The 42,204-nt window shown below is 68.8% G+C and carries 48 protein-coding genes and 3 pseudogenes; 37 read left to right on the top strand and 14 right to left on the bottom strand.

Features of this window, described 5'->3' with window-relative positions; translation table 11 throughout:
* Nucleotides 1–2 precede the first annotated feature (2 nt).
* The 20 genes from CSC76_RS13250 (at nt 3) to CSC76_RS13160 (ending at nt 16,216) form a co-directional block, all read left to right on the top strand.
* Nucleotides 3–989, top strand: coding sequence for a KpsF/GutQ family sugar-phosphate isomerase (locus CSC76_RS13250; RefSeq protein WP_162110465.1), 987 nt, complete (start codon nt 3–5; stop codon nt 987–989).
* Nucleotides 990–1,049: 60 nt separating this feature from the next.
* Nucleotides 1,050–1,595, top strand: a complete 546-nt coding sequence (locus CSC76_RS13245) for a KdsC family phosphatase (protein ID WP_162110464.1) — start codon at nt 1,050–1,052, stop codon at nt 1,593–1,595.
* Nucleotides 1,592–2,155, top strand: coding sequence for an LPS export ABC transporter periplasmic protein LptC (gene lptC / locus CSC76_RS13240; RefSeq protein WP_162110463.1), 564 nt, complete (start codon nt 1,592–1,594; stop codon nt 2,153–2,155). Before CSC76_RS13245 ends, lptC begins: the two co-directional genes overlap by 4 nt.
* Complete coding sequence (lptA, locus tag CSC76_RS13235) at nt 2,133–2,642, top strand: lipopolysaccharide transport periplasmic protein LptA (RefSeq protein WP_162110462.1); 510 nt, start codon at nt 2,133–2,135, stop codon at nt 2,640–2,642. Before lptC ends, lptA begins: the two co-directional genes overlap by 23 nt.
* The gene (gene lptB / locus CSC76_RS13230; protein ID WP_162110461.1) at nt 2,642–3,361 is read left to right on the top strand and encodes an LPS export ABC transporter ATP-binding protein; all 720 of its coding nucleotides are present in this window, start codon (nt 2,642–2,644) and stop codon (nt 3,359–3,361) included. Before lptA ends, lptB begins: the two co-directional genes overlap by 1 nt.
* Before the next feature lie 45 nt (nt 3,362–3,406).
* Complete coding sequence (locus CSC76_RS13225) at nt 3,407–4,873, top strand: RNA polymerase factor sigma-54 (protein WP_162110460.1); 1,467 nt, start codon at nt 3,407–3,409, stop codon at nt 4,871–4,873.
* Between the two features lie 263 nt (nt 4,874–5,136).
* On the top strand, nt 5,137–5,457 hold the full coding sequence (gene hpf, locus CSC76_RS13220; RefSeq protein WP_162110459.1) for a ribosome hibernation-promoting factor, HPF/YfiA family: 321 nt from the start codon (nt 5,137–5,139) through the stop codon (nt 5,455–5,457).
* Between the two features lie 178 nt (nt 5,458–5,635).
* The gene (gene hprK / locus CSC76_RS13215; protein WP_162110471.1) at nt 5,636–6,586 is read left to right on the top strand and encodes an HPr(Ser) kinase/phosphatase; all 951 of its coding nucleotides are present in this window, start codon (nt 5,636–5,638) and stop codon (nt 6,584–6,586) included.
* Complete coding sequence (gene rapZ, locus CSC76_RS13210; RefSeq protein WP_162110458.1) at nt 6,583–7,503, top strand: RNase adapter RapZ; 921 nt, start codon at nt 6,583–6,585, stop codon at nt 7,501–7,503. The genes hprK and rapZ overlap by 4 nt, the downstream gene beginning before the upstream one ends.
* A 166-nt stretch (nt 7,504–7,669) precedes the next feature.
* Nucleotides 7,670–8,062 carry a PTS sugar transporter subunit IIA gene (locus tag CSC76_RS13205; protein WP_162110457.1) on the top strand — a complete coding sequence of 131 codons (393 nt, stop codon included), beginning with the start codon at nt 7,670–7,672 and terminating at the stop codon, nt 8,060–8,062.
* Complete coding sequence (locus CSC76_RS13200; protein WP_162110456.1) at nt 8,055–8,324, top strand: HPr family phosphocarrier protein; 270 nt, start codon at nt 8,055–8,057, stop codon at nt 8,322–8,324. Before CSC76_RS13205 ends, CSC76_RS13200 begins: the two co-directional genes overlap by 8 nt.
* A gap of 1 nt (nt 8,325) precedes the next feature.
* Nucleotides 8,326–10,047, top strand: coding sequence for a phosphoenolpyruvate--protein phosphotransferase (gene ptsP, locus CSC76_RS13195; RefSeq protein ID WP_162110455.1), 1,722 nt, complete (start codon nt 8,326–8,328; stop codon nt 10,045–10,047).
* Nucleotides 10,048–10,262: 215 nt separating this feature from the next.
* The gene (gene mgtE / locus CSC76_RS13190; protein ID WP_162110454.1) at nt 10,263–11,624 is read left to right on the top strand and encodes a magnesium transporter; all 1,362 of its coding nucleotides are present in this window, start codon (nt 10,263–10,265) and stop codon (nt 11,622–11,624) included.
* Between the two features lie 48 nt (nt 11,625–11,672).
* Nucleotides 11,673–11,951 carry a hypothetical protein gene (locus tag CSC76_RS13185; protein WP_162110453.1) on the top strand — a complete coding sequence of 93 codons (279 nt, stop codon included), beginning with the start codon at nt 11,673–11,675 and terminating at the stop codon, nt 11,949–11,951.
* A 50-nt stretch (nt 11,952–12,001) separates the two neighbouring features.
* Nucleotides 12,002–12,322, top strand: a complete 321-nt coding sequence (locus CSC76_RS13180; RefSeq protein WP_162110452.1) for a DUF1294 domain-containing protein — start codon at nt 12,002–12,004, stop codon at nt 12,320–12,322.
* A gap of 167 nt (nt 12,323–12,489) precedes the next feature.
* Nucleotides 12,490–12,918 (top strand): hypothetical protein, encoded by a 429-nt coding sequence (locus CSC76_RS19125; protein WP_238394973.1) that lies wholly within the window; start codon nt 12,490–12,492, stop codon nt 12,916–12,918.
* Between the two features lie 6 nt (nt 12,919–12,924).
* Complete coding sequence (locus CSC76_RS19120) at nt 12,925–13,341, top strand: hypothetical protein (protein ID WP_238394974.1); 417 nt, start codon at nt 12,925–12,927, stop codon at nt 13,339–13,341.
* 86 nt (nt 13,342–13,427) lie between these two features.
* Nucleotides 13,428–14,231 carry a carboxylesterase family protein gene (locus tag CSC76_RS13170; protein ID WP_238394972.1) on the top strand — a complete coding sequence of 268 codons (804 nt, stop codon included), beginning with the start codon at nt 13,428–13,430 and terminating at the stop codon, nt 14,229–14,231.
* Between the two features lies 1 nt (nt 14,232).
* Nucleotides 14,233–14,511 carry a hypothetical protein gene (locus CSC76_RS13165; protein WP_162110451.1) on the top strand — a complete coding sequence of 93 codons (279 nt, stop codon included), beginning with the start codon at nt 14,233–14,235 and terminating at the stop codon, nt 14,509–14,511.
* A 145-nt stretch (nt 14,512–14,656) separates the two neighbouring features.
* A complete protein-coding gene (locus CSC76_RS13160) occupies nt 14,657–16,216 on the top strand; it encodes a GGDEF domain-containing protein (protein ID WP_162110450.1) in 1,560 nt (519 codons plus the stop codon).
* 233 nt (nt 16,217–16,449) lie between these two features.
* Here the strand turns inward: CSC76_RS13160 and CSC76_RS13155 are convergent, their stop codons facing one another.
* The 3 genes and pseudogenes from CSC76_RS13155 to CSC76_RS13145 all read right to left on the bottom strand — a co-directional run.
* A complete protein-coding gene (locus CSC76_RS13155; protein ID WP_162110449.1) occupies nt 16,450–17,394 on the bottom strand; it encodes an aspartate carbamoyltransferase catalytic subunit in 945 nt (314 codons plus the stop codon).
* A gap of 20 nt (nt 17,395–17,414) precedes the next feature.
* Nucleotides 17,415–17,864, bottom strand: coding sequence for a Holliday junction resolvase RuvX (ruvX, locus tag CSC76_RS13150; RefSeq protein ID WP_162110448.1), 450 nt, complete (start codon nt 17,862–17,864; stop codon nt 17,415–17,417).
* Between the two features lie 85 nt (nt 17,865–17,949).
* Nucleotides 17,950–18,513: pseudogene (locus tag CSC76_RS13145) on the bottom strand (YqgE/AlgH family protein); the annotation flags it as partial.
* Between the two features lie 99 nt (nt 18,514–18,612).
* On the opposite strand from CSC76_RS13145, the gene CSC76_RS13140 reads away from it, so the two are divergent.
* The 6 genes and pseudogenes from CSC76_RS13140 to CSC76_RS19340 all read left to right on the top strand — a co-directional run.
* Complete coding sequence (locus CSC76_RS13140; RefSeq protein ID WP_162110447.1) at nt 18,613–19,158, top strand: DNA-3-methyladenine glycosylase I; 546 nt, start codon at nt 18,613–18,615, stop codon at nt 19,156–19,158.
* 95 nt (nt 19,159–19,253) lie between these two features.
* Nucleotides 19,254–20,768 (top strand): succinyl-CoA:acetate CoA-transferase ScpC, encoded by a 1,515-nt coding sequence (gene scpC, locus CSC76_RS13135; RefSeq protein ID WP_162110446.1) that lies wholly within the window; start codon nt 19,254–19,256, stop codon nt 20,766–20,768.
* Between the two features lie 183 nt (nt 20,769–20,951).
* Nucleotides 20,952–21,464, top strand: coding sequence for a DUF2975 domain-containing protein (locus CSC76_RS13130; RefSeq protein ID WP_162110445.1), 513 nt, complete (start codon nt 20,952–20,954; stop codon nt 21,462–21,464).
* Between the two features lies 1 nt (nt 21,465).
* Nucleotides 21,466–21,687, top strand: a complete 222-nt coding sequence (locus CSC76_RS13125; protein WP_162110444.1) for a helix-turn-helix domain-containing protein — start codon at nt 21,466–21,468, stop codon at nt 21,685–21,687.
* Between the two features lie 55 nt (nt 21,688–21,742).
* Nucleotides 21,743–22,690 (top strand): annotated as a pseudogene (locus tag CSC76_RS19285) (alpha/beta hydrolase family protein); the annotation flags it as partial.
* A gap of 86 nt (nt 22,691–22,776) precedes the next feature.
* Nucleotides 22,777–23,113: pseudogene (locus CSC76_RS19340) on the top strand (acetyl-CoA hydrolase/transferase C-terminal domain-containing protein); the annotation flags it as partial.
* Between the two features lie 120 nt (nt 23,114–23,233).
* On the opposite strand, the gene CSC76_RS13115 reads toward CSC76_RS19340, so the two are convergent.
* The 5 genes from CSC76_RS13115 to CSC76_RS13095 all read right to left on the bottom strand — a co-directional run bounded on the left by CSC76_RS13115 (nt 23,234) and on the right by CSC76_RS13095 (nt 27,201).
* Nucleotides 23,234–23,599, bottom strand: a complete 366-nt coding sequence (locus tag CSC76_RS13115) for a hypothetical protein (protein ID WP_162110443.1) — start codon at nt 23,597–23,599, stop codon at nt 23,234–23,236.
* 131 nt (nt 23,600–23,730) lie between these two features.
* Complete coding sequence (locus CSC76_RS13110) at nt 23,731–24,240, bottom strand: DUF6622 family protein (RefSeq protein WP_162110442.1); 510 nt, start codon at nt 24,238–24,240, stop codon at nt 23,731–23,733.
* 37 nt (nt 24,241–24,277) lie between these two features.
* A complete protein-coding gene (locus tag CSC76_RS13105; protein WP_162110441.1) occupies nt 24,278–24,799 on the bottom strand; it encodes a hypothetical protein in 522 nt (173 codons plus the stop codon).
* Nucleotides 24,800–24,901: 102 nt separating this feature from the next.
* Nucleotides 24,902–26,032: a PilT/PilU family type 4a pilus ATPase gene (locus CSC76_RS13100; RefSeq protein ID WP_162110440.1), complete on the bottom strand. Its 1,131-nt coding sequence runs from the start codon at nt 26,030–26,032 to the stop codon at nt 24,902–24,904.
* Nucleotides 26,033–26,163: 131 nt separating this feature from the next.
* Nucleotides 26,164–27,201 carry a type IV pilus twitching motility protein PilT gene (locus tag CSC76_RS13095; RefSeq protein ID WP_093490243.1) on the bottom strand — a complete coding sequence of 346 codons (1,038 nt, stop codon included), beginning with the start codon at nt 27,199–27,201 and terminating at the stop codon, nt 26,164–26,166.
* 93 nt (nt 27,202–27,294) lie between these two features.
* On the opposite strand from CSC76_RS13095, the gene CSC76_RS13090 reads away from it, so the two are divergent.
* The 3 genes from CSC76_RS13090 to CSC76_RS13080 are packed head-to-tail and all read left to right on the top strand — an operon-like array spanning nt 27,295 to nt 29,371.
* On the top strand, nt 27,295–27,978 hold the full coding sequence (locus tag CSC76_RS13090; protein WP_162110468.1) for a YggS family pyridoxal phosphate-dependent enzyme: 684 nt from the start codon (nt 27,295–27,297) through the stop codon (nt 27,976–27,978).
* 30 nt (nt 27,979–28,008) lie between these two features.
* Entirely contained in the window at nt 28,009–28,851 is an 843-nt protein-coding gene (gene proC / locus CSC76_RS13085) for a pyrroline-5-carboxylate reductase (RefSeq protein ID WP_162110439.1), read from the top strand.
* 58 nt (nt 28,852–28,909) lie between these two features.
* Nucleotides 28,910–29,371: a DUF4426 domain-containing protein gene (locus CSC76_RS13080; RefSeq protein ID WP_162110438.1), complete on the top strand. Its 462-nt coding sequence runs from the start codon at nt 28,910–28,912 to the stop codon at nt 29,369–29,371.
* A gap of 165 nt (nt 29,372–29,536) precedes the next feature.
* Here the strand turns inward: CSC76_RS13080 and CSC76_RS13075 are convergent, their stop codons facing one another.
* Genes CSC76_RS13075 through pdxH form a run of 3 tightly spaced genes read right to left on the bottom strand, consistent with a single transcriptional unit; the run spans nt 29,537 to nt 31,383 of the window.
* Nucleotides 29,537–30,331 carry an ABC transporter substrate-binding protein gene (locus CSC76_RS13075; protein ID WP_162110437.1) on the bottom strand — a complete coding sequence of 265 codons (795 nt, stop codon included), beginning with the start codon at nt 30,329–30,331 and terminating at the stop codon, nt 29,537–29,539.
* Between the two features lie 3 nt (nt 30,332–30,334).
* On the bottom strand, nt 30,335–30,784 hold the full coding sequence (aac(6'), locus tag CSC76_RS13070) for an aminoglycoside 6'-N-acetyltransferase (protein WP_338014956.1): 450 nt from the start codon (nt 30,782–30,784) through the stop codon (nt 30,335–30,337).
* Nucleotides 30,781–31,383, bottom strand: a complete 603-nt coding sequence (pdxH, locus tag CSC76_RS13065; RefSeq protein WP_162110436.1) for a pyridoxamine 5'-phosphate oxidase — start codon at nt 31,381–31,383, stop codon at nt 30,781–30,783. Before pdxH ends, aac(6') begins: the two co-directional genes overlap by 4 nt.
* 32 nt (nt 31,384–31,415) lie before the next feature.
* On the opposite strand from pdxH, the gene CSC76_RS13060 reads away from it, so the two are divergent.
* A complete protein-coding gene (locus CSC76_RS13060) occupies nt 31,416–32,252 on the top strand; it encodes a kinase (protein ID WP_238394971.1) in 837 nt (278 codons plus the stop codon).
* A 147-nt stretch (nt 32,253–32,399) separates the two neighbouring features.
* Here CSC76_RS13060 and CSC76_RS13055 read toward each other — a convergent pair whose 3' ends face one another.
* Nucleotides 32,400–32,603: a dodecin family protein gene (locus tag CSC76_RS13055; RefSeq protein ID WP_162110435.1), complete on the bottom strand. Its 204-nt coding sequence runs from the start codon at nt 32,601–32,603 to the stop codon at nt 32,400–32,402.
* Between the two features lie 108 nt (nt 32,604–32,711).
* Between CSC76_RS13055 and CSC76_RS13050 the strand changes: the two genes are divergently transcribed.
* From CSC76_RS13050 to CSC76_RS13025, 6 genes are read left to right on the top strand one after another with little or no spacing between them, the layout of a single operon-like run.
* A complete protein-coding gene (locus CSC76_RS13050; RefSeq protein WP_162110434.1) occupies nt 32,712–33,254 on the top strand; it encodes a shikimate kinase in 543 nt (180 codons plus the stop codon).
* Nucleotides 33,251–34,354 carry a 3-dehydroquinate synthase gene (gene aroB / locus CSC76_RS13045; RefSeq protein WP_162110433.1) on the top strand — a complete coding sequence of 368 codons (1,104 nt, stop codon included), beginning with the start codon at nt 33,251–33,253 and terminating at the stop codon, nt 34,352–34,354. The genes CSC76_RS13050 and aroB overlap by 4 nt, the downstream gene beginning before the upstream one ends.
* Nucleotides 34,355–34,363: 9 nt before the next feature.
* The gene (locus CSC76_RS13040) at nt 34,364–34,618 is read left to right on the top strand and encodes a WGR domain-containing protein (protein WP_093300856.1); all 255 of its coding nucleotides are present in this window, start codon (nt 34,364–34,366) and stop codon (nt 34,616–34,618) included.
* A 19-nt stretch (nt 34,619–34,637) separates the two neighbouring features.
* Nucleotides 34,638–35,708 (top strand): uroporphyrinogen decarboxylase, encoded by a 1,071-nt coding sequence (hemE, locus tag CSC76_RS13035; RefSeq protein WP_162110432.1) that lies wholly within the window; start codon nt 34,638–34,640, stop codon nt 35,706–35,708.
* Between the two features lie 27 nt (nt 35,709–35,735).
* On the top strand, nt 35,736–36,368 hold the full coding sequence (locus CSC76_RS13030) for a hypothetical protein (RefSeq protein WP_162110431.1): 633 nt from the start codon (nt 35,736–35,738) through the stop codon (nt 36,366–36,368).
* Between the two features lie 4 nt (nt 36,369–36,372).
* On the top strand, nt 36,373–36,855 hold the full coding sequence (locus CSC76_RS13025; RefSeq protein WP_162110430.1) for a hypothetical protein: 483 nt from the start codon (nt 36,373–36,375) through the stop codon (nt 36,853–36,855).
* 8 nt (nt 36,856–36,863) lie between these two features.
* On the opposite strand, the gene CSC76_RS13020 is transcribed toward CSC76_RS13025, so the two are convergent.
* The gene (locus CSC76_RS13020) at nt 36,864–37,841 is read right to left on the bottom strand and encodes a hypothetical protein (protein ID WP_162110429.1); all 978 of its coding nucleotides are present in this window, start codon (nt 37,839–37,841) and stop codon (nt 36,864–36,866) included.
* Nucleotides 37,842–37,844: 3 nt separating this feature from the next.
* Entirely contained in the window at nt 37,845–41,408 is a 3,564-nt protein-coding gene (locus tag CSC76_RS13015) for a hybrid sensor histidine kinase/response regulator (RefSeq protein ID WP_162110428.1), read from the bottom strand.
* Nucleotides 41,409–41,516: 108 nt separating this feature from the next.
* Between CSC76_RS13015 and CSC76_RS13010 the strand changes: the two genes are divergently transcribed.
* The coding region (locus tag CSC76_RS13010; protein ID WP_162110427.1) for a YceI family protein at nt 41,517–42,204 on the top strand (688 nt) is incomplete at its 3' end.

The raw sequence follows: 42,204 nt of genomic DNA, 5'->3' as shown, positions 1-42,204 counted from the left end.
CCCTGACCCCGTCCGTCTCGCCCGCCAGCCTGGCGGCCAGCGGCCGTCGGGTCATCGAGATCGAGGCGCGTGCGCTGGACGCGCTGGCGGCCCGCATCGACGGTTCGTTCTCGGCCGCCTGCCAGGCCATCCTCGCCGGCCGGGGCCGCGTGGTCTGCACCGGCATGGGCAAGTCCGGCCATGTCGCGCGCAAGATCGCGGCGACGCTGGCCTCGACGGGCACGCCCGCCTTCTACGTCCATCCGGGGGAAGCCGGCCACGGCGACCTGGGCATGATCACCGATGCGGACGTCGTGCTGGCGCTGTCGTACTCGGGCGAGTCGGACGAAGTGCTGATGCTGCTGCCGGTGCTCAAGCGCCAGGGCAATACCGTCATCGCCATGACCGGCCGACCGCAGTCCACGCTGGCGCGCGAAAGCGACCTCCACCTGGATGTCAGCGTCCCGGCCGAAGCGTGCCCGCTCGACCTGGCGCCCACCAGCAGCACCACCGCCTCGCTGGCGATGGGGGACGCGCTGGCCGTGGCGCTGCTGGACGCCCGCGGCTTCACCGCCGACGATTTCGCCCGCTCGCACCCCGCCGGCAGCCTTGGGCGCCGCCTGCTGCTGCACATCACCGACGTGATGCACGCCGGCGACGATGTGCCGCGCGTGGACGTGGGCGCGACCCTCAGCCAGGCCCTGGTCGAGATGAGCCGCAAGCGCCTTGGCATGACCGCCGTCGTCGATGCCGACGGTCGCCTGACCGGTCTTTTTACCGACGGCGACCTGCGCCGCACGCTGGACAATCCGGCGCTGGACGTGCGCACGGCGCGCATCGCCGACGTGATGACGCGTCAGCCGAAGACCATCGGCGCCGACCAACTGGCCGTCGAGGCCGCGCGCCTGATGGAAACACACAAGATCAGCGGCCTGATCGTGGTCGACGATGAACAGCGCCCCGTCGGCGCCCTCAACATTCACGACCTGTTGCGTGCCCGCGTGGTGTAACCGCGGGGCTTGCCGCCTCATGCCCTTGCCGTTCCTCCTTCCGCCACCCATCCTGTCCCCATGCCCCTGAGCCACCTCCACGACCTGACCGACGACGTGCTGGCCCGTGCCGCGCGCATCCGGCTGGCGTGCTTCGACGTGGACGGCACGCTCACCGACGGGCGCCTCTACCTGGACAGCGAAGGGCGCGAACAGAAGACCTTCCACGTGCAGGACGGCCAGGGTCTGGTGCTGCTGAAGCGCGCAGGCATCGAGGTGGCCTTCATCACCGCGCGTGGCGGCACCGTGGCGGTGGCGCGCGGCCGCGAGCTGGGGGTACAGGTGTTCACCGGCGTCAAGGACAAGCTGGCCAGGGTGCGCGAACTGGGCGCCGGCCTGGGCTTGGGCATGGAGCAGGTGGCCTTCATGGGCGACGACCTGCCGGATGTCCCCGCGTTCCGTGAAGTGGGGCTTGCGATCGCCCCTGCCGACGCCCATCCCTGGACGGCGCAATACGCGCACTGGCGCACGCGTCGGCATGGCGGCCAGGGCGCCGCTCGCGAGGCCTGCGATCTGCTGCTGGGGACGCAGGGCCACGCCCCCCTCTTCGAAGGCGGTACCGCATGAGCTGGCGCACCACGCTGGGCTTGGTACTGCTGCTGGCGGCCATCCTGAGCGGCTGGTCGGCCTGGAAGAACCGCGACGTGCCTGCGCCCGGCCGGGTCGTCGTCGACCGCTCCGACTACGTGATGCGCGATTTCGAGATGATCGCCCTCAACGATGACGGCCGGGAGGCGGTGGCCGTACGCGCGCCCCTGATGGAACGCAATCCCCAGGACCAGACCTACACCATCACCCCCCCGCTGTTCCTGCTGCCGGAAGAGGAGGGCCGCTCGTGGGAACTGCGCTCCAGGTCCGGCTGGCTCAGCGCCAAGGGCGAAGAACTGAGGCTGCAGGGCGATGTGCATGGCACGTCCCCCGCCGGCGGCGCGCGCAAGGCGGATTTCCGTACGCAGACGCTGAACGTCTTCCCCGACCGCGATCTGGCCATGACCGCCGACGTGGTGACGGTCACCCAGCCCGGCTCTAGACTCAGCGGGCGCGGTTTTGAGGCCAACCTCAAGACCAAGGACTACCAATTCAAATCCCAGGTGAGATCCATCTATGAACCGCGCTCTGCTCGCTAGTGCCGCGCTGCTGCTCCTGCTGCCCGTTGCGGACGTTGTGGCCAAGTCCTCCGACCGCCACCAGGCCATGACCATCGACTCCGGCAGCCAGTCCGGCAACATGGAAGGCAATGGCAAGACCGTGTTGGGCGGAGGCGTGGTGGTCACCCAGGGCACGCTGGAGATCCGCTCGGCGGCCGCCGAGATCTACATGGCCGACGGCGAGGTCTCGCGCTCGGTCTTCACCGGCAAACAGGTGAAGATGAAGCAGCAGATGGACGACGGCACCTGGATGGATGCGCAGGCCGACCGCGTCGAATACGACATGAAGACCGAGACCATCACCTTCATCGGCAACTACACGGTCAAGTCCGATCGCGGCTCGAACAGCGGCCAGCGCATGGTCTACAACACCAAGAGCGGCAACATGCAGAGCGGCGGCGACGGCACCCGCGTGCGCACCGTCATCCAGCCCAAGTCGGCGCAACCCGCGCAGGGCAAGAACTGATGTTGACCGCCAAGGGCCTGCGCAAGCGCTACAAGCAGCGCGAAGTCGTCGCCGACTTCGGCCTGACCCTGCAGCCGGGCGAAGTGGTCGGCCTGCTGGGCCCGAACGGCGCCGGCAAGACCACCTGCTTCTACATGATCGTCGGCCTGGTGGCCGCGGACGCCGGCACGATCGAGCTGGACGGCCAGGACATCACCGCCCAGCCCATGTACCAGCGCGCCAAGCTCGGTGTGGGTTACCTGCCGCAGGAACCCTCCGTGTTCCGCAAGCTCAGCGTGGCCGACAACATCCGCCTGGTGCTGGAACTGCGCGAGGACCTGGATGCGGCCGGCATCGACCGCGAACTGGCCTCGCTGCTGGACGAACTGCAGGTCACCCATGTCGCCGACCAGCTGGGTGCCAGCCTGTCCGGCGGCGAGCGCCGGCGCGTGGAGATCGCCCGTGCCCTGGCCGCCCGTCCACGCCTGATGCTGCTGGACGAGCCCTTCGCCGGCGTCGACCCGATCTCGGTGGGCGAAATCCAGCGCATCGTGAAACACCTCAAGGACCGCGGCATCGGTGTGCTGATCACCGACCACAACGTGCGCGAAACCTTGGGAATCTGCGACCGGGCGTATATCCTCAATGCCGGTAGCGTTCTGGCGCAGGGGGCCCCGGACGCGTTGCTGGCCAATCCGGACGTACGACGGGTCTATCTGGGCGAAACCTTCCGCCTGTGATCCCCGCCGGCGGCATTGGCCGCCTACGGGTTTCCAAGGTCGGGAATGAAGCCACGCCTGCAGACATCGCTGGGACAGCATCTGGTCATGACGCCGCAGCTGCGTCAGGCCATCCGGCTGCTGCAGATGTCCACCGCCGAACTCGAGATCGAGCTGACCGAGGCGGTGGAAACCAACCCCCTGCTGGATTGGAGCGAACCCGGCGAGGACGCGGGCCCGCCGCGCGGTGCCGACGACGCGCCCCCTCCGGGAGAAGATCCGCGTGACGAGCGCGCGCAGGCCCAGGACGAACAGGACCACGAACGGGTAGCCGCCGGAGAGCCCGACGACTGGTCGCCGGACGAAGGGCCTTGGACATCGTCCGGCGGCGGAGGCTCGTTCGACGACGACGACGGCGGCAGCCCCGCCGAGCGCGTGGCCGAAGCCGATACGCTGCACGGCCACCTGCTGTGGCAGCTGCACCTGTCGCACCTTTCCGCGCGCGACCGCCGCATCGGCGCCGCACTGATCGACGCGCTGGAAGACGACGGCTACCTGCGCGAACCCCTGTCCGGGATCGCCCAGACCCTGCGTCCGGAGATCGAAGCCGCGGAAGAAGACATCCTTGTCGTGCTGCACCAGGTGCAGCGCTTCGACCCCGTCGGCGTGGCCGCCCGCTCGCTGGGCGAGTGCCTGCAGCTGCAGTTGTCGGTGCTCGGCGACGACACGCCGGGCAAGGCGCTGGCGTTGACGATCGCCGAGACCGCACTGGAGCGCCTGCCGCGCAGTGGCGTGGCCGGCATCGCCCAGGAACTGAAGCGCCCCCTCGCCGAGGTGGAGGAGGCGGTGCACCTGTTGCGCACCCTGGACCCCAGGCCCGGCGCACAGATCGGCGACCTGTCGCACGATACCTACGTGGTGCCGGACTGCGTGGTGTGGCGCCAGCGCGGCGTGTGGCGCGCAGCACTGGCCGGCAACACCCTGCCGCGCATCACCATACACCGCGGCTACGAGCAGATGATCCGGCAGTGCGGCGACAGCGATGCCGGCTACCTGAGGGCGCAGCTGCAGGAAGCGCGCTGGCTGCTCAAGAGCGTCGAGGCGCGGGGCGAGACGCTGCTCAAGGTGATGCGCTGCCTGCTGCACCAGCAGGCCGGGTTCCTCGAGTTCGGCGAACAGGCGCTGCGTCCGCTCACGCTGCGCGATGTCGCCGAACAGGTCGGCCTGCACGAATCGACGGTCTCGCGCGCCATCGCGCGCAAGTACGTCAGGACGCCGCGAGGCACCCTGCCCATGCGCGCCTTCTTCGCGTCCGGCATCGACACCGACGGGGGCGGCGAAGCCTCCAGCACCGCCATCCAGGCGATGATCCGGCGCCTGGTCGAGAACGAGAACCCGCGCAAGCCGCTGTCCGATGCGAAGCTGGCCGACCTGCTGAAGGCGTCCGGCATCCCGGTGGCGCGGCGCACCGTGGCCAAGTACCGCGAGGCGCTGAACATCCTGTCTTCGCACGAACGCGTACGCATCGCCTGAGCCTCGCGCCGTTTCGCGAGACCAAGCGTGACCGCGTTCCACGCGCGCAGAACGTTTTCCTAACACCTAGACGCGACCGCCAAAAAGCGCATGCGTACGGGTTGATAGTTGCCGCGGACGGGTCCATCTTTGTCCTGCAGGCACCCGCCTGCCATCGCCACCGGCAATAAGGAGCACTACGGAACCCAGACCCCTGCCGCGTTGTCATTGCTGACACGCTTTCCGCGCCCCGTGCGCGGTTCTACCGACCGAAGGAGGCACACATGCGTATCGAGACTTACGGCCACGAAATCGAAGTCACTCCCGCCTTGCGTGAATACGTCGAGACCAAACTGAAGCGGCTGGAGCGCCACTTCGAACAACCCTTCGAAGTCCGTACGCAACTGGGTACCCGCAAGCCCGACTACCTGGCCGAAGCCACGGTCAACATCGCCGGCCGCACCCTGCATGCCGATGCCGGCGCGCAGACCATGTATGCCGCCATCGACATCCTCGCCGACAAGCTGGACCGCCTGCTGGTCAAGCACAAGGAAAAGCGTACCGACGTGCAGCGCGCAGGCGCGCGCAGCGAACTGATCGGCTGACCACCGCGCCGGGCGAGCCCCGGCAGGCCGCTCCGCACTGCGGGGCGGCCCCCACGTCCTGTCCCGACGCCGCGCGCGATCAGGCTCCGCGCGGTCGCGCGGTCGCGAACGGGCCATTACACTGGCATACGCCGCCTTCCGGGCCGGCATCTCCCTTTCCGCCGGCTGCTTCCGCATGATGAATACCAGCATCACCGCCCGTGAACTGTTCGACCAGCAGAAGGACAAGCTGGCCCTGCGCTGGCTGGCGGGACAGAAGGGCGACAAGCGCGTGCTGGAATCCGGTGACACCGTGTCGCGGCGCCCGTCGCTGGCCGGTTACCTCAATGCCGTCTACCCCAACAAGGTGCAGATCCTCGGCACCGAGGAACTGACCTGGCTCGACTCGCTGGATTCCCGCCAGCGCTGGGAAACCATCGAGAAGATCGTGCAGGCCAGGCCGCTGGCGCTGGTGATCAGCAAGAACCAGTCGTGCCCCGAGGACCTGCGCGAGGCCGCCAACGAGAACGACACGCCGCTGTGGGTGTCGCCCAAGCGCGGCCATGAACTGCTCAACCACCTCTCCTACCACCTCGCGCGCACGCTGGCGCCACGGGTGACGTTGCACGGCGTCTTCATGGAGATCTACTCCATCGGCGTGCTGATCACCGGCGAGGCCGGGTCCGGCAAGAGCGAACTGGCGCTGGAACTGCTGAGCCGCGGCCATCGGCTGGTCGCCGACGATGCGCCCGAGTTCACCCAGATCGCGCCGGACGTGCTGGACGGCACCTGCCCCGAACTGCTGCAGGACCTGCTGGAGGTGCGCGGCCTGGGCGTGCTTAACGTGCGCGAGATGTTCGGCGATACCGCGGTGAAGAAGAACAAGTACCTGCGCCTGATCGTTCACCTGACCCGGCCGATGACCGAACCCAACCCGCACGGTTACGAACGGCTGACCGGCGATTCGGGCACCCGCCACGTGCTGGACCTGGACGTGCCGCTGATCACCCTGCCGGTGATGCCCGGCCGCAACCTGGCCGTGCTGACCGAAGCCGCCACGCGGCTGCACATCCTGCGCACCAAGGGCATCGATCCGGCCGCGATGTTCATCGCACGCCACAGCAACCTGCTCGAGCGCAGCACGCCATGACCGATCCGGCCACCCCGCAGGTCGCAGACGAGGACAACGGCACGCCGCCTCCGCCCGCGCCCACGGTCGTCATCGTCAGCGGCCTGTCCGGATCGGGCAAGTCGGTGGCGCTGAAGACCTTCGAGGACCTGGACTACTACTGCGTCGACAACCTGCCGGTGGACCTGCTGCCCTCGTTCGTGCGCAGCCTGGTGCGCGAGGACGAACTGCCGCCCAAGATCGCCGTGGGCATCGACGTGCGCAGCCGCCACAACGACCTGTCCAAACTGGCGCAGTGGCGCGCGGCGCTGAGCCAGCTGGGGCTCGAAGGCCGGCTGGTCTTCTTCGACGCCAGCGACGAGGTATTGCTGCGGCGCTATTCCGACACCCGCCGGCGCCACCCGCTGGGGCATGGCGGGCTGTCGCTGCAGGAAGCCATCCGCCAGGAGCGCGCCATCATCGCGCCGCTGCGCGCGGAAGCCGACATCGTCATCGACACCTCCCAGCTCAACGTGCACCAGCTGCGGCGCCGGATCATCGCCGAGTTCGCCTTCAACAAGGGCACCCAGCTGTCGCTGCTGTTCGAATCCTTCGCCTACAAGCGCGGTGTCCCGGCCGACGCCGACTTCGTGTTCGACGCGCGGGTGCTGCCCAACCCGCACTGGAACCCGGAGCTGCGCCCCTACGCCGGCCGCGACCCGAAAGTGCGCGCGTTCCTCGACGCCCAACCGGAGGTCGCCGAGTACGTCGGCCAGGTCAGCGGCTTCCTGGACACCTGGCTGCCGCGCCTGCGCGGCGAGACCCGCAGTTACGTGACCATCGCCTTCGGCTGCACCGGTGGCAAGCACCGCTCGGTGTACCTGGCGGAAACACTGGCCCGGCACGCGCGCGACCAGGGCTGGGAAGAAGTCGCCACCTTCCACCCCGAACTGGATTGACCCCCGGTGTCGTGCAGCCGGGCTTGACCGGCTCACGATTCCCGACTCGGGCAGCAGAGCTGCCGAGCAAGCTCCGCTCCACGGGGCCTGGCAGGACGGCAGACCGTCCTTACCGTTCCACACACGCCGCTTCCAGCGCGTCATGCCGGTCTGTTAACGTTCCGGCATGGCCTGTGGCATTCTTCTTGTGACTCATCCCGGCGTGGGCGCGGCGATCCTGGCGGTCGCCAGCGCGATGCTGCGGCACCTGCCCCTCAAGGCGGAGGCCTTCGAGGTGCCGTTCGACGCCGACCTGGAGGCGCTGCTCCCGCAGGCGTCCGCCGCGCTGCGGCGCGTGGATGGCGGCGACGGCGTGCTGGTGCTGACCGACCTGTACGGCGCCAGCCCCAGCAACCTGGCGGGCCGGCTGGCCCGCCTGGGCACGCCGGTGCGGCGCGTCTCGGCACTGAGCCTGCCCATGCTGCTGCGGGTGATGAACTATTCGGAACAGGGACTGGACGAACTGCCGGCCATCGCCGCCGCCGGCGCACGCAATGGAGTCATTCACGACGATGCTTGAACGCGAACTCACCATCTCCAACCGCCTCGGACTGCACGCGCGCGCCACCGCCAAGCTGGTGCAGACGCTGTCCGGCTTCCGCTGCAATGCCACGCTGGCAGCCAAGGGCCGCGAGGTGAACGCGAAAAGCATCATGGGCGTCATGCTGTTGGCGGCCGGCCAGGGCACGCCGGTGACGGTCCGCATCGACGGCGAGGACGAAGCCGCCGCGATGCAGGAAGTCGTCTCGCTGTTCGAGCGACGATTCGACGAGGACGCGTGACTTGAGGGCCCTGCTGCCGGGGCACGGGGCGTCGCGCGGCAGCGCGCTGGGGCGCGCACGGGTCCGGTTGCCGCACGTCCTGGATGTAGCCGAGCAGCACATCCGCCAGGACCAGATCGATGACGAACTGGCCCGGTTGCACGAGGCGGTCGACGCCACCCGCCGCGAGATGCACAGCCTGCGCGCCCGCCTGCATGGGGCGCTGGCCCAGGAAGTCGGCGAGTTCCTCGACCTGCATGCGCTGCTGCTGGACGACCCGGAACTGCTGCACGGCCTGGACCAGCTGATCCGCGCCGGCCGCTACACCGCCGATTACGCCCTGAGGCTGCAACGCGACCGCCTGGCCGCCGTGTTCGACGGCATGGACGACGCCTACCTCAAGAGCCGCATGGACGACCTGGACCATGTGATCGGACGGATCCATGCGCACCTGCACCAACGTGCGACCGATACGCCCGGAGTCGCCGGCGAGGTCCTGGTCAGCGACAACGTGGCGCCCTCCGAACTGGCCGAGCTCCAGCAACAGGGCGTCGTCGCCGTGGTCACGGCCGCCGGCAGCGCGCTCTCGCACAGCGCCATCCTCGCGCGCAGCCTGCACCTGCCGCTGGTGGTGGGCAACGCGCAGGCCCTGCAGCGTATCAACGATGGCGACGTGCTGCTGGTGGACGGCAGTACCGGCGAAGTGGTGGTCAATCCCGACCCCGACGACCTGCGCCGCTACCGCGAGCGCCTGCGCGATGCGGCCCGCGAGCAGCGCGAACTCGGTCGCCTGCGCTCAAAACCCAGCCGCACCCGCGACGGCGTCGACGTGGCCCTGTGGGCCAATGCCGAGTCGCTGGAGGATGTGGCCAGGGCCCATGCCCTGGGCGCGACCGGCGTGGGGCTGTACCGCACCGAGTTCCTGTTCCTGCAGCGCCGCGAACTGCCGGGCGAGGACGAGCAGTTCCAGGTCTACCGCGACCTGGTGCTCGGCATGAGTGGGCGGCCGGTGACGATCCGCACCCTGGACCTGGGCGCGGACAAGGCCGACCGCACCGGACTGGCCATCGGCGACGAGGACAATCCCGCGCTGGGCGTGCGCGGCGTGCGCCTGGCGCTGGCGCACGTGGAGGTGTTCGACACCCAACTGCGCGCCATCCTGCGGGCCTCGGCCTACGGACCGGTGCGCATCCTGGTGCCGATGGTCAGCGGGCGCGAGGAACTGCTGGAAGTGCGTCGCCGCCTGCGTCGTGCGGGGCTGCAGCTGCGCAAGCAGGGCCACGAGATCGCCGGACATGTCGAACTGGGCGCGATGATCGAAGTGCCCGCCGCCGCGATCGCCTTCCACGGCTTCGTGGACGTGGTGGACTTCGTGTCGATCGGCACCAACGACCTGGTCCAGTACCTGCTGGCGGCGGACCGCAACAACGAGGCCCTGGGCGAACTCTATTCGCCGCTGCACCCCGGCGTGCTGCGCCTGCTCCGCCATGTGATCAGCATCGGCGCCGAGCACAAGGTACCGGTGGCGATGTGCGGCGAGATGGCCGGCGATGCAACCCTCGCGCCGATGCTGCTGGCACTGGGCTTGCGCGAGTTCAGCCTGCATCCGGCGACCCTGCTGGAACTGCGCAAGGCGATCCGCGACAGCGACCTGTCGGACCTTCAGTCCCGCGCGGCGAAACTGCTGCAGGCGCGCGACCGCGCCGGCATCGAGCGCTGGCTCCAGGCCGCGACCTCCATCTGACCCTCTCTGCAGAAGCGCCCCATGGGCGCGATGCTGTTGCTTCGGATCTCTTGCGAAAAGCATCGCGTCCATGGGCGCTCCTACAAACTCGCGGGATCTCGTACGGCGGCGTTACGGGGTGTCCATAACGCGCAGCCCGGGCGATAATGGCGACATGAACGCCTGATGCCCCGGTCGCATCCGCCTGACGGATCGGCCCCATTCCGGAGTACCGAATGGTCGAGACCATCCGCCACGACAAGACCGCACGCCAGTTGCGCCTGCTCTCCGACGCGCTCGACAGCGGTCGGCTGGGGCCCGTGCGCCGGCTGGTCAACACCTTGTCGCCCGCGGAGATCGGCAACCTGCTGGAATCGCTGCCGCCCGGCAAGCGCGAAGTCGTCTGGGGCCTGGTCGATCCGGAGGACGATGGCGAGGTGCTGGTGCACGTCGGCGACGAGGTGCGCGAAAGCCTGCTGGCGGACATGGACACCGACGAGATCGTCGCCGCGGTCGAAGACCTGGACATCGACGACCTCGCCGACCTGGTCGAGGACCTGCCCGATACCGTCATCGACGAAGTCCTCAAGTCGATGGACCGCGAGAACCGCGAACGCCTGGAGCAGGTGCTGTCGTACCCGGAAGACACCGCCGGCCGCCTGATGAACCCGGACGTGGTCACCGTGCGCGCCGACGTCAACGTCGACGTGGTGCTGCGCTACCTGCGCCTGCGCGGCGAACTGCCCGACCACACCGACCACCTGTACGTGGTCAGCCGCCGCCACCAGTACCTGGGCCGCGTGCCGCTGGCCGCGCTGGTGACCCACGAGGACACCACGCCCATCAACCGGCTGATCGACGACGAGCAGCCGGCCATCGATGTGGGCGAGAGCGCGCAGGAAGTCGCGCGCCAGTTCTCCGACCACGACTGGGTGTCCGCGCCCGTGGTGGACGACAACAACATCCTGCTCGGCCGCATCACCATCGACGACGTGGTGGACATCATCCGCGAGCAGGCCGAGCACCAGGCGCTGGGCGCCGCCGGCCTGGACGAGGACGAGGACCTGTTCTCGCCGGTCAAGCGCGCCGTGCGCGGCCGCGTGGTGTGGCTGGGCATCAACCTGTTCACCGCGTTCATGGCGGCCAGCGTGATCGGCCAGTTCGAAGTGACACTGGAAAAGATCGTCGCCCTCGCCGTGCTGATGCCCATCGTCGCCGGCATCGGCGGCAATGCGGCGGTGCAGGTGCTGACGCTGATGGTGCGCGGCCTGGCGCTGGGCCAGGTGGGCGCGAGCAATGCGCGCATCCTGCTGTGGAAGGAACTGCGCGTGGCACTGATCAACGGCGTGCTGATCGGCGGCATCGTGGGTGTGATTGCGTTCGTCTGGTTCCGCAGTCCCATGCTGTCGCTGGTGATCGCGATGGCGCTGGTGCTGAACTTCTGCGCCGCCGCCACCGCCGGCGTGCTGCTGCCGCTGCTGCTCAAGCGCATGAACATCGACCCCGCCGTCGCCGGCACCGTCGTGGTCACCGCGGTGACCGACGTGATGGGCTTCTTCTGCTTCCTGGGTCTGGCGACGCTGATCCTGCTGCACTGACCGCTGCACTTCACCTCTGTCCACCGCGATTCAAGGAAGACTTCGCCCATGCAACTGAACCTGCACCTGATCCTGATCTGCAGCGCCATCTTCCTGCTGCTCACCGGCTGGGTCTGGCTGCTTCGCAACGCATTCCGTACTCATGTGTTGTGGGGCTTCGCCGGACTTTTCATGCCACCCACCCTGATCCTGTTCGGATTGCTCCATCTGCGGGGAAGCAGGACCGCCCTGCTGACCTATGTAGCCGGGATGATCGTGTTGGGGTTCGGATTGGCGCGACCGATCACGGTCCACCTCCCGACCGAGCCCTACTCGCTTTCGTCTTGAGACACCGGCGCGCGCGCAATTCCGCATCTCCAGTGGGGGGCGCAGCGGCGATGATCGCCTATGGGTTGTTCCTCTCCTGGGCCTTCCGCACTGAGCGACTCCCGCTGCAAGCGGTATTCGTGCCGCTGGTCCTGTCGGTGATCACCTTCGTTGTCTATGCGCTGGACAAGCATGCGGCGCAGACCGGTCGCTGGCGCACGCCCGAGTCCACCCTGCACCTGCTGGAGCTCGCCGGCGGCTGGCCCGGCGCCTGGATCGCGCAGCAGACGCTGCGGCACAAATCGCGCAAGCCCGGCTACCGCGCCGTGTTCTGGATGATGGTCGTACTGCATGCCGCCGCGTTGGTCGCCTGGTGCTGGATGAGGGCATGAGCTCCACGAAGCAGGCTACTTCCGTTTCCCTGGCATGCCCGCGCAGAGCGTGTCGTCCCGAATGACCGCTGCATGCGGTGCTTTCCTACAGATCGCCGCGATGTGCGCCGATCCCGTCCATTGACGTGGCGCACGACGCTGGGGCCTCCTCGGTCCGGTCCGCCGCCATGCGCCTGCTCCTCACCGCCCTGCTATGCCTGCTGGCCTGGCCCGCGCTGTCGGCACCCCCACCGGATCCGATGCTGGCCACCTCGTATCACGGCAACGTGGCCGTGGCGGACTTCCTGATCAGCGAAAAACTGGATGGCGTGCGCGCCCGCTGGGATGGCCGCTCGCTATGGACGCGCGGCGGCGCGCGGATCGCGGCGCCGGCTGCGTTCACACGTGGGTGGCCGACCGACCCCATGGACGGCGAACTGTGGATCGCGCGTGGCCGCTTCGATGAGGTCAGCGCCACCGTCAGGCGCGTGCGAGCCGACCCGCAGGCGTGGCGATACGTGCGTTTCATGGCCTTCGACCTGCCGGCAAATCCACGGCCTTTCGCGGAACGGGTCGTGCGCATGCGTGCCTTGATTGCGGGCGCCGACAACCCGTAGTTGGCGATGATCCCGCAGCGACGCTTCGGGACGGCCGCCGAAGTGGACGCCGAGCTGACGCGCGTGGTCGCCGCCGGGGGCGAGGGTTTGATGCTGCATCGACGCAGCGCTCGCTACCGCCCCGGACGCAGCGAGGATCTCCTCAAGTACAAGCCACAGCAGGATGCGGAGGCACAGGTGGTCGCGCACCTGCCGGGCAAGGGCAAGTACCAGGGCATGATGGGCGCATTGCAGGTACGCACGCCGGAGGGACGCAGCTTCCGCATCGGCACCGGTTTCACCGATGCGCAGCGGGCCGCGCCACCGCCGCTGGGCGCGTGGGTGACCTACCGCTACACGGGTATCACCTCGACCGGCCTGCCGCGTTTCGCCCGCTTCGTCCGCCTGCGTGACGACATGCCTCCGCCCGACCCGGAACGCTGACACACGCATGCCTTGTGTCCGCATCGGCGCTGCGCCGTGCCCCTCGGGTTATGCTGCCGATCGTCGACCCCCTGACCTTTATCGCCATGCGCCTTCTCGCCACCGCCTGCCTGGGCCTGCTGCTGATCCTGATGACCGCCTGCACCACGCCGCCCCCGATGAATCCGACCGGCGAGTTCGTCTCGCGCGAAGTCGTGCTCGAAGGCAAGACCTATCGTTACCAGGTGTTCGTGCCCGCCGCGCGTTTTCGCAGTGGCAAGCCACCGGTCGTGCTGTTCCTCAATGGGTCCGGCGAACGCGGCAGCGATGGCGTGAAGCAGACGATGGCGGGTCTGGGTCCGTACCTGCGACAGCATGCCGACACCTTCCCCGGGCTGGTCGTGTTTCCACAGGCGCCGGAAGACACCGAATGGACGCAGACCGCCGGCCCGATCGCCTTCGCCACGCTGGATGCCGCGCTGCGCGAATTCGATGGCGATCCGGACCGCGTGTCGCTGACCGGCATGTCGATGGGCGGCTATGGCACATGGGAACTGGCGCTGCAGCAGCCGACCCGCTTCGCCGCGCTGGTGCCGGTGTGCGGCGGCATCACCGTGGACTGGGGTCGCGACCGTTCCAGCATGAACGTGCACAGCGTCGCGGCGGCTGCCGATCCCTTCGCCGCCGCCGCGCAACGCCTGAAGGATGTGCCGGTGTGGATCTTCCACGGCGGCAAGGACGACGTGGTGCCGCCGTCCCAGTCGCGCCGCATGGACGCCGCACTGAAGGCCGCCGGCGCACGCGACGCGCGCTACACCGAGTTCCCCGATGCCAACCACAACAGCTGGGACGCCACCTACGCCTACGCCCCGATGTGGGACTGGCTGTTCGCCCAGCGTCGGGGCCGCTGACGTGGCGGAGCTGGTCGCCGACTACTTCACCGCCGGCTGGCGCGACCGGACGCTGTCGTGCCCCTGCGGCTGGCAGGGCGACAGCCGCGCCATGGCCATGGAACTGCACGACGCGGTCACCGACTACGCCTGCAGCCAGTGCGGCAACCTGTTGCTGATCGTGTCCCATCCGACGCTGGAGCAGGTCCGCGCCGCCGCCGGCGCCGGTCACGACGAGGCCCTGGCCCACCTGGCCATCATCGAGGAAGCCCTCGTCCGCTTTCCTCCCGCCACCGGCTGACCCGGCGCCGACAGCGGGACGCGCTGCGTCACGCTTCCGGCGACCGGACGGACCACGTTCCCTCAACCCGCGCCGCCTGCGGCCGATAACCCGGCATCCCCTGGTGGCCGGTGGGCACCCGCCCATGGCCGTGCGAGCGACTGAAATGGCTGACGTGGCCGACGACAACTCCGGAATTTCTGGCAGCCTGCGCCGGTTTTGGTCGCGTCGGCACGGGGCCGCCGCGTCGACCTCGCGCGAACTCGCCACGACGGGCGGCGCCCGGTCGCGGCCGGCGATCAGCAGCGTGCAGCTGCAGGCCCTGTTCGCGCACGCGGAGGAACCGGGCCTGCTGCTGGCCGCCTTCGCGGACGGTGTAGCCGGCCTGCCGGGCGAGCTCCAGGGCATGGGCGAGCGCCTGCAGTCCGCGCATGCCGACGCCGACTGGCCCCGCTATGGCCGCGCCCTGCGGCAACTGATCGACAAATACATCCGCACGATCCAGGACGAGCCGTTGTCCGGCGAGGCCGAGCAGCTGCGCGACCTGCTGCATCACGTGCTGGCCGGCGGCATCGAACACCTGCTGCGCGACGACGCCACCCTGCTGCCGCAGGCCCATGCGCTGACCGACCGCGTGCGCCAGTGGCAGCCCACGCAGCCGCTGGACGAGCTGGGCGCCGACATGAAGGAACTGTGCCGCCTCGTCGGCCTGCGCACGCACGAGGTGAACGATGCGCAGGAACTGATGCGCAGCCTGTTCGACCTGCTGCTGGAGAACGTGGGTGAGCTGATCGAGGATGGCAGCTGGCTGCAGGACCAGATCGGCGCGGTGCGGCAGCTGCTGGCCGGCCCCCTGGACCGCACCGCGCTGGAACAGACCCGCGCCGGCCTGCGCGAAGTGATCTACAAGCAGGGCCTGCTGAAGCAGGGCCTGGCCGAATCCAAGGCTTCGATGAAGGAGATGATGGTGACCTTCGTGGAGCGGCTGGACGGCATGGCCAGCAGCACCGGCGAGTTCCACGACCGCATCAGCTTCCATGCACAGGCCATCCGCGACAGCCGCAGCATCGCCGAGCTGGGCAAGCGGATGGAGGACATCCTGGACGACACCGCGCAGGTGCAGGCGCAGGCCCTGCGCGCGCGCGACAGCCTGCTGGACGCGCGGCGCGAGGTGGAAGCCGCCGAACGGCGCGTCGCCAGCCTGGAGGAAGAACTGCAGTCGGTCTCGGCGCTGGTGCGCGTGGACCAGCTGACGGAAGCGCTGAACCGGCGCGGCTTCGACGAGCTGTTCAAGCGCGAATCGGTGCGTGCGTTGCGCAGCGGCCAGACCCTCAGCCTGGCGCTGCTGGACCTGGACGACTTCCGCCACATCAACGCCGCGCATGGCCATCTGGGTGGCGACGCCGCACTGTGCCACGTCGTGGCCATGGCACGCGCCACCCTGCGCGCCAGCGACGCCGTCGCGCGCTTCGGCGGCGAGGAGTTCGTGCTGCTGCTGCCGGACACCAGTTTCCTGGAGGCGACCGGCACGCTGGAACGCCTGCGCGCGCGCCTGGCCCATTCGCCGCTGGTGCATGAGGGACGGGGCATCCTGGTGACTTTCAGTGCCGGCGTGGCGCGCTGGCTGCCGGGCGAATCGCAGGACGAGCTGCTGGCGCGCGCCGACCGGGCCATGTACCAGGCCAAGCAGGCCGGCAAGAACCGGGTGGTGGCAGTAGAGAGGTGAGCATCGCGCGGGGAGGCGCACGGGCAGGCGTGGATTGCCGCTTCGCCCTCGGCCCCGGCATCGTCATTCCGGCGGCTCCAGACAGCCGAATGACGGGTAAAGCCGGAACCCAAGGACTTCATTGGCAGCATCAAAGGCGCTGGGTCCCGGCTTTCGCCGGGATGACGGCGGCTTCCCTGGCGCACGCGGGAGTGCGCGGCCGGATCGCGAAAAACGACCGCGAATCCCTGGGCTCAGCCCAGCAGCATCTCCAGCACCGCCATGCGGATGGCGACGCCATTGCTCACCTGGCGCAGCACTAGCGACTGCGGACCGTCGGCCACCTCGTCGGTGATCTCCACGCCGCGGTTGATCGGACCCGGGTGCAGCACCACCGCATCCTTCGCGGCCCGCTTAAGGCGTGCGGCCGTCAGGCCATAGTCGCGGTGATACGCCTCCAGCGACGCGATCAGCCCTTCTTCCATGCGCTCGCGCTGCAGGCGCAGCATCATCACCACGTCGACGCCGTCGAGCATCGCGTCGAAGTCCTGTCCGATCTCGCAGCCCGACAGCGTGCCGTCGTCGGGCAGCAGCGACTGCGGCCCGCACACGCGGATCACGCCCGCGCCCAGGGTGCGCAGCGCATGCAGGTCCGAGCGCGCCACGCGCGAGTGCTTCACGTCGCCGACCATCAGGATCTTCAGCCGCGAGAAGTCCGCGCCCTTGGCCTGGCGGATGGTCATCATGTCCAGCAGGCCCTGCGTCGGGTGCGCGCTGCGGCCATCGCCGGCGTTGACCAGCGCGGTGCCCTCGCCCGCTTCGGCCGCCAGCGCGGCGACCGCACCGTCCTCGGCGTGGCGGACGATGAAGCCGCGCACGCCCATCGCCTCCAGGTTGCGCAGCGTGTCGCGCGCCGTCTCGCCCTTGCGCGTGGACGAGGTGGACGCGTCGAAGTTCAGCACGTCCGCACCCAGCCGCTGCGCGGCGATGTGGAACGAGCTGCGGGTGCGCGTGGACGGCTCGAAGAACAGCGTGCACACGGTGGTGCCGTCCAGCACCTGCCGCCGTGGCGTGCGGCCCAGCGCCGCGTCGCGGATCTGGCCGGCGCGGTCGATCAGGCGGCAAAGGGTCTCGCGCGGCAGGCCGTCGAGGGTCAGCAGGTGGCGCAGGCGTCCATCGGAATCGAGTTGTGGGGTCATGGAGTGAGTTCGGGGAAGAGTCAGGTCAACTGGGTCGCGTCCTGCGGTGCGGCCAGCCAGCGTTCGATGATGACGGCGGCCGCCACGGCATCCAGCGCGACGGCATCGCGACGGCGCTTGCGCCCTTCCGCGCGATCCAGGGCGAAGCGTTGCGCCGCCTCGACCGAGCTTGTGCGCTCATCCACCAGCACCACCGGCAGGTGGTAACGCGCGCGCAGTTCGCGGGCGAAGGCGTGGGCGCGCTTGCGGATCGGCTGGTCGCCGCCGTCCAGCGTCATCGGGTCGCCCACCACCAGGCCGTCGGGCTTCCATTCGGCATGCAGCCTGTCGATGGCGGGCCAGTCCGGCCCATGGCCGTGCACGTCGACGACGGCCAGTGCGCGTGCGCCGGTACCGAACGCGCTGCCCACGGCCACGCCGATGCGGCGGGCGCCCACGTCGAATCCCAGTACGGTGCCGTCCAGCTTCATGCCTGCTGCCCCCGCCCGATCCCGTGCGCGCCATCTTCCGCCGACGGCCGTGGAGACCACGTCGGCGGGCCGCGGCGCGCGCCCATGCGTGGCCGCTGTAGTCCGTCAGGCGGGTCATGTCCACGCCGATCCGCTGGCCGGCGGCCTGCCAGCGCTGTTCCAGCGGCAGCGCGAACAGCAGCTCGGCGTCGGCCGGCGCCGTCAGCCAGCTGTTCTCGCCCAGTTCGTACTCCAACTGGCCGGCGCCCCAGCCGGCACAGCCCAGCGCCACCACGGCATGCGCGGGGCCGTCGCCTGCGGCCATCGCCTCCAGGATGTCGCGCGAGGTGGTCAGGAACAGGCCGTCGGCGACTTCCAGCGTGGACTCCCACGCGCGCGCACTGTCGTGCAGCACGAAGCCGCGCTCCGGATGCACCGGACCGCCGGCCAGTACCACCTGGTCGTCCAGGCGCGGATCCTGCGAAGCCAGGTTCATCTGCCGCAGCACTTCGCCCAGCGTGTACTCCGACGCGCGGTTGACGATCACGCCCATGGCGCCGTCGTCGTCGTGCTGGCAGATCAGGGTGACGCTGCGCGCGAAGTTGGGATCGGACAGCGCCGGCGAGGCGATCAGCAGCTGGTTGGCCAAGGGGGTGGCGGCGTCTTGCATGCCACCATTCTAGCCCGTGCCCGCGCAGCCCGCGCCGGTGAGGACACACGCTATCCGCAACCGGCCCTAGAATCGCGCGACTTCCCATCGGCACGCCCCATGTCTGGCTATTGCGACATCGCCCCCGGCCATCCGCTGCATGGCCCCTACCACGACCACGAGTACGGCTTCCCGCAGCGCGAGGAGGCGGTCCTGTTCGAACGCCTGCTGCTGGAGATCAACCAGGCCGGCCTGAGCTGGGAAACCATGCTGCGCAAGCGCGACGGGTTCCGCGCCGCCTACAGCGGTTTCGATGTGGACCGCGTGGCCCGCTATGGCGAACGCGCCCGCGCCCGCCTGCTGGCCGACCCCGGCATCATCCGCAACCGCCTGAAGGTGGAGGCGGCCATCCACAATGCCCGGGTCATCCAGCAACTGCGCGACACCCACGGCGGCTTCGCGGCCTGGCTGGACGCGCACCATCCGCTGCCGAAGGCGGAGTGGGTGAAACTGTTCAAGAAGACCTTCCGCTTTACCGGGGGCGAGATCACCGGCGAGTTCCTGATGAGCCTGGGCTATCTGCCCGGCGCGCACCGCCAGGACTGCCCGGCCTACCGCCGCGCCGCGAAGCAGCGCCCGCCGTGGATGGACGCCGCCGGGCATTGATCCGGCGCAAATCGCGGGCTGCCACGAAGGTCGTATCCTGCGACACCGTCGCCGCGCGCGATAATTGCCGTTTCGTTTTCCGGAAGCCCCCTGCCATGCAAGAAGACCGAATCCGCCATGCCGGCCTGCGCGACCGCGTGGTCGATGCCGACCACGCCGCCGCCCTGATCCAGCCCGGCGAGACGGTGGCCATGAGCGGCTTCACCGGTTCAGGCTATCCGAAGGCGGTGCCGCTGGCGCTGGCCGCGCGCATCGAGCAGGCGCACGCCGCGGGCCAGTCGTTCCAGATCAAGCTGATGACCGGTGCCTCCACCGCGCCGGAACTGGATGGCGCCCTGGCCAAGGCCGACGCCATCGCCCTGCGCATGCCGTTCCAGAGCGATCCGGACGCACGCAAGCGCATCAACGACGGCACGCTGGACTACATCGACATCCACCTGAGCCACGTGGCGCAGCACGTGTGGTTCGGCTTCTACGGCCCCATCGATACCGCGGTGGTGGAAGTTTCGGCGATCCGCGAGGACGGCACGCTGGTGCCCTCCACGTCGATCGGCAACAACAAGACCTGGCTGGACCTGGCCAGCAAGGTCATCGTGGAGGTCAACGACTGGCAGCCCGCCGGCATGGAAGGCATGCACGACATCTACTACGGCACCGCGCTGCCGCCGCACCGCAAGCCGATCCCGATGGAGCACGTGCACGACCGCATCGGCGACACCACCCTGCGCTGCGATCCAGACAAGATCGTCGCCGTGGTGCGCACGCATGGGCCGGACCGCAACAGCCCGTTCACGCCCATCGATGCCACCAGCGAACGCATCGCCGGCCACCTGATCGAATTCCTGAAGCACGAAGTCGCCCTTGGCCGCCTGCCGCCTACCCTGCTGCCGTTGCAGTCCGGCGTGGGCAACATCCCCAATGCCGTGCTGGCGGGACTGGCCAAGAGCGGGTTCCGCGGCCTGACCGCATTCACCGAGGGCATCCAGGACGGCATGCTCGACCTGCTGCGCGAAGGCGTGCTCGACGTCGCCTCCTGCACCGGCTTCGCATTGAGCCCGGCCGCCAACGAGGCGTTCAAGCGCGACATCGCCTTCTACCGCGAGCGCATCATCATGCGCACGCAGGAAATGTCGAACCATCCCGAACTGGTGCGCCGGCTCGGCTGCATCGGCATGAACGGCATGATCGAGGCCGACCTGTACGGCAACGTCAACTCCACCCACGTGATGGGCAGCCGTATCCAGAACGGCATCGGCGGCTCGGGCGACTTCGCCCGCAACGGCTTCATGTCGGTGTTCCTCAGCCCCAGCACCGCCAAGGGCGGCAGCATCTCGGCGCTGGTGCCGATGGTCAGCCATGTGGACCACACCGAGCACGACGTGTCGGTGATCGTCACCGAACAGGGCCTGGCCGACCTGCGCGGCCTGACGCCCAAGCAGCGCGCGCACACGCTGATCGCCAACTGCGTCCATCCCGACTATCGCGATGCGTTGCAGGACTACTTCGACCGCGCCCTGCAGCACAGCTACGGCAAGCACACCCCGCACCTGCTGCCGGAGGCGCTGTCGTGGCACCAGCGGTGGCTGGACACCGGCAGCATGCAGGGCTGATCGCTTCAGCGCCTGGCCACCCGCACAGGCGGGAGGACGCGATGAACCTGCCGCATCGCACGCATCCTCACATCACCCAGTGACTCCGGCAGGCGTAGCCCCATCGCGGCGTGACTTCCAGCATATTTATTGTTTTTCGATACGTGGCGTATCGTTTAACAACATATCCACTGGAGATCGCCGATGAGCCGCATGCCCGCCCGAGCCCTTGCCGCCGCCCGCCCCCTGATCCTCGGGTTGACCGTGATCAACCTCGGCTACGCGGCCATCATCATCAGCCTGCTGTGCGCCAGCTTCTTCGTCGAGGGCTGGCCCTGGAAGCCGCTGGGGTTCGATCTGGCCACGATGTCCCCGCAGGCGCCGCTGGGCCTGCGCGCCATCATGGTCATCGGCATCGTTTGCGCCGTGATCGTGCATACGATCCTGCGACGCCTGCTGGCGATCGTCGACACGGTGCGCGGCGGCGATGCCTTCGTTGCCTCGAATGCGCAGCGACTGAGTGCGATCGCCTGGAGCGTGCTGACGATCGAGCTGATGCGGCTGGCGGTGCTGGCGATCTCGGGGGCGGCGGCGCTTCCGGGGAAGATGACCGGCCTGTCGCCGACCCCCTGGCTCGCGGTACTGCTGCTGTTCGTGCTGTCCGGCGTGTTCGCGCACGGCGCGCGCATGCGCACCGATCTGGAAGGAACGGTCTGACATGGCCATCGTCGTACGCCTGGACGAGCTCCTGCATGCGCGCCGCATGACCTTGACCGAACTTGCGGCGCGCGTCGACATCACCCTGGCCAACCTGTCGATCCTGAAAACCGGCAAGGCGAAGGCGATCCGCTTCTCGACCCTGGAGGCGATCTGCGCGGCGCTGGACTGCCAGCCCGGCGACCTGCTGGCCTTCGATCCCGCGCTCGCCGCGGAAGATTGACCTCGCGCGGCCGCCTCACGCGGCCCCGCCCACTCCCCCTCAAGAGACCGCAAGCATGCTCCGCACGCTGATCATCGTGCTCGCCCTGACGTGGGCGCACGCCGCGCCCGCCCACGCTGAAGCACCCACCGCGCCGTCGGCCTTCCTGTCGAAGACCGATTGTTTCCAGACCACACCCGACTACGAAAGCTGGGTGGCGTCCATCGTGCAGCGCACGGGTGCCGCGCCCGTATCGAAGGCGCAGCTGGAAACCCTGGTGCCCGCCCGAATGTTCGCATTCGCGCGCGCGGCGTTCGACTGTCACGTCATCACGTACGACAGCGGCGGACACACCGTTTCCGGGTATGTGGTACGACCCAAAGGCGACGACGCCGACCGGCTGCCGCTGCTGGTCTACAACCGGGGCGGCAACGGCGGGTTCGGCAGGCTCGACGCGCTGCAGCTGTTCCAGACGTTGCTGCCGCTGGCGAAGGCCGGCCATGTGGTGGTCGCCAGTCAGTACCGCGATGCGGACGAGTTCGGCGGCAGGGACGTGGACGACGTCATGCGCCTGATCGACCTGTCGCGGACGCTGCCCGGTACCGATGGCGACCGCGTCTTCCTGCTCGGCCAGAGCCGTGGCGCCATGATGAGCTACCTGGTCGCACGCCGCCGCAGCGACATCACGGCGATGGCGACGATCGCCGGCGCCACCGATCTCGGCGCAGGCCTGGCCTGGCGCCCGGAGATGGAACGCGTCTACCGTGCACGCATTCCCGGCTATGCCGACGACAAGCCGGCAGCGCTGCGGGAGCGCTCTGCGCTTCGTTGGGCGGAACACCTGCCGGCTGGCATGCCGGTACTGCTGTTGCACGGCGAAGCCGATGACCGGGTGAGCGTGGAAGACTCCCGCGCCATGGCCGCCCGCCTGCGGCAGCTCGACCGTCCGCACAGGCTGGTCGTCTACCCCGGCGACGACCACAGCCTCCGACAGAACCGGCGCGCCGCCCATGCCGAGATCGTGGCCTGGTTCAGGAGTGCAGGCACGGCGGCGGCAGAGGCGTCGGGATCGCGCAGCTCCCCGCCTGCCGTCAGGCGTTCCGCGGAGCAGCCTGCCACGGCTTCATGTCTGTGTTCCAGCCCCAGCACCGCCAAGGGCGGCAGCATCTCGGCGCTGGTGCCCATGGTCAGCCATGTGGACCATACCGAGCACGACGTGTCGGTGATCGTCACCGAACAGGGCCTGGCCGACCTGCGCGGCCTGACGCCCAAGCAGCGCGCGCGCACGCTGATCGCCAACTGTGTCCATCCCGACTATCGCGACGCGTTGCAGGAATACTTCGACCGTGCCCTGCATCACAGCTACGGCAAGCACGCTTCGCACCTGCTGCCGGAGGCGCTGTCATGGCACCAGCGGTGGTTGGAGACGGGGACGATGAAGGGTTAAGCGGCTTCAAGCGTTCGCTATCTGCATAGGTTGGGGTGAACGAAGTGAACCCCAACGTCGCATGCCGTCCGCGAACGGGACGTAAGGATTCGCAGGCTCGCGTCACTCTATGGCCCTGGCCTAATCCGCAGCTTGGAATATCAGCAACACCATAACAACGATCATTGCTAGAAACGACGACCCTGCGTACCAAGCTGCCAGAACTGGGCTTCTACCTTGGCCACCTTCACAGGCACGCTCACCTTGCAAGAAAACATACAGAGCATTGGCGACAAAGACGATAGCCCCGACCACCAGATGGCTAACTTTCCCTTCAAACAGAGGCGCCTCGTCAAGGTACATGACCAAAAAATTCAGCGTCATAAGATTGATGACTTGGACGCCCGACATCAGCATCCAGGCTGAAAATACGTTCGGCTCCCCTTCTACATCAGTCTTGGACGTCAAGAAGTAGAAGCTGCGGAAGAGCGCATCAATAATGAACATGTCAGCGATCGGCTCCAGAAACTATGCAAGATTTTCCACTCGTAGTACCCGCAATAGATTCATGAGCGTCGACGATGCCCGTTGTAGGTTAACAGGCTGGGGGTCGCCGACTCACGCCGACCCGTTCGCCCTCAGGCGTTCCGCTCCACCAGCCGCTGCGACTTCATCACCGCCAGCACCCGCAGCGCGCGGGCCATGAACATTCCGCTGAAGAGCCCGTACGTACCGGCGACCACAACGACTGCGGTCGTCGTCCCGAATACGTCCGGGTTAGTGGCATGGATCACGGCCACCGCGTACCGGAAGAAGAAGATGCCCATCATCAGCGCCAGCGGCATCCAGCTGCCGGGCACCGTGAACTGCGCCGTCGACGCGTCGTAGGCAACACGACGCGACGGCACCCACGCCAGGCCGATGACCACCACGGCGACCCATGCGCAGGCCCAGGCGGCCAACGCGGTGAGGTGGGCGTCGAACGTCGACCAGACCGAGTACAGCGACCAGGCCAGCATGGCGAGTGGCAGCACGATGAGGCGGCCGCGCGAGACCTGGCGCGTCCTGCTCTGCAGGTAACCCAGGTAGACCAGACCGAAGAACAGGCCGAAGACCCAGAGGGGCGTGTGAGTGAGGATCTGCGTCATGGGGCAAGGGTCCGGGAGGCGCCGACACCGTGTCGGTTCACGCACATCTTCGGAGCTGCCCGCCCTTCCGTGAGGTGCCGGAAGTCAACACTTCCAGGTGCCGGAGGTCGTGGAGCCTCCCCTCGCGGTACGCGTTGTCTCCGGCCCGGTCCGCAGGCTCGGGGATGGGGGGTGCCTCCGCCGTCGCAAGATTTCCATGCGTCATGACAAGGACATCTTGCCCGCTGGCACGTTCTTCCGACGCGCCAGCGATGCCCTCAGGTGAGATGACGAAGAAAAGAACTTCGCCATCAAGGCATTTTCGTTTGATGACGAAGAAAATTTCTCCGATGGCGAACCTATTGGGTGCGTTGCCGTCGCTCTGGAGTGCCATGACAAAGAAAATTTCTTCGACGTCGAAGCATGGATGTGCCATGACGGTGAAATTTTCATCGATGGCGCTGCTCTTCTGTGCCATGACGAAGAGAATTTCTTCGAAGCCGATGCTCTTTTGTGCCATGACAAGGAAAAAAGCGTCGGCAGCGCACCAGAAAGGTTCGCCATCGATGAAAATTTCCACGGCAACGCTGCAACGTCCATCATGCCACCCCGCCTGACCGCCATCCACCCACGAGAAAGGGGCGGTCGCCCGCCCCTTTCCGTGTGACGCGTCGCGTGAGGGTCAGCGGACTTCCGCGATCTCCACGCCATCCAGGCCCTGCGCCAGCGTGCGGGCGTCGCCGCCCTGGGCCAGCTTGATGCGCAGGCGCACTTCGTTCTGCGAGTCGGCGTAGCGCAACGCGTCCTCGTAGCTGATCTCGCCGGCCTGGTACAGCTCGAACAGGCTCTGGTCGAAGGTCTTCATGCCCAGGTTGGTGGACTCCTTCATCACTTCCTTCAGCTTGTGGATCTCGCCGTCGCGGATGTAGTCCTGCACCAGCGGCGTGCCCAGCATGATCTCCATCGCCACGCGGCGCCCCTTCCCGTCCGGCGTGGGGATCAGCTGCTGCGCCACCACGCCCTTCAGGTTGAGCGACAGGTCCATCAACAGCTGGGTGCGGCGGTCCTCCGGGAAGAAGTTGATGATGCGGTCCATCGCCTGGTTGGCGTTGTTGGCGTGCAGCGTGCACAGCACCAGGTGGCCGGTTTCGGCGAAGGCGATGGCGTGGTCCATGCCCTCGCGGGTGCGCACCTCGCCGATCATGATCACGTCCGGCGCCTGGCGCAGCGTGTTCTTCAGCGCCGCATCCCAGCTGTCGGTGTCGATGCCCACTTCACGCTGGGTGATGATGCAGCCCTCGTGCTTGTGCACGAACTCGATGGGGTCTTCGATGGTGATGATGTGGCCGGTCGAGTTCTGGTTGCGGTAGCCGATCATCGCCGCCAGCGAGGTGGACTTGCCGGTACCGGTCGCGCCCACGAAGATGATGATGCCGCGCTTGGTCATGGCCAGCGTCTTGATGACCGGCGGCAGGTTCAGCTCTTCGATCGTCGGGATGCGCGTCTCGATGCGGCGCAGCACCATGCCCACCTGGTTGCGCTGGTAGAAGCAGCTCACGCGGAAGCGGCCCACGCCGGCCACGCCGATGGCGAAGTTGCATTCGTGGGTCTTTTCGAACTCCTCGCGCTGCGAGGGCGTCATCACGTTCAGCACCAGGTCGCGCGACTGCTGCGCCGTCAGCGGCGTCTGCGTGATCGGCGAAATCTTGCCGTGCACCTTGATGGACGGCGGCATGCCGGAGGTGATGAACAGGTCCGACGCCTTCTGGTGCGCCATCAGCTTGAGGAAGGAGGTGAAGTCGATGGTGCTCATGGGTGGCTCCTGTGGAGCGGGGAATAGGGAATGGGGAATGGGGAATCGTGCTGCCGATCCGTTCCAGCCCTTCCGTCTCCCAGCGTTGAACTATTCCCGATTCTCTGCTGCCGATTCCCGCGCCTCTTCGATCACTCGAAGAGACGCTTGTCCTTCGCGTATTCCTTGGCCTGCTGGCGGGTGATCAGCGCGCGCTTCACCAGGTCCTGCAGGTGCTGGTCCAGGGTCATCATGCCGCTCTGCTGGCCGGTCTGGATGGCCGAGTACATCTGCGCCACCTTGTCCTCGCGAATCAGGTTGCGGATGGCGGGGGTGCCCACCATGATTTCCCACGCCGCGGTACGGCCGCCGCCGATCTTCTTCAGCAGCGCCTGCGAGATCACCGCGCGCAGCGATTCGGACAGCATCGAGCGCACCATCGGCTTCTCGCCGGCGGGGAACACGTCGATCACGCGGTCGATGGTCTTGGCCGCCGAACTGGTGTGCAGGGTGGCGAACACCAGATGGCCGGTTTCCGCGGCGGTCAGCGCCAGGCGGATGGTTTCCAGGTCGCGCAATTCGCCGACCAGGATGTAGTCGGGATCTTCGCGCAGCGCCGAACGCAGCGCCTCGTTGAAGCCGTGCGTGTCGCGGTGCACTTCGCGCTGGTTGATCAGGCACTTCTGCGAGGTGTGCACGAACTCGATCGGGTCCTCGACGCTGAGGATGTGCCCGTACTCGTTCTTGTTGATGTGGTCGATCATCGCCGCCAACGTGGTCGACTTGCCCGAACCGGTCGGACCGGTGACCAGGATCAGGCCCTGCGGCTGCTGGATCAGTTCGCGGAACAGCGGCGGGCAGCCCAGGTCTTCCAGGGTCAGCACTTCCGACGGAATGGTACGGAAGACGGCGCCGGCGCCGCGGTTCTGGTTGAACGCGTTGACGCGGAAGCGCGCCAGCGACGGGATCTCGAACGAGAAGTCGACCTCGAGGAACTCCTCGAAGTCGCGCCGCTGCTTGTCCGACATGATGTCGTACACCAGCGCGTGCACCTGCTTGTGGTCCAGCGCCGGGATGTTGATGCGGCGCACGTCGCCGTCCACGCGGATCATCGGCGGCAGGCCGGCCGAGAGGTGGAGGTCCGAGGCCTTGTTCTTTACTGAGAACGCCAGAAGTTCGGCGATATCCATGACGCTGCTTCCCCAAGTTGCTGCGAACTGGAACGTTGATTCCCCGGAGGGCAGTATAGCGCCCTCGCCGTTCCCGCCAATGGTTGGATGAACATGCTCGCCGACACCCTCAGCGAGACCCTGCAACACCTTGAAAACGCAGCGAAAGCGGCACATCGGCCAACGCCCGCGCTGCTGGCCGTGTCCAAGCTGCAGCCGGCCTCGGCCGTGGCCGAACTGGCGCGTGCCGGACAGCGTGCCTTCGGCGAAAACTACGTGCAGGAGGCCCAGGCGAAGATCGGCGAACTGGCCGGGATGGACCTGGAATGGCACCTCATCGGCCACCTGCAGTCGAACAAGGCCGAACTCGCGGCGCACCTGTTCGACTGGGTGCAGACGGTAGACCGTCACAAATTGATCGGCGCTCTGTCACGCTATCGGCCCGCGGACCGCGCGCCGCTCAACGTGCTGGTGCAGGTGAACATCGATGACGAAGCCAGCAAGCACGGCTGCCGGCCGGACGAGGTGGCCGGCCTGGCCGAGGCGATCGCGGCCGAACCGCGCCTGCGGTTGCGTGGACTGATGGCGATTCCCGCACCCCACCCCGACACCACCCGGCGCATCGACGCCTTCCGCCGCATGCAGGCATTGCAGGACCAGCTGGCGGCGAAGCATCCCGGCGTGGATACCCTGTCGATGGGCATGAGCGAGGACTACGCGCTCGCCGTCGCGCACGGGGCCACGATGGTCCGCATCGGCACCGCCCTGTTCGGTGCGCGCCCGGCGCGGACCGCCTGACTCCTTCCCACTTTCCCGAGGCCTGACGCCATGACCCCTTCCACGTCGCGCGTGCTGACGCATCCCTTGGCCTTCATCGGCGGCGGCAACATGGCGCGCAGCCTGATCGGCGGCCTGATCAAGCGCGGCGCCGATCCTTCGCGCATCCGCGTGGCGGAGCCCAACGAGCCGCTGCGTGCCGCGCTGGCGGCCGACTTCGGGGTACAGGTCTTCACCGAGGCCGGCGAAGCGGCCTACGGCGCGGACACCTGGCTGTTCGCGGTGAAGCCGCAGGTCATGCGCACGGTATGCGAATCGCTGGCATCGATGGCGCAGGCACAGCGCCCGCTGGTCGTGTCCATCGCCGCCGGCATCACGGTGGCGCAGATGCAGCGCTGGCTGGGCGGTGGCGTGCCAGTGGTGCGCAGCATGCCCAACACGCCTGCCCTGCTCGGCGCGGGCGTCACCGGCCTGCATGCGAGCGATGAGGTCGATGCGGCAGGCCGCGAGCGCGCGGAACTGCTGCTCTCCGCCGCGGGCCCGACCGTATGGATCGATGCCGAAGCGAAGATGGATGCCGTCACCGGTGTCTCCGGCAGCGGCCCGGCCTATGTGTTCCTGTTGGCCGAAGCGATGGAAGCCGCGGCGGTGGCCGAAGGCCTGTCGGCCGAGGCCGCGCGCACGCTGGTGCTGCAGACCGTATTGGGCGCGGCACGCATGCTGACCGAAAGCGGGGAAACCCCGGCGGAACTGCGTCGCCGCGTGACCTCGCCCAACGGCACCACCCAGGCGGCCATCGAGACCTTCCAGGCCGGCGGCTTCGAAACGCTGGTCGCCCGGGCCGTGCATGCGGCCACCGTGCGCGGCGGCGAACTGTCGGCAGCGAACGACTGATCCGCATCGCATCTGCCCCGCACACCGTACAACGCCGCATCCTCAACGAGTTCCTTCCATGAAGCGCTTCCTTGTCCCGCCCGCCCTGGTTCTGCTGGCGCTGCTGGCCGCCTGCTCCGGCGGCCAGGCGCCCCGCACGGCGGAATTCGTGCCGCCCGCACCGGCCGAGACCGACTTCGGCACCCTGCGCGTACGCTACAACGCCCTGCCCTCGCTGGCGCTGAGCGACGCCGTCGCGAAGCAGTACGGCGTACAGCGCGACGCCGGTACCGCACTGGTGCTGGTCGCCCTGCGCGAGGTCAAGGGCGCCGAGGAAATCGATGCGGATGGCGAGGTCAGCGTGACCGCGCACGATCTCTCCGGCACGCGCCAGGCGATCGAACTGCGCAAAGTCGAAGCCGGGGGATATACCGACCTGATCGGTACCGCCCGCGTCTCGCCGCGCAATTCCTATCGCTTCGAGGTGGTGGTGACCGCAGGCGGTCGCACGGAGACGGTGACGTTCCAGCGGAATTTCTGAGGCGTCTCGACCTCTGTAGGAGCGACGTCAGTCGCGACCGCACGCCGTCCCGACCATGGAGTCCGATGGCGGACGCGGCTACCACGGCAGGCTGGCCCGATGGGGGGATAGGGTTACATCATTTCCACGGTCGCGACTGACGTCGCTCCTACAGGGAAGCCAGCATCACCCGTGACGCCCCGACCACCGCCGGATGATCGCCGCGATCGCCCGCACGCCGTCGGTCAGCGCCGCCGGTCCGGGTTGCAGGATCAACGGGGACTTGATCTCGTGCAGTTCGCCGTCGCGCACGGCGGGGATCGCCTCCCAGCCGGGGCGCGCCGCCACGCGGTCGGGGCAGAATTTCTTGCCGCACCATGAGCCCAGGATGATGTCGGGTGAGCGCCTCACCACGTCGCTGCCATCGGCGAGGATGCGGTGCCTGGCCAGCGGCTCGCGCGCCATCTCGGGGAACACGTCGTCGCCGCCGGCGATGCCGATCAGCTCCGACACCCAGCGGATGCCGGTGATCTGCGGCTCGTCCCACTCTTCGAAGTAGACCGTCGGCCTGCGCGGCAGCAATGCCGCCTGCGCACGGATAGCGTCCAGTCCGCGCTCGAGCGTGTCGGCGTACGCATTGGCACGCGCCGCAGCACCCACCAGCGCGCCCAGCCGCCGCACGTAGTCTACGATGCCGTCCACGCTGCGGTGATTGCTGATCCAGACCTCCACGCCACGCCGCACCAGTTCGGCCGCGATGTCGGCCTGGATGTCGGAAAAGCCGATGGCCAGGTCGGGCTGCAGCTTCAGGATCTCGCCGATCTTCGCGCTGGTGAACGCGCTGACCTTCGGCTTCTCCTTGCGCGCCTGCGGCGGCCTGACGGTGAAGCCGCTGATGCCGACGATGCGGTCCTGTTCGCCCAGCGCATACAGCGTCTCGGTCGGTTCTTCGGTCAGGCAGACGATGCGGCGCGGCCCCATGACTCAGGCCTGCAGCGGTTTGCGGAAGTAGACCACGCGCTCGGTCTCCTCGAAGCCGCAGGCCGCGTGCGCAGCATGGCTGGCGGCGTTGTCGATCAACGCATCGGAAGCGAGTTCCGTGCAGCCCTGTTCCCGCGTCCACGTTTCGACGGCGGCGATGAGCGCGCGACCAATGCCACGGCCACGACAGGCCGCATCGACGTACCAGGCCTCGAGGAAGCCGACCGGCGAGGATTCGGTCCCGTTGACGTAATCGTGCCGCAGCGTTGCTTCGGCCATGCCGACCGGCCGGCCGGCGCCGTCGAACGCCAGCAGCGCGACGCCCGCGGTTGCGTCCCACGCCAGGGCCTCGGCCCGCAGGTCACCGGGATCAGCCTCGGGCCAGAGTTCGGCGCGCATGGCGGACCAGGCCTCGATGTCGGCCGCGGTCGCCACCCGGATACGCACGGTCAAGGAAACAGCATCCGCTTGCTCCACACGCCGGCGGCGTCGCACTCGTAGCGCCAGCGCTCGTGCAGGCGGAACTGTGCGCCATACCAGAACTCGATGGCGTCGGGCGCCACGCGGTAGCCGCTCCAGCCTTCGGGCCGCGGCACCTCGCGGTCGGCGAAGCGCGTTTCCACTTCGGCCATGCGCGTGTCGAACGCCTCGCGCGAATCCAGCGTCTCGGACTGCATGGAAGCCCAGGCACCCAGCTGGCTCTGGCGCGGACGGGAGGCGAAATACGCATCCGCTTCGGCATCGCTGACCGGCGTCACCGCGCCCTCCACCCGCACCTGGATGCCGGCCTCGCGCAGGCTGCGCCACAGGAACAGCAGGGCGGCGCGCGGATTGTCGTGCAGTTCGCGCCCCTTCTGGCTGTGCGTGTGGGTGTAGAAGACGAAGCCCGCCGCGTCGAAGGCCTTCAGCAGCACCGTGCGGGCGGAAGGCCGTCCATCCGGCGTCGCGGTGGCCACCATCATCGCGTTGGGTTCGACTTCGGTGCCCGCGGCCTTGGCTTCGCCGAACAGCGTGGTGAAGGTGGACAGGGCTTCGGCGTACAGGTCGGTCATGGCGGTTGGGGGTTGGCGCCCGCGTGCCGGGCATGCGCTATTGTCGCGCGATGGCGACATCCCCGCATCCCGACGGCTTCCCCGACCGGCTGGTCGCCGAAGCGCTGGCGGCCGCACGCGCGTTGCCGGCACCCACGCCCGTGTTCGCGATCGCCGGCCTGCAGGGCAGCGGCAAGTCGACGCTGGCGGCGCAGGTGGCGGCCCGCGCACGCAGCGAAGGCCTGCGCGTGGCGGTGCTGTCGCTGGACGACCTGTACCTGACGCGCGCACAGCGGCAGCGGCTGGCGTTGGACGTGCATTCGCTGCTGGCCACCCGCGGACCGCCCGGCACCCACGATGTGCCACTCGGCTGCGAGGTGCTGGATGCGCTGCGGGAAGGCGAGGACGTGGTGCTGCCGCGCTTCGACAAGCTCGCGGACGATCGCACGCGCGAAGACGCCTGGACGCACATCGTGGGCCGCGTAGACCTGGTGCTGTTCGAGGGCTGGTGTCTGAAAGCGGCACCCGAGGACGAGAAGGCACTGGCCACTCCCCTCAACGCGCTCGAACGCGACGAGGACGCCGATGGCCGCTGGCGGCGCTACTGCAACGACGCCCTGCGTCGCGACTATCCCGCGCTGTGGTCGCGCATCGATGCACTGTGGTTCCTGCAGCCGCCCGGCTTCGACATCGTGCGGACCTGGCGCTGGCAGCAGGAACAGACACTGCTGGCCCGCGACCCGCAGCGCACCGGCATGGACCGCGCGCAGCTGGACCGCTTCATCCAGCAATACGAACGCACCAGCCGGCGCCTGCTGGCGACGCTGCCGGCGATGGCCGAACGCGTGGTCGCGCTGGACGCGCAGCGCAGGCCACGGTTGCCGTTGTAGGAGCGACGTGAGTCGCGACCACACGACCGTGCGAACAGCAAAACCCGGCGCTGCGCGCGTGCGTTGCCTGTCGAGGATCTCCCGGGCTAACCGGGTCAGCGGTCGCGACTCACGTCGCTCCTACAGAGGATGCGCGCGCCACCCGCGTCACGCCACCACGAAGCTGATCCGCAGGTTGACGCGCCATTCGGTGACGTTGCCGCCGTCGTCGGTGACGACCTTGATCTCGTTCACCCAGGCGCCCTTGATGTTCTTCACGGTCTCGGAGGTCTTCTTCAGGCCGACCTTCACGGCGTCTTCCATGCTGGTCTTGGACGCGGCGTTGACCTCGATGATCTTGGCGACGGACATGGTGCGTTCCTCCACGGTGGCCGGCCCAGTGCCGGACGGCCACCGTAGTCTCCGCGGCGTTAAGACCACGCCACGTCGCGCGCGGTGCGGTGCTAGCATCTGCCCATCATGAATCCGGCCCCCAACCTGATCCTGGTCGGTCCCACCGGCGCAGGCAAGACCTCCATCGGCAGGCGCGTGGCCGAGCGCTTCGGGCTGGCGTTCGTGGATGCGGACCAGGCCATCGTCGAGCGGACCGGGGCCAGCATCGCCACGCTGTTCGAGCACGTGGGCGAAGCCGGCTTCCGCGAACGCGAAAAGGCTGTCCTGCACGACCTCCTCGCTGGCCACGGCCAGCTGGTGTCCACCGGCGGCGGCGCCGTGCTGGATGCCGAGAACCGGATGTGGATGAAACAGCGCGGCTATGTGGTCTACCTGCAGGTCAGCGTGGAGGCGCAGCTCAAGCGCTTGGGTCGCTGCACCAACCGCCCGCTGCTGCAGCGCGCCGACCGCGAGCAGGTACTGCACGACATGGCGCTGACGCGCGAACCGCTGTACCGCGAGGTGGCCGACCTGACCCTGGATACCGTCGGCCTGACGCCGCCAGAAGCGACGGCCCGCCTGACCCAGCTGCTGGCGCACCGCTGGCAGCCCATCGAAGAGAACGCATGAACCACACACGCACCGTCGATGTCGGCGGCGAGATTCCCTACACCATCGCCATCGGGCCTAGCCTGCTGGGCAACGGCGACGCGCTGGCGCGGCATGTCCGCGGCCGGCACGTGCTGCTGGTCAGCGACTCGGTCGTCGCGCCGCTGTACGCCGGCACGGTACGCGAAGCGCTGCACACCGCCCGTCCGGACCTGGCCATCGGCACGTTCATCCTGCCTGCGGGCGAGGAATCGAAGACGCTGGCGCACTTCGGCCATGCCATCGAGGCGCTCGCCACCCTGGGCGCCACCCGCGACGCCTGCGTGGTGGCGCTGGGCGGCGGCGTGGTCGGCGACCTGGCCGGATTCGCGGCCGCCTGCTGGATGCGCGGGGGGGACTGCGTGCAGGTGCCCACCACGCTGCTGTCGATGGTCGATTCGTCGGTGGGCGGCAAGACCGCGGTCGATATCCCGCAAGGCAAGAATCTGGTGGGTGCCTTCCATCCGCCACGCGCCGTGTTCGCCGACACCGATGCGCTGGCGACGCTGCCGGCGCGCGAGCTGCGCGCCGGCCTGGCGGAAGTGATCAAGTACGGCGCCATCCGCGATGCGCGCTTCTTCCAGGGGCTGGAACAGGAGCGCGCCGCGCTGCTGGCGATGGCCGGCGAAGCGCTGGCGCTGGCCATCGCCGCCAGTTGCGAGCACAAGGCCGAAATCGTGGCCCGCGACCCGCTGGAGAAAGGCGAGCGCGCGCTGCTGAACTTCGGCCACACCTTCGGCCATGCCATCGAGACCGAGCAGGGCTACGGCGGCCTGGGCAACGACAACCTCAACCATGGCGAGGCGGTGGCAGTGGGCATGGTGCTGGCCGCGCGGCTGTCGGCCGACTTGGGCATGGCCCCGTCCAGCGACGCCGACCGGCTGGAAGCGACCCTGCGCGACTACGGCCTGCCTACCCGCATTCCCGCCGGACTGGCCCCCGAACGCCTACTGGCCCGCATGCGCCTGGACAAGAAGAACCTGGCCGGTCGCCTGCGGCTGGTGCTGTGGCGCGGCCTGGGCCGGGCCGAGGGGGTGCCCGACGTGGACGAAAGCCGCGTGCTGGCCGTGCTGTCCGGCTAAAATGCCGCCATGCGCGTCTTCCTCCAGCAACGCCCCGACGCGGGCGAAGCGCCCCGCTACGTCCAGCTGACCTTGCAGCCCGATCTGTTCGGGGGCTGGGAGCTGTTGCGCGAAACCGGCCAGATCGGCGGCCGTGCGACGCTGAAGCGCGAGCAGTATCTGCTGCAGGACGAGGCGAACGCCGCGTTCGAGAAAGCCCGCGACAGCCACCTCAAGCGCGGATTCCAGCTGATGTTCGCCCGCGGCGCGGACGCGCCCAAGTAACCCTTCCCCCGGATAACCGATGACTGCCCTGAAGAACGATCGCTTCCTGCGCGCCCTGCGCCGCGAACCCGTGGATTGCACGCCGGTATGGCTGATGCGCCAGGCCGGTCGTTACCTGCCGGAGTACCGCGCCACCCGCAAGGAAGCCGGCAGCTTCCTGGGCATGGCGAAGAACCCGGAGGTCGCCTGTGAAGTGACGCTGCAGCCGCTGCGCCGTTTCGACCTGGACGCCGCCATCCTGTTCTCCGACATCCTGACCATCCCCGATGCGATGGGGCTGGGCCTGTACTTCGTCGAAGGCGAGGGCCCGAAGTTCGAGCGCACCGTGCGCAGCGCCGCCGACGCGGCGAAGCTGGGCGTGCCGGACATGGAAACCGAACTGCGCTACGTGATGGACGCGGTGCGGGTGATCCGGCGCGAACTGGACGGCAAGGTGCCGCTGATCGGCTTTTCCGGCAGCCCGTGGACGCTGGCCTGCTACATGGTGGAAGGCGGCGGCAGCAAGGACTTCGCCCGCATCAAGGCGATGGCGCTGAACGAACCTGCCGCGCTGCACCGCCTGCTGTCGGTCAACACCGATGCCGTGATCGCCTACCTGGCCGCCCAGCGCGCGGCCGGCGCACAGGCGCTGCAGGTGTTCGACACCTGGGGCGGCGTGCTGAGCCCGGCGATGTATCGCGAGTTCTCCCTGCCCTACCTGCAGCGCATCGCGCAGGAACTGCAACGCGGTGACGGGGCCGAGCGCACCCCGCTGATCCTGTTCGGCAAGGGCACCGCCGCCTATCTGGAAGACCTGGCGGCCAGCGGTGCCGAAGGCGTGGGCGTGGACTGGCTGGTCGAGCTGGGCGACGCCGCGCGTCGTACGCAGGGCAGGGTCGCGCTGCAGGGCAACCTGGATCCGGCCACGCTGTACGGCTCACCCGAGGCGATCCGCCGCGAGGTCCGCCGCGCCCTGGACAGCTATCGCGACGGCAATGGCGGTTCGCGCGAGGGCCATGTGTTCAATCTGGGCCATGGCATGTCGCCGGACATGAACCCCGACCATGTGGCCGTGCTGGTGGACGAAGTGCACGCCTACAGCGCACGCTGAGCGCACGCCCTTCCCCTGAGCGACGCAATGGACTGCCGCCATCCGTTTGTGCCCACCGTCGCCGGCATGCTGCTGGTGGCCGGTGCGCGCGTGCATGCCGGCGAGGCCGGTACGCCCGGCCCCCTGCAGGTGACGGGCGGCGACTTCCCCGCCCTGGTGATGGTGGTGCCGGGCGACCACGCAGGCGGCAGCCGCGACGCGATGCCGGGCTGCGACCGCATCCGTGCCCGCCGCCTGGACGAACTGCCCCCGGGCTGGTCCAGTCGGGTGGCCCAGGTGGAACTGGACTGCGAGGAAGCCCTGGCCGATGACGCGCAGCAGGCGCTCACGGCGGTGACCGCCCGCGCCCGGCTGCGTGCGGACCAGGTGCACCTGGCGGGACTGCCGGTACTGGAAGTACGGCTGATGGATTCCAGCCGCTGGGGCGACCACCAGTACGTGGTCGATGCGCCGTACGAACAGGCCGCACAGCCCCTGCGCCGCTTCCTGGAAACTGCCTGCCAGGCACGTGCGCTGGCCGGGGAAACGCAGGTGCCGTGCACCATGGTGGATACCGGCGACGGCCTGTACCTGGCCACCGGCGACACGTCCGGCCAGTGGATCCATGCCGACCCGGACGATGCCGGCCAAACCCTCTATGTCGAAGCCTGGGCGGACTGAACCGATGCGTGGATGCCTTCTGCTGTTCCTGTGTGCGCTGCCATGCATTGCACGTACCGGCGAACCGCCCGCCTTCGCCGGTGACTACGGCCACGCGGCGAGCGCGTCGGCGGACGACGTGGTCTGGCAGGTGGAGGAAGCCGGCCATCACTGGCGCGTCACCCTGGTCACGACAGGCGAGACGCACGACGCCCATCGCCTGCAGGCACGCGGTCGCGACGCCTTCTGGTCGCGGATGGACTGGCCCTTGGAAAGCAGCGCGGAGGCCGACTGCCTGACCTGGGGCGACAAGCCCGGCTCGCTGCAGGACCTGCTGGCGGACACGCCGCCCGCGCCTTCCGCCCCGGGCGAGGACTACGGCCATGCCGTGCTCTGCCATGTTCCGCCCGCGGCGCGCGCCCGCATCGGCTGGATCGCCGACAACGCCAGCGACTGGTTCTACTACGACCCCCTGCTCGGGGTGATCGAAGCCCGCGCCCTCCGCTGACGCGCCGTTCACCCCACGCCGGTGCGCTGCCCGCGCAGGCGGGGCGCGCTGCCGTCGGAGCCCTCCGGAGGCAAGCGGTACTCGAACCGGATCTCGCGCATGCCGTCGGGGACGGCCATCTCCATCGCGTCGGGCGCCCCGCAATGGCCACGCAGTACGTCGCGGATCGCCTGCGCCTCGTCCCGCAGCCTAGCCGCCTGGGCCTGTTGCGCGATGACCTCACCGCGCAGGTAGACCGTGTCGTCGGTGATCCCCATTTCGTCTTCGCGGCCGTCGTTGGTGCTGGCCAGCAGCGCCTCGGGCCGCGCCTGCCCCTGCGGGATGGCGCGCACCTGCAGGACCTGCCGGCAGTACCCGGTGTTCAGCACGCGCACGCTGGCGACGAAGCCGGACAACAGGGTTTCCGCCTCTGCCTGGACATCCTCGTCCGCGGCACGGTCGGCCTGCACGCTGTAGCGGACCTTGATGAAGTAGAGATCGCGCACGGTCATGGCCAGCGCGGAGCGGTAGCGCGCATCGTGCATCGGCATGTCCAGCGCGAACGAGCGCGCCTTCACGGCCAGTTCGCCCAACAGGCCGGCACCGGCGGCCGGCATCGTGGCGAACACGCGCGTCTGCCCCACGTGCACTTCACCCGCCTGCCGGTCCCGCGCGATCTGCGCGATCTCGTCCACGCCCTGCCGGAAGACCTGCTCGAACACGGGGTCGAACATCATCCCGGCCGGGTACAGGTACAGGTCCATCCAGCGGTCCGGGCGGCGGGTGTCCTGGTAGCGGACCGACACGCCCAGTTCCTGCGGCTCGTAGCGCTTCTCGCCCGCGGCCTCCCCGTCGCCCACGCGCAGCGGATACAGCGCGCGGGTATCGGTGATGTAGTGCCCCAGCAACGGGGGCGGTGCGTCCGCCTCGGCCGCCAGGGCGCCTGCGGACACCACCGACAACGCCACGGCAGCGATCACGGCGATCCGGCGGATGGCGGCCCTCACGGTTCAGTCCCCCGCCGCGCGCGCGCCACGCTCGTGCGATGCGATCACCGCCGCCAGCATGTCGCCGGTGACCGGCTTGCGGACGAAATCGTCGAAGCCGGCCGCACGTGCGCGCGGCTCGGCTTCGGCATCGGTACGCGCAGTGAGGGCGACCAGCGGTGTATCCAGGCCACGCTGGCGCATCTGCTGCGCCAGCGCCATGCCGTCCAGGCCGGGCAGGTCGAGATCGAGGAAGGCGATGTCGAACGTGGTCGCCGTGATCTCGGTCAGGGCGGCGAGCCCATGCGGCGCGTGGGTGACGCGGTGACCGCGCGCGCGCAGCAGGCCTGCCACCACGTCCGCCACAGTCGTGTCGTCCTCGACCAGCAGGATATCGAGCGCGCCGACCTCCCGGGCCGGCGCAACGGGCGCCGCCTCCTTCGTGAACGCGACCTGCGCGTCGGGGACGGCGCGCAGCGCGGGCAGGTCGACGGAGAACCGCGTGCCCTTGCCCGGCGCGCTGTCCACGTCGATGCGCCCCCCCATGGCGACCGCCAGTTCCTGGCAGATCGCCAGGCCCAATCCACTGCCGCCATAGCGCGCCGTGGTCTGCGCCCCCTCGGCCTGCTCGAAGCGACGGAACAGCCGCGCCTGCTGTTCGGCATTGATGCCCGGCCCGCTGTCGCCGACGGTCAGCCGCACGCCCTCGGGCGCCAGCGTCACGGCCTGCAGCGACACATGGCCGGCCTCGGTGAACTTGATCGCATTGCCCAGCAGGTTGAGCAGGATCTGCCGCAGCCGCAGCGGATCGCCGCGCACCCGGCGCGGCACCCCGGCGGCGATGCCGTGATGGAACGCCAGCCCACGCTTGCCCGCCACCGGCCCCATCAGCGCGGCGACATCGTCCAGCAGCGCATGAAGATCGAACTCGACCTGCTGCAGCTCCAGCTTGCCGGCTTCGATCTTGGCCAGGTCCAGCGCATCGTTGACCAGGCGCAGCAGATGCGTGCCGGCGCGCTGGATGGCGTCGGTATAACCCTTCTGCCGCTCGTCCAGCGGCGTGGACTGCAGCAGTTCGGTCATGCCCAGCACGCCGGTCATGGGCGTGCGGATCTCATGGCCCAGCGTGGCCAGGAAACGGGTCTTGGCCAATGAGGCCTGCTCGGCGACTTCGCGCTTGTGCACGGCCAGCTGCCAGGCGCTGCGCCGGCGCACGCGCCGGCGGTACGCGGCGCCGGCCATCGCCAGGGCCAGCAGGCCGAGCACCGCGAACAGCAGCAGGCCCCACGGACTGCGCCACCACGGCGGCAGCACGTGCAGCTGCAGGACCTGTTCGCGCGAGGCATTGCCGGCCGCATCGAAGGCCTGCATGCGCAGGCGGTAGCGGCCGGGCGTGAGCGCGGAAAACACGCGCTCGCCGCTCGCGCCCTGGTCGACCCATCCGCCATCGAACCCTTCCAGCAACGACCGGTAGCGGTTGCCCAGCGGATTCTCGTAGCTGAGCAGGCGCGTGCCGACCAGCAGCTCGTGGTCGTCCGGCTGCAGCTGCAGCGGCTGGTCCACGCGCATGTGCACCAGGCTGTCGCCACGGCTCACCTGCAGGCTGTCCACCACCAGGTTGGGCGTCACCGGCTTCGGGTCCGGCAGGTGGGTGTCGAGCAGCGCCACCGATCCGTCCGCCGCCGTCGTCGCCAGCAAACCATCGGCCGTCATCAGCAGGCCGCGGTCGTTCAGTTCCTGGCTCAGCAGGCCTTCGCGCACGCCGAAGTTGCGCAACAGCGCGCGGGATCCGCGCAGGTTCGGATCGATGCGGAACAGTCCGCGCCGGGTACCCAGCCACACCCGGCGCTGCGGATCCACGGCCAGCCCGGTCGACTCGACGGCGGGCAATCCTTCGTCGGCGCCGATCCGGCGTTCGCGCACCCAGCCGGCCGCATCGCGGCGCCACGCCTCGACGCCGGACATGCGGTGCAGCCAGAGACGGTCGGCGTGTTCGAAGGCGAAGGCGTACACCCGCTCGCTGCCCATGGCGGGCACCGGAACGAAGCGCGCGGCGGCCGCGTCCCAGACGCGCATGCCTTCGGCGCCGCCCAGCCAGAGGCGGCCGTCGGGCGCGACCGCGATGCCCTCGATGTCGGGCAGCCCCGTCGCCTCATCGCCCTTGGCGATCGTGCGCAGCACGTGCCCGCTGCGGGCGTCGCGCTGCTGCACGCTGCCCATCTGCGTGACCAGCCACAGGGTGTCGTCCGCCGCTTCCACCAGCCAGTCGATCGAGGTGCCGTCGGGCACGGCGTGCTCGCCCTGTTGCGTCCACTGCACCATCGCACCGGTGCGGGGATCGGTGCGGATCAGGCCGTTGCGGTGGCCGATCCACAGCTGGCCGTGGCGGTCCTGCAGGACCGAGGTGAGCCGCAGTTCGCCCAGCAGGGCCGCATGGTGCGGCAGCGGGGTTACGTGGCCGCGGCGGGTGTCCAGCCGTTCCACCTTGCCGGTGCTGCTGGCGATCCAGACGCCGTCGGCCCCGGCCTGCGAGATGCCGCGATAGAGTCCGCCACCCAGACCCTGCGCCGGCGAGAACGCGGCGATGCGTCGCCAGTCCGAACGCAGGTAGGCCAGCCCACGGGTCGGCACCGGCACCCACAGTCCTCCGTCCGGCAGCGCCAGCACGGTCTGCAGGACGCGGCCGATGCCCACGTTCTGCGCATCGTAGTTGACCGGAGCAGGCGCCAGGTCGCCATCGGTGCGCCACAACCCGCCCTGACTGGCGAGCCAGTATTCGCCTTGGCCATCGCTGGCCATCGCGATCAACGCATTGGGCCGGGCGAACATCGGCGACCACGGCGGCGACCCCCACCGCTGCTCCGGCGACCACCGGTGCACGCCGTCGGACGCGCCGACCCATACCGCATTCCCGTCCGCGGTCACCGAATAGATGATCGCGTCCTGGCTGCGCGGCAACGCGAACCGGCGCACGTCACGCCCGTCGTAGCGGGCAAGCCCGTCCATGGTGCCGATCCACAGCACGCCACGGGCGTCGAAGGCCAGCGACAGCACGTTGTCCGAAGGCAGGCCGTCCACGCTGTCGGCCGATGCGCTGAACCGCGTGATGCGGCCATCCGCGGACAGCCGGTGCAGTCCGCCGCCGAACGTGCCGAACCACACGTCGCTGCCGCGGCTGGTGATGGCGAACACGTCGTCGCTGCCCATCTGCGGATGGTCCGCCTGGCGGAAATGGCGGAATCCGCCACGGTCCGCCTCCATCACGCTGAGGCCGCCATTCTCGGTGCCCACCCATACGCGGTCGGCGGCGTCGATGTGCAGTGCCTGCACCACGTTGCCGGGTAGCGAAGCCGGATCGGCCGGATCGTGCCGCCACACCTTGAAACCCACGCCGTCGTAGCGTGCCAGGCCATCCCAGGTGGCCATCCACAGGTAGCCGGAACGGTCGCGCGCGAGCGCCGGGATGGTGGTCGACGGCAGGCCGTCGCCGGCGCCCAGCAGGCGGAAGCGGGGGATCTCGGGCACCGTCGCCTGCACGGACGCGCAGACCAGCCACACCAGCAACAGCCACCCCGCACGCCTCGCCATTCCTGCCCGCCCCTCGTTCCCTGGTGACCCCTTCCGGCATCGTCGCAACGGACCGTTGCACGCGCAAGCGGGGTATCTTCGGGGGCCGTCACCCTAGAATCCGACCCCATGCCCGGCCCCTTCCTCCGCCACCTGCTGCTGCGCGCCTGCTGCCTGCTGGCGCTGCTGCCCGCCGTGGCCGGTGCCCGCGACACGCTGGCGGAGTACCGCCTGGACCCGGTGCACACGCGCGTGATGTTCGCCATCTCGCACGCGGGATTCTCCAAGGCGCTCGGCACCGTGTCCGGAAGCACCGGCACCCTGACCTTCGATCCTGACGACTGGAGCCGCGCGAAGGTCGACGTGCGGGTGCCGATCTCGCGTGTGGACCTGGGCGACGCCGACTGGAACAAGGCCACGCTGGCGAAGTCCCTGCTCGATGCGGAAGACCACCCCGAGGCGCGCTTCGTCTCCACGCGGGTCGAACCGGTCGATGCCACGCACGCCCGCGTGCACGGCGACCTGACCCTGCGCGGCGTGACGCGCGAAGTCGTCCTCGATGCGATGCTCAACGCCGCCAAGCGTCACCCGATGCCGCCGTTCCGGCGCACGGTGGGCTTCTCGGCCACCACCACGCTGAGCCGCGCCGACTTCGGCATCACGGCCTGGAAATCGGTGATCGGCGACGAGGTGGAACTCCGCATCGAGGCCGAAGCCACCTACGACGGCAAGGCTGCGGACGACGTGCCAACCGCCGACACCCAGCCTGCCCACCCGCCACCGCCCCACCCGGAGACTACGCCCAGGCCCGGCGGCA

Origin of the sequence: Pseudoxanthomonas mexicana, from assembly GCF_010093385.1 — a bacterium.
Taxonomy (GTDB): domain Bacteria; phylum Pseudomonadota; class Gammaproteobacteria; order Xanthomonadales; family Xanthomonadaceae; genus Pseudoxanthomonas_A; species Pseudoxanthomonas_A mexicana.
This window is presented reverse-complemented; position numbering and strand designations above follow the sequence as displayed.

Bases quoted from the DNA above. Each gene is read 5' to 3' on its own strand.
- CSC76_RS13015 (WP_162110428.1), bottom strand. From the start codon at position 41,408: ATGGCGAGGCGTGCGGGGTGGCTGTTGCTGGTGTGGCTGGTCTGCGCG.
- CSC76_RS13160 (WP_162110450.1), top strand. From the start codon at position 14,657: ATGGCTGACGTGGCCGACGACAACTCCGGAATTTCTGGCAGCCTGCGC.
- scpC (WP_162110446.1), top strand. From the start codon at position 19,254: ATGCAAGAAGACCGAATCCGCCATGCCGGCCTGCGCGACCGCGTGGTC.
- CSC76_RS13095 (WP_093490243.1), bottom strand. From the start codon at position 27,201: ATGGATATCGCCGAACTTCTGGCGTTCTCAGTAAAGAACAAGGCCTCG.
- rapZ (WP_162110458.1), top strand. From the start codon at position 6,583: ATGACCGATCCGGCCACCCCGCAGGTCGCAGACGAGGACAACGGCACG.
- CSC76_RS13125 (WP_162110444.1), top strand. From the start codon at position 21,466: ATGGCCATCGTCGTACGCCTGGACGAGCTCCTGCATGCGCGCCGCATG.
- hprK (WP_162110471.1), top strand. From the start codon at position 5,636: ATGAATACCAGCATCACCGCCCGTGAACTGTTCGACCAGCAGAAGGAC.
- mgtE (WP_162110454.1), top strand. From the start codon at position 10,263: ATGGTCGAGACCATCCGCCACGACAAGACCGCACGCCAGTTGCGCCTG.
- CSC76_RS13140 (WP_162110447.1), top strand. From the start codon at position 18,613: ATGTCTGGCTATTGCGACATCGCCCCCGGCCATCCGCTGCATGGCCCC.
- CSC76_RS13130 (WP_162110445.1), top strand. From the start codon at position 20,952: ATGAGCCGCATGCCCGCCCGAGCCCTTGCCGCCGCCCGCCCCCTGATC.
- CSC76_RS13155 (WP_162110449.1), bottom strand. From the start codon at position 17,394: ATGACCCCACAACTCGATTCCGATGGACGCCTGCGCCACCTGCTGACC.
- lptC (WP_162110463.1), top strand. From the start codon at position 1,592: ATGAGCTGGCGCACCACGCTGGGCTTGGTACTGCTGCTGGCGGCCATC.
- CSC76_RS13225 (WP_162110460.1), top strand. From the start codon at position 3,407: ATGAAGCCACGCCTGCAGACATCGCTGGGACAGCATCTGGTCATGACG.
- CSC76_RS13060 (WP_238394971.1), top strand. From the start codon at position 31,416: ATGCGCTATTGTCGCGCGATGGCGACATCCCCGCATCCCGACGGCTTC.
- CSC76_RS13170 (WP_238394972.1), top strand. From the start codon at position 13,428: ATGCGCCTTCTCGCCACCGCCTGCCTGGGCCTGCTGCTGATCCTGATG.
- hemE (WP_162110432.1), top strand. From the start codon at position 34,638: ATGACTGCCCTGAAGAACGATCGCTTCCTGCGCGCCCTGCGCCGCGAA.
- CSC76_RS13245 (WP_162110464.1), top strand. From the start codon at position 1,050: ATGCCCCTGAGCCACCTCCACGACCTGACCGACGACGTGCTGGCCCGT.
- CSC76_RS13040 (WP_093300856.1), top strand. From the start codon at position 34,364: ATGCGCGTCTTCCTCCAGCAACGCCCCGACGCGGGCGAAGCGCCCCGC.
- CSC76_RS13050 (WP_162110434.1), top strand. From the start codon at position 32,712: ATGAATCCGGCCCCCAACCTGATCCTGGTCGGTCCCACCGGCGCAGGC.
- lptA (WP_162110462.1), top strand. From the start codon at position 2,133: ATGAACCGCGCTCTGCTCGCTAGTGCCGCGCTGCTGCTCCTGCTGCCC.
- CSC76_RS13110 (WP_162110442.1), bottom strand. From the start codon at position 24,240: ATGACGCAGATCCTCACTCACACGCCCCTCTGGGTCTTCGGCCTGTTC.
- lptB (WP_162110461.1), top strand. From the start codon at position 2,642: ATGTTGACCGCCAAGGGCCTGCGCAAGCGCTACAAGCAGCGCGAAGTC.
- aroB (WP_162110433.1), top strand. From the start codon at position 33,251: ATGAACCACACACGCACCGTCGATGTCGGCGGCGAGATTCCCTACACC.
- CSC76_RS13115 (WP_162110443.1), bottom strand. From the start codon at position 23,599: ATGTTCATTATTGATGCGCTCTTCCGCAGCTTCTACTTCTTGACGTCC.
- CSC76_RS13080 (WP_162110438.1), top strand. From the start codon at position 28,910: ATGAAGCGCTTCCTTGTCCCGCCCGCCCTGGTTCTGCTGGCGCTGCTG.
- CSC76_RS13100 (WP_162110440.1), bottom strand. From the start codon at position 26,032: ATGAGCACCATCGACTTCACCTCCTTCCTCAAGCTGATGGCGCACCAG.
- CSC76_RS19125 (WP_238394973.1), top strand. From the start codon at position 12,490: ATGCGCCTGCTCCTCACCGCCCTGCTATGCCTGCTGGCCTGGCCCGCG.
- CSC76_RS13205 (WP_162110457.1), top strand. From the start codon at position 7,670: ATGGCCTGTGGCATTCTTCTTGTGACTCATCCCGGCGTGGGCGCGGCG.
- CSC76_RS19120 (WP_238394974.1), top strand. From the start codon at position 12,925: ATGATCCCGCAGCGACGCTTCGGGACGGCCGCCGAAGTGGACGCCGAG.
- CSC76_RS13025 (WP_162110430.1), top strand. From the start codon at position 36,373: ATGCGTGGATGCCTTCTGCTGTTCCTGTGTGCGCTGCCATGCATTGCA.
- proC (WP_162110439.1), top strand. From the start codon at position 28,009: ATGACCCCTTCCACGTCGCGCGTGCTGACGCATCCCTTGGCCTTCATC.
- ruvX (WP_162110448.1), bottom strand. From the start codon at position 17,864: ATGAAGCTGGACGGCACCGTACTGGGATTCGACGTGGGCGCCCGCCGC.
- CSC76_RS13055 (WP_162110435.1), bottom strand. From the start codon at position 32,603: ATGTCCGTCGCCAAGATCATCGAGGTCAACGCCGCGTCCAAGACCAGC.
- CSC76_RS13185 (WP_162110453.1), top strand. From the start codon at position 11,673: ATGCAACTGAACCTGCACCTGATCCTGATCTGCAGCGCCATCTTCCTG.
- hpf (WP_162110459.1), top strand. From the start codon at position 5,137: ATGCGTATCGAGACTTACGGCCACGAAATCGAAGTCACTCCCGCCTTG.
- CSC76_RS13200 (WP_162110456.1), top strand. From the start codon at position 8,055: ATGCTTGAACGCGAACTCACCATCTCCAACCGCCTCGGACTGCACGCG.
- pdxH (WP_162110436.1), bottom strand. From the start codon at position 31,383: ATGACCGACCTGTACGCCGAAGCCCTGTCCACCTTCACCACGCTGTTC.
- CSC76_RS13090 (WP_162110468.1), top strand. From the start codon at position 27,295: ATGCTCGCCGACACCCTCAGCGAGACCCTGCAACACCTTGAAAACGCA.
- CSC76_RS13180 (WP_162110452.1), top strand. From the start codon at position 12,002: ATGATCGCCTATGGGTTGTTCCTCTCCTGGGCCTTCCGCACTGAGCGA.
- CSC76_RS13030 (WP_162110431.1), top strand. From the start codon at position 35,736: ATGGACTGCCGCCATCCGTTTGTGCCCACCGTCGCCGGCATGCTGCTG.
- CSC76_RS13075 (WP_162110437.1), bottom strand. From the start codon at position 30,331: ATGGGGCCGCGCCGCATCGTCTGCCTGACCGAAGAACCGACCGAGACG.